Raw genomic sequence first — 51,738 nt, 5'->3', positions numbered from 1 at the left:
CTTTAATGCCAAAGTAAAGGCTTTTAGATCACAATTTAGAGGAGTGAGGAATACCGAATACTTCTTATATCGATTGATTAAATTATATTCTTAAAATCGTAAAAACCCAGATTTTAGACTTGATCCGCTTTTAGGAGTGAATTTATAGGAGTGAAAAAAATGACAAGAAAAAGTAAGAAGAATTGAAATGAAGAATTATAATAATAACAATAAAAAAAGCCTCTTAAAAATAAGAGGCTTTTAGTCGGGGTGGCAGGATTCGAACCTGCGACCTCCTGCTCCCAAAGCAGGCGCGATGACCGGGCTACGCTACACCCCGAAGGTATTTTTTATTGGGAGTGCAAATATAGAATATATTTTGAAACTACCAAATCTTTTTTTTCTGGCGGAGAGACCGGGATTCGAACCCGGGCATCCCGAAGGATGACAGCTTAGCAGGCTGCTGCATTACCACTCTGCCACCTCTCCAATAAATTATGAACTTTGCAAATCAATTTGCGGTTGCAAATATATGTACTCTTTACGTTCTCACCAAAGAAAATATAAGGTTTTTTAAATTAAATTCTATGTATTTTAAATGCAGCTACTTATATATTTATTTTTTTCTGAATAATTTTAAAACAAAAATTTTATTGCAAAAAAATCTGTATTTATAACACTATTTTTATACATAATATTTTATTTGCAACTAACTAATCTTTTATTTTGAATCATCCATTTTATCAAAAAAAGCAAAAAGAACAAAAAAAGATTCAACTTATTGTTTGTTGTTATGCATTCTTGCTATTTATTATCGCTCTTATAATTGCTTGGCAAAGCAACATATACTTCATAGCATTTTTCGTTTTTTATCTATTACTCACGATTATCGCACCATTTATTGATGTACCTAACAATAAAAAAAGTGGAAAATTAATTTATTATTCAAATTTTTTCATCGTCGAAAAAGAAAAAAATGGTGTTTTGCAAATTCACGGGGGTACGCTATTAGATTACTATTTTGTGCTAAATTTTAAATGGAATAGCAAGCAGCGTACAAATTATATTATTCAGCAATATTTAGAAGGTTTAGTCAATTTAATAGAAGAATATGAAAAGAATAATGTTAGGCAAATAAGATTTACAGGAACTACTTATATTTTAAATAAAAATACCGCAAAAAAACTAGGTTTTACCATTACCAAAACTAACAGTTTACAGCTCATGTTATTAGTTCTTAATTATTTTAATGTATTAATTTCAAACTCTATAGCGAAAGGAAATTTTTCTTTTCCTAATGTAACTAAGTCCATTTCTTTTGAAGCAAAGTTAGATGATCTTGTTAAAAAGAAAGCATCTATAAAAGCTTTGAGTAACAAATTGAAGCACAGAGGTTAATAAAAATTATTAAAAATTGACTTTACACAATTCTTATAATTATAAATTTATCATCTAATAATTTTAAAAAAAACTAGACTTTTTTACAGATTAAAATTATTTTTTCATTGTTAAGATTTGTCGTAAAAAATAAATAGATGCTTCCTCCTTCTTTAATATTTAATTTTTTTCGAATTTGATCTACGCTTAGCGGGAAGTTTCTTGTTGTGATATTGGCTTTGTTAATTCCAGCTTTTTTAAAATTTTTCTTTTGGAAAGGTAAAGATTTTTCAACTTTAAAAGTACGCCCAGGAAAATTCACACATTCCTCTGAAGTATATAAATGGCTATGAGGCGCGATTTTTTGCAACTGGAATTGTTGTGCTAACAAATTAAAAAATCCAGCCTTTAAAATAGTAGAATTAGGCTCATATAAGAAATCTTTCGGTTCACTATATTGTACCTGAGCTGAGTTTTCTCTGAAAAAATCTGCTTTAAAAACCTGCTTATCATTTTTGTTAAAGTTTATAGCAGTAATAGGAAGCTCTTGTGTGTTCTTTTCTGAGGTAATCTTCCATAGCAACTCTTTTACATCATTATTTACAGCTATGACTTGAATTTCTTGAACTTGAAAATTCAATTCTTTCAACCCTAAACTTAAATCGAGTAGAGGAGAGGTCTTCATTAATATTCCTTTTTGAACGTGCTGCAATATCATTTCTAAATGAGAAATAATATCTGGTTCACAATCTCGCAATTGAAAAACTCTACCCCCTGCATGATCTCTTCGAGAAGGGTCTATATAAACCCAATCGTACATTTGTGTTGCGTTTTTTAAAAAATCTATACCATTACCTGCATAAAACTCTATATTCTTCTTTGATGACAGGTATTGAAAGTTATGCTTCGCAATTGCTGAAAGTTGTTCGTTAAGCTCACAATGTGTCACTTTTTCAAACTTTTCAGCAAAGAAAAAACTATCGATTCCAAAACCACCAGTAAGATCAATAATACGCTTACCATCAATTTGATTTGCTTTGTGTCTCGCCGTAATTTCAGAAGAAGTTTGTTCTAAATTTAAACTTTTAGGATATAAAATATTTTCGGTCGCAAACCAATACGGTATTTTATTTTCAGCCTTACGCTTGCTTTCTATTTGTGAGGCTAACGCTTGAATTGAAATTTTATTAAAGGGGCTACCTTTTAAAATAAGCTGAGGAAGATCTGTTTTTAAATTTTTGCTAATAAATTCTTGAACTTCCGGTTGAAGAATAGCTTTATGCAACATTTATAAATCTTTCGTTAGATTTCTTACAATTTTATATTCACTAAAGGCTTCTTTAGCAATTACTTTTATTGCGGTATAAACGGGTATGGCTACAATCATACCTACAACATTAAAAAGCAAACCAGCAATCAAAATCACTAAGAAAATTTCTAAAGGGTGAGATTTTACACTCTTTCCGAAAATTAACGGTTGATTGATAAAATTATCAATTAACTGAGCAATAGCATAACCACTCATCACGTAAATTAATCTTGGAAGAATAATAGATGAAAAATCTGCCCCTAAATTACTAGAGATTACAAAAAGCGTCATTAAAACCCCTGCAAATAAAGGACCTAAGTAAGGAACTACATTTAAAAACGCACAGATAATGGCAATAGCAATAGGGTTATCAACCTCAAAAACAGTTAATAAAATAGTATAAAGTATAAATAAAACTAATATTTGAAGCGTAAGCCCCACAAAGTACCTAGACAATAAAACTTTAATTTTTTCAAAAACTCGCTTAAAGCGCGCTTCATCTCCGTAATTAGAAAATACTAAAACACTATTAAGCATAAGTGAGCTGTCTGAAAGTAAAAAGAAAGAGATGAAAATTATTGAAAATACACCAATTAAAGCGGTGCCCAAACCTCCAAAGAGTAGGTTCATAAAATCAGGAATCACCTGTAAATCAAAGTTTTTTACAAAACTGGTTTGCCTAAAGCCTTCAATAATATCTATTTGTTGTACACCTAAAAACTCTCTAACCTGAGCGTTTAACACATTCAGGTCATTTTTAAATGCATTTAAATCTATTTGCCCTAAATTCTCGCTTTGCTGTACAATAATTGGCACAAACAAAGCAATCAAGCCTATAAAAGCAAATAAGAATAGTAGTAATACAATTACTACAGAAAGACGATTGGGCACTTTTAAATTATCTTTTAAAAAGATTACAACAGGCCTACCAATTAAAGCAATGACGGCTGCAATGGCTATGTAAACGATCACAGATTGTATTTTGTAGATAAAATAACAAAATACAAGTACACCTAGCACTACAGCAAGAGCTTTTAATATTCCTAAGGCTACAGATTTACTTAACGATTTACTCACGTTGTAAAGATATTATTTCTACTGAAATGAACTCAATTTTTTAGTAATTTCATATAAAGCAATACCCGTAGCCTGAGCAACATTCATACTACTGTTTTTACCAAACATAGGGATATGAATAATTTTTGAAGTTCTTTCTAACACACCTGAAGGCACTCCAATATTTTCTTCGCCTATAATTAAAGCTAAACGCTGATTTTTTTCTAACGGAAGATTCGCTATAGCAACACTATCATCTGTAATTTCTAGTGCTAAAAGTTGAATACCTTCAGCACTTAACTGATCGATAATTTGATAAATATCTTCTTTAAACTCATACAGAACATGTTGCTGTGTAGATCTTGCTGTGCGCTTTAAACGGTTGCTATCAATAATATGCTCATCGATACCACAAAAAATAATTTTTTCAATATGAAAGGCATCTGCTAAACGAAATAGGCTTCCTAAGTTCGCTGGACTACTCACGTCTGCGGTAATTAAAATAATAGGAAATTTTTCCGAAGAAAATTTATTGCTATAATGGTCTAATTGTTCACTCATTGTTTAATGTTCAAAAGCATATTTTATAATATTAGCACCCATCTTTAATGCTTTTAGTCGTACTTCTGTAGGATCGTTATGTACTTCTTGGTTCTCCCAACCATCTCCTAAATCGGTCTCAAAAGTAAATAATAAAACTAATCTATTTTCATAAGTCATTCCAAAAGCTTGCGGGCGTTTACCATCATGTTCATGGATTTTCGGTAAACCCTCTGGGAAATTATAAGCTGAAGAAAAAATAGGATGATCTGCCGGTAATTCTTTCAATTCTTGATTAGGAAATAGCTTTTTCAGTTCTTTTTCTAGGTATGGGCGTATGCCGTAATTATCATCTATATGAAGAAAACCACCACTTATTAAGTAGTTCCGAAGATTTGATGCGTCTTCTTCAGTAAAAAAGACATTACCGTGTCCTGTCATATAAACAAACGGATAACTAAAAATATCAGTGCTTTTAGAAACTACCGCTACGGGTTTCTTTTGAATAGCGGTCCCTATATTTTCATTGCAAAACGCAATAAGATTAGGAAGAGAGGTAGGATTACTATACCAATCGCCACCGCCATTGTATTTTAAAACTGCAATTTCTTGTGCTTGTAAAAAACTAAACCCAAAACTCAATAAAAGAAAAAAAAACTTTTTCATTATTCTTGAAAATTTTGATAAATATAGGTAGATTTTTATTAGTGGTACTTTTTCAAAAATCCATTAAAAACCTTGGATGTTTCCCATTGCAATTTAATCACTATTCTTGAAATTCATTAATTAAAGCCGCAGTATGCGCCGCTACAATTCCAGCTGTTTCTGTACGCAAACGAGTATGCCCTAAGGTTACTGGTATAAATTGATGCTGAATAGCCATTTCTATTTCTTCAGGAGAAAAATCTCCTTCTGGACCAATAAGAATAGTGTAGCTTTTTCTTGGGTCTAATTCTTTTTGAAGTGATTTTTTATCGTGCTCTTCACAATGAGCTATAAATTTTTGTCCCGCATGGTTTTGCTGCATAAATTCTTTAAACGAAATGGCTTCTGAAATTTGTGGTAATGAATACTGTAACGATTGCTTCATCGCGCTTTGCAAGACACGCTCAAATCTATTTAACTTAATTATTTTTCTTTCGCTGTGTTCACAAATAATTGGAGTAATGCTAGTTAAACCAATTTCTGTAGCTTTCTCTAGAAAAGTTTCAAAACGATCATTCATTTTGGTAGGAGCTACCGCTAAATGCAATTGGTATTTTTTTTGACTTTCCTTTTCAAATTCAATGATTTTAGCTTTGCATTTATTGGGATTTGACTCGATAATTTCAGCAGAAAATAAAAAACCTTTACCATTGGTAATGTTTAACTTATCACCTTCTTTTTTACGCAAGACTTTAACTATGTGTTTGCTTTCATCTTTAGGGAAAATAACTTCTTGTTGATTTTCAGAAACTTCAGGATTATAAAATAATTGCATAGAAAGAAATTAAAGTGAATAACGAGCCTGAGCAGTAACACCTGCATCTGAAAATTCTTTATTAAGGTATTTATAATGACCCACAATAGCAATCATTGCTGCATTATCTGTGGTGTATTCAAATTTAGGGATATAAGTTTTCCAGCCAAAACATTGTCGTGCATCAATAAGTGCGGTTCTAATTCCGCTATTAGCAGAAACCCCGCCACCAATTGCTATTTCTTTGATGCCGGTTTGTTTTACAGCTTTCTTTAATTTATCCATTAAAATCTTAACCACCGTATATTGAAATGAAGCACAAATATCTTTGAGGTTTTCTTCAATAAAATTAGGGTTTACTTTTTCTTCACGTTGCAAAAAATAAAGCATAGAAGTTTTGAGTCCGCTAAAACTAAAATTTAAATCTTTTACATTAGGTTTCGGAAAAGGGAAAGCTTTAGGGTTTCCTTGGTTAGCTAGTTTATCTAGTAAAGGTCCACCAGGATAAGGAAGATTTAGCATTTTTCCGCATTTATCATAAGCTTCACCTACTGCATCATCTAAAGTTTCACCAATCACTTTCATGCTAAAGTAATCGTTAACCTGTACAATTTGCGTATGACCGCCACTTATGGTTAATCCTAGAAAGGGAAAGTTAGGTTTTTCAAAATCATCTTCTTCAATAAAATGAGCCAACAGATGTGCTTGCATGTGGTTTACTTCAATTAAAGGAATTTGCAAAGCCATAGCCATAGATTTAGCAAAAGAGGTGCCCACTAATAAAGAACCCATCAATCCGGGACCACGAGTAAAGGCTATAGCCGTTAAATCTTCTTTCGTTATTCCTGCCTTTTTTATGGCTTGATCAATCACCGGAACAATATTTTGTTGGTGCGCTCGAGAAGCAAGTTCTGGCACCACACCTCCATATTCTTCATGAATTTTTTGAGTAGCGATAATATTACTTTTAATTTTACCGTTACAGAGTACAGCTGCTGCGGTATCATCGCAAGAAGACTCGATGCCAAGTATATAAATATTTTGTGAGGCCATTAGCTATTTTTAGGTACAGAAATTGTTATTATTGTTGGCAAAGCTACTTAAATTTGCATTGCATTGAAAATATAGTAATCTTGCTATTGCTTATACAAAATTAGCAACATTATTACGAATAAAGAAACCCTATTAAAACGCTAACACACATTAAAAAGTTTTTAAAAATATTAGGAAGAATATTAGTGGCTATTTTGCTGTTTTTTATTGTTTTAGTTCTTGTATTTTCAATTCCAGCAGTCCAAACTGGTGTTGCTCATAAACTAACAAATACACTCAATGAAACTTATGGGACTAATATTAACGTAAAATCTATTAGTATCTCTTATAGCGGAAAAGTAGTGTTAGATGAAGTGTTTATTGCAGATCATCACCAAGATAGCTTAATTAGCGCTAAAGAAATTAATACCTCCTTAATTAATTTACCTGCTATTTTAAGTGGAAAACATTTAGATTTTGGCGATTTAACAGCAAATGGTTTAAAATTAAAAATTAGACACTACAAAGGAGAAGAGAAAGACAACCTCTCATTTTTTGGTGATCAATTTAATACGGGCCAACCCCAACAACAGCCTTTTGTTTTAACTATTAATCATATTATTACCTATAATAGTGAATTTAGTTATGTAGATGAAAATCTAGAAGCTTCTGAGGTTTTATTCTTTGATAATTTAAATATAAATGCCGCAAACTTAGTGGTAGACGGTACCGATGTTTCTGTAAACATAGAAAGCTTAAGAGCAAAAGAACAGCGTGGTATCGATATTGAAAATTTAGCAACGCGCTTTCGCTATACCTCTACAAAAATGGTTTTTGAAGACCTATTGCTTGAAACTCAACATTCAAAAATAGCGAGTGATATTCAGTTTGATTATGAAGAAGGAGGGCTGGCAGATTTTGAAAATAATGTGCGTATAACCGCTAATTTTGAAGAATCTAAGGCCGATACCAAAGACCTAAAAAAATTATATAAAGAGTTTGGAAACACAGAGAAGTTTACATTTGAAGGAAAATTAGAAGGGAAATTAAATGATTTTGAACTCAATGATTGGCGATTAACAGGGATGGACCGTAGCGCTATTAGCGGAAATTTAAAATTTAAAGACTTAATTAATCAAGAAAAAAACTTTCAGATTTCTGGTAATTTAAATCGGTTTTCTACCAACTATTACGACTTGGTAAATTTGCTACCTACTATTCTAGGAAATTCATTACCCAAAAAATTAAAAGAAGTAGGCAACCTGACTTTAACTGGTTTTATAAGCGTTACGCCAACCCGTCTAGAAACAAACTCTTTAATTGCCACACAGTTAGGAAATGCTAACCTTAATGTTATATTAAACGATTTAAATGATCCTGATTTTATTCGATACCAAGGAAATATTAAAATGAACCGTTTTAACTTAGGAAGGCTTTTAGGAAACGCTTCTTTAGGATATGCTACTTTTAATTTGAATGTAGATGGAGTAGGGTCTACACAAGAAACTTTAAACACTCAAATTAATGGCACCATAAATCGATTAAAATTTAATGGCTATACCTATAAAAACATAGAAGTTCTTGGTGTTTTTGATCATCCAAATTTTAATGGAAAATTAATAGGAAACGATCCTAATTTTAAATTCGAATTTAACGGGCTCGCCAATGTATCACAAACCGACAATGTTTACGATTTTAAAGCCAGTGTAGCTTATGCAGATTTAAATGCTCTAAATTTTGTAAAGCGAGACAGTATAGCTATTATGAAAGGAGATATTGTTTTAAATGTAGAAGGCAATAACTTTAATGATGCTAAAGGTAATTTATACCTTCAAAACTTTTCGTATCAAAATCAAGATGAATTATTTGAGTTTGAAGAGTTACAACTTTCCTCTACTTTTAATAATAATGTTAGAAAAATAGTCATTAATTCTCCAGATGTTATTAGCGGTGAAGTCGAAGGAATATTTAAAGTAGAAGAAGTACCTTCTTTATTTCAGAATGCCATAGGAAGTTTATATGCCAATTATGAGCCTATATCCATTGAAGGAAATCAATACTTAGATTTTAATTTCGATATTTATAATAAAATAGTAGAAGTCTTTTTTCCGGATATAGAATTGGCCGCAAATACATTTATTAAAGGAAATTTGGCCTCAGAAGATTCAGAATTTAAATTAACGTTTCGCTCTCCTCAAATTAATGTTTTAAAAAATAAATTTGATAAAGTAAATCTTCAAATAGATAACTCTAACCCTTTATTTAACACCTATATAAAAGTAGATAGTATATCCACACCGTATTATAATGCTTCAGAATTCAATTTAATTAATGTGACCTTAAACGATACACTTTTTGTTAGGTCTGAGTTTAAAGGCGGAAGTCAAAACAATGATAATTTTAATATTAGTTTTTTTCATACCATAAACGACGAACAGAAATCTGTAGTAGGCTTAAAGAAATCTAATATTAAGTTTAAAGAAAGTGAATGGTTTATTAATAATGAAAACACAAGAAACCAAAAAATTGTTTTTGAAAAAGACCTAAGTAGTTTTAAAATTGATACGCTAACTTTTACGCATGAAAATGAATTAATAAGTCTTACGGGGGAAGCTAGAGACTCTACCTATAAAAACTTCAAACTAAATTTTAATCACGTAGATCTAGCTAAAATTACTCCAGATATAGACAGTATTAGTTTAAAAGGGATGGTGAACGGTAAATTAGATTTCTACCAAGAAAATGGGATTTATTATCCCACTTCTTCATTAGCCATAGATAGTATTGCTGTTAACAACATTAACTACGGAAATCTGAAATTGAATATAGACGGAAACGAAGATTTAACACAATACAACATAAAAGCGCTATTAGGTAATAAAGAATATGATTTTTTAAGAGCAAAAGGAGGCATTAATGTAAGTGAAGAAAACCCTAATATTAACTTAGATGTAAATCTAGATAGCTTTAAATTAAACGCGTTTAGTGCATTAGGGGCAGATGTAATTACAGATATTAGAGGATTGGTTTTTGGAAATGCAAAAGTTACTGGAGATTACCGAAACCCTGATATTTCGGGTAGATTGACTCTGAATAATGCAGGATTAAAAATACCTTATTTAAATGTAGATCTTAATTTACAACAAAATGCTGTGGTAGATTTAACCAACCAAGAATTTATTTTTAATAACGTAGATGTTGTCGATACCAAATACAAAACGAAAGGAATAATAGACGGTACTATTTCTCATCAAGCTTTTTCTAATTGGAACTTAGATCTCGACATTTTAGCACCAGAGCGATTAGTTGTACTCGATACAAAATTTACAGAAGATGCTTTATATTACGGTACTGCTTTTATTAGTGGTAACGCAAATATTTCTGGACCCACAGAAGAACTGGTGATCGATGTAGTTGCAAAAACAGAAGAAGGTACAATTTTTGAAATTCCGTTGAGTGATACCGAAGCTATTGGAGACAATTCTTTTATTTATTTCTTAACTCCTGAAGAAAAATTAGCGCGTCAGCAAGGCAAAGAAATTAAAATTAAAGAAGTAAAAGGATTAGAACTTAATTTTGAATTAGATGTAACCAATGAAGCTGAAGTAGAAATTGTAGTCGATAAAAATAGCGGAAGCACATTAGCAGGAAGTGGCGCCGGAACTTTACTTATCGAGATTAATACAAATGGAAAATTCAATATGTGGGGAGATTTTGTGGTTTACGATGGTGTTTATAATTTTAAGTATGCTGGTTTAGTTCAAAAAGAATTTAAAGTAGTTTCTGGCGGAAATATTACTTGGGATGGCAGCCCAACTCGGGCAGATTTAAATGTACGCGCTTTATATAAAACAGAAGCAAATCCTGCGATATTACTTGAAAACCCAATTATTAATAGAAATATTCCGGTTGAAGTTTATATCGATTTGAATGGAGAATTAACAGAAACAGATTTAACCTTTAACTTAGAATACCCTAACTTAAGTTCTGTTGTAAAATCTGAATTAGAATATAGAATAAGCGACCGTCAAAGTACAGAAATACAAGCTTTATCTTTAATTACCCAAGGTAGTTTTTACAGTCAGTATACCGTTGGTCAAAATGCACCAGGCAACCTTATTGCCGAGCGTGCTTCAGGTTTATTTGACGATATTTTTGCTGATGATGATGGTAAATTTAAAATAGGGATAGATTATGTACAAGGAGACCGTACGCCAGATCAAACCACAGCCGATAGGTTTGGACTAAGTTTATCTACAAATATAACAGAGAAAATTCTTATTAACGGTCGAGTAGGAGTTCCTATTGGGGGCGTTACTCAATCTGTGGTAGTGGGTAATGTAGAAGTAGAATTGCTTTTAAATGAAGAAGGTACACTAAGAGCAAATCTATTTAACAGAGAAAACACTATTCAATACATAGGGCAACCCTTAGGCTACACGCAAGGTGTAGGTTTATCTTACGCAGTAGATTTTGATACGTTTAGAGAGCTAATTTATAAAATTTTAAATAAAGAACTTAAGCTTGAAGAAGTTTCTAAAGAAATGGAAATTGATCAAAAAACGTTAGCTCCAGACTACATTAAATTCCCCGAAAAATAAACCTATACAATTTTAGCCCAATTTTTCCATATTATAAATGCACAAATTCCAGCTACTCCATAGGCTATAAATGCTGAAATATAGTTGGTGTAAATATAAAATCCTGTTCCAAACAAAGTAGCATACACACCAATTGTACCTGCAAAAAATGCTATAATTTTATAATTAAAATGATGAAACATTCCTTCCTTGTCAAAAACTAAAGCTTGAAATTTTTTAATAGTTTGTGGTTTACTAGGAGAGGTGCACAAGGTTACCGCAACCCAAACTAACGTAGTAATAGCAACACCAAATACAAGCTGCCAATGCGATTCCCACGAAAGCAAAGGAGCATCCATTTTATTATTAATAAAAAACAGAAAAGCAACTAAAAAAGAGGTGACCATTGCTGCAATTTCACTAAACGGATTAATACGCATCCAAAACCATCGTAAAATAAAAAGCAAACCTGTACCAGCGCCAATTTGTAAAAGTAAATTAAAAGCTTCTCTAGCTTCTTCTAAAACTAATGCTAGAAACCCTGCAGCTATCATCATGACTAAAGTAGAAATTCTCCCCACAAGTACTTTAGCTTTTTCTGAAGCTTGAGGCTTAACAAAACGAGCGTAAAAATCATTTACCACATAACTACTTCCCCAATTAAGATGGGTTGAAATGGTACTCATAAAAGCTGCTATTAGAGAGGTAACCACAATGCCTAACAAGCCACTGGGTAAAAAAGTAAGCATAGCAGGATAAGAGAGATCATCTTTTACAAAAGAGGCTCCCAAATCTGGAAAAGCTTTTTGTAAACTTGCCAAATTAGGAAACATGATCATAGAGGCTAAGCCAATAATAATCCATGGCCAAGGTCGCAAAGCATAATGTGCAATATTAAAAAAAAGAGTAGCCCAAACCGCATGTTTCTCACTCTTAGCAGCCAACATACGTTGAGCAATATATCCGCCGCCGCCAGGTTCAGAACCAGGATACCAAACACTCCACCACTGTACCGCTAATGGAATAATTAATAATGGAATAAATATTTCAGGCTTAGAAAAATCAGGAAACAATTGGGTGTGGTTACTCACGCTAGGGTGGTTAAGTAAATTCTCTAAACTTCCTATTTCAGGAAGGTTAACAATATAAATACTTGCCCAAATACTCCCGATCATGGCAATAATAAACTGAATAAAATCTGTGATTAGCACGCCCTGCAAGCCACCTAACATAGAATAGGTAACCGTGACTATAGAAGCTATAATTAGAGTTTGTGCTTCAGAAAAGCCAAACATTACATGACCTATTTTAATGGCTGCTAAACAAACGGTAGCCATAATTACAATATTGAAAAACACTCCTAAATAGAGTGCACGAAAACCTCTTAATATAGCCGCACTTTTACCACTATAACGAAGTTCATAAAACTCTAAATCTGTGGTGATATTACTTTTACGCCAAAGTTTTGCATAAAAAAATACGGTTAACATTCCGGTGAGTAGAAAGCTCCACCAAATCCAGTTTCCGTATACGCCATCTTTTCTTACAATACCAGCAACTAAGCCTGGAGTATCGGCAGCAAAAGTAGTTGCCACCATTGAAACTCCCAACAGCCACCAAGGCATATTTCTACCAGAAAGGAAAAAATTTTGAGATGATTTACCGCTACGTTTAGCAACAAGTATCCCAACAAAAAGACTTATAAGAAAAAAGGCTATAATAAATAGCCAATCTAAAATAGATAGCAACATGAATTCTAATTTGATTGCTAAATGTAGTAAAAAGTTACAGTATTAGACATCTTTTGCGGCAATTGCACTAATTTCAACGTTTACAAACTTTGGTAAATTTGCTACCTCTACGGTTTCTCTAGCCGGAGCAGTAGCTTCGTTAAAATAACTTGCGTATACTTTATTGATGGCACCAAAATTATTCATATCGCTAATAAAAATTGAAGTTTTTATCACGTGCTCAAACGTCATTCCTGCTTCTTTTAAAATGGCTTCGAGATTGTTCATCACCAAATTAGTTTCTTCTTCTATCGCGCCTTTAAATAATTTACCCGTTTGAGGATCTATGGCAATTTGACCAGAAGTATAGAGCATATTTCCAGTTAATACAGCTTGATTATATGGACCTATAGGAGCTGGAGCATTTGTAGTATTAATAATTTTTTTCATAACTATACTTCTTATAAATTTCTATCTCTTTCTCTATTCTTATCGTATTTAATATCGCTAAGCACACTTGCTTTAATCCCTATAAAGAAATACCAAGATTCTCGATTACCAAAAGGTGTCCAGTTAAAACTCATACGCCAGCTTTCTAAATCTCGCTGAAATCTAAGCTGAGTAAACGTAAAACCTTTATTTTTTAGATCGTAACCAGAAGAAGCACCTACGCTCCAACGAGGAGACAATTCTACATTTCCTGAAAACATAAGCGAGTGAGAAGAAATTTCATTCTGTCTATTTAAGTTATTATAAGTCATGGTGTAAGAAAGTCTTAAATCCCACGGAATTTTATAATGATAGCGTTCTGTATCATCTTCAACGGTTTCTGGTTCTTTTTCTTCATCTTCAAAAGTCCCATCATAATTCATGCCTTTACCAAAAAGATCATCTTTTCTTCCTCCTTGTCTATAGGTGTCATTTTCAGTTTCATCATCATTTTCATCTTTGTCTCTAGTAAAATCTTTATCGGAAAATGAGTACCCAAAACTAACGTTTGCTCGGGTTAGTCTAAATAAACTTCCACCGTTATTAATATTCCATTCATCAACCCTGCGATTATTATTATCTAAAGCATAAGGATCTAAAGCTGCATTGAAGTTAATATCTAATTTACTGGGAATTACGGGTAAAGTACCTCGAACCTGTAAAGGAGCAAGCGCTAGTGTATCTGCAGCTAAATCGTAAGAAGAGCTAAAGGAAAGGTTGCTTAAAAGCTTCCGTTTTTCAGGTTCTTCAGCTAAAGAATCTTTCGGCTTTACTTTCGCTTCAAAATCATTAGTTACGCTAAAACCAATATTGCTAGAATAACGATTACCAGGTGCTCCATATAAAGAACCTTGAAACCTAGAATATTCAACTAATTTATCTTCTACTCCAGAGGTTCCTGGTACAAGATAGGTGTCGTAAAACTGATCAAAAGCTGGGTTAATGCTATAGCTTACACTAGGTCGAATGGTGTGACGTATCGCTTGAATTTTTTTATCTTTTCCGAAATTAAAAATCCCGTAAATAGTAGTTCCTATACTCGTATTAAAGTTATAGGTACGGTAGGCGTCAAAACCTCTTGAGGTGTCTATTTCTACTTCTTGTGTCGTTTCGTTATAAGAACGATCAAATGTTTTAAATACCCAGTTTTCTTGAAAAGAAGTTCCTGCGCTTACACTAAAATGATTAAAGATTTTAAAGTTGGTGTTAATAGGAATACTGTGCTGAATACCACTAATAGCATTTTTAAACATTTCTGGTTTAAAGAAAATAGAATCATTGGTTTTAAATCTATTTTCGCCTCGTACACTATACTGAAAGTTGATATTTTGAATAATACCTTTTTTAGTTCCTGATTTAGGTTCAAAAGGATAAATTCTTGACATGCTTGCTTGCACCGTAGGTAAGGTCATATTAATATCACCACTGTTACTGTTTTGTTGATGTGTCGCGGCTACTGTTAAATTCACCTCTGGTTTTCCTCTGAATGTTTTATTATAAGAAACCGATGAATTCATGGTATTATTCAAAAAATTACCACTGTTAGTTTGGTTAATGGTTTGTTTGTAATATTTACTACTACCTAAATTTACCGATGCAGAAAACCTAGAATCAGGATTTGCATTAGCATCTTGAGAATGACTCCAAGTAATATTATAAATAGACTGCTCTGAATAATTTGGAAAACCGGGCTCTTCATTTAATAGTTTCTCATACCTAAAATTAAACCTACCATTAAACTTATAACGAACTTTGTAATTAGATTCTACCCTAAAGTCATAACTTCCATTGGTGTAGTAACTTCCTAAAGTAGCAAGATCAAAATAATCACTAACAGCAAAATAATATCCGCCATTTTGCAAAAAGTAACCACGCTGATTATTGTCTCCAAAAGAAGGCACAATAAAACCAGAAGCTCGATCTTCAGTGAGTGGAAAATATCCAAAAGGTAAGCCTAATGGAGTAGGAACATCTGCAATATACATATTTACAAAACCAGTAACAATCTTCTTGTCTGGTACCATTTTTATCTTTCTAGCATAGAAATAATATTCAGGATCATCTACATCTTCAGAAGTGGTAAACTTCACATTTTTCATGTAGTACACAGAATCGTTTTGACGTTTGGTTACTTCCCCCTTCACCTTAAATGCACCTTGATCTGTTCTAGAATTGTAAACCAATGCTTTTTCAGAATCAAAATTAAACCGAATACTATCAGGCTCTACTACATTTTGTCCTTGTGTAAAAACGGGACGTTGTGTGTAAGCTCCCGTAGAATCTTTAATACCAAAAGCATAAACCTCTTTTTTAAGGTTATCAAGAATAATTAAACCAGCTTCAATGGTAATATCGCCGTATACAATTTTACTTTGGTTGTACAAATAGGCTCTGTTATTTTTACGGTCAAATCTTATGTAATCTTTAGCTGTAGAAGTGACATTATCTGTAAGGAAACTTTCTTTTTTAGCTGCCAAAGTATCAATCTTCACAGTATCTAAAACCACTAAATCATTTTCAATGTAGTTTATTCTTAATGAATCGTTTACAGGTATCAATTGTGGTGTGTTAAATTCGGAGTTTACTGAAGCTATACTATCTCGTTCTTGCGCTCGTAAACCACCAAAAAAAAACAGTGGAAGAAAATAAATTAAAACTATGTATTTTAAGTTTGCTTGCAATGCTAATAGTACTATTTTTGTATTGTTTGGCCTGCTTTTTGAAAAACCAAAATTACATATATTTTTGAAAGGTAAACATACAATTTTATAAAATTGAAAAAATATCAAAAATTAGGCCATGAATTATTTCATTATGAAAGCGAACAAGTCTTTATTTATTGTTTTAAATTTTCTGATAATAGTTAGTAACTTTTCCGTTTATGCGGCTAAAGAACCTCCTGCTAAAAAATTTGTGGTCGTTATTGACGCAGGACACGGCGGTAAAGATTCAGGAAATGGCTGGCATGGATTTAAGGAAAAAAATATTGCTTTAGATATTGCTCTACAAGTAGGGGAGGCTTTACAAAGAAATAGCAATATTAAAGTAATATATACACGCACAACAGATGTATTTATTCCTTTACATAAAAGAGCAGAAATTGCTAATGAAGCAGAAGCAGATCTATTTGTGTCTGTTCATTGTAATGGGCATAACTCTAACGCACACGGCACCGAAACTTTTGTATTAGGTCTTCACCGAAATAAAGATAACTTAGAAGTAGCCATTAAAGAAAACTCTGTAATTTATTTAGAAGATGATTATAAAGTTTCTTATGGTAATTTTGATCCCAATGATCCTTCTTCTTATATTGGAATGACTTTAATGCAAGAAGAATATTTAGACCAAAGTATTTTATTAGCAGATTTTATACAAAAGGAATATACAGGCACGTTAAAAAGACTAGATAGAGGAGTAAAACAAGCTGGTTTTTTAGTGCTTCGTGAAACGTATATGCCTAGTGTACTTACAGAAGTGGGTTTTCTAAGTTACAAACCAGAGGGATCTTACCTAAACTCCAATAAAGGTAAATCACAGATAGCTAAATCTATAGAAGAAGGGATTGTTGATTATTTCCATAGTATCAATTTGCATTATTCAGAAACTTCTGTAAAACAAAATCTTACCATAGACGATATACCTACAAAAATTTATGAGGGTATTTCTTTTAAAGTACAATTAGCGGCAGGATCTAGTGCTTTAGAAACTAAAGCTTATAATTTTAAAGGACTACAAGGGGTTTCAAGAGCTAAAGAAGGTAAGCTCTACAAATATTATTATGGAGATACTTCAGATTATGTAAAAATTCAAGAAAAACAAAGACAGGCCCAAAAAGCCGGATATAAAAATTGCTACATTGTTGCTTTTAAAGGAGATAAAAAGATTAGCGTTAATGACGCGTTAAAAAGTAAGACAAAATAACTAAGCTTTTCTATTTTTAATCCTTAAATTTGCTAATAACTTAAACCTATACTTTTGAAATTAACTAACGAAGTTAAAACTGCATTACTTGCAATCGTAGCGATCATCCTTCTGGTGTTTGGCTATAGTTTTTTAAAGGGTAACAACCTTTTAGATAATAATAGAAATTTCTATGCAGTCTATAATGATGTAGAAGGCCTTGCGGTTTCTTCTCCTGTTACCATAAATGGATTACAAGTAGGAAGCGTAACAGATATTGATTTTTTAGATGGAAAAGGTAGAATTTTGGTCACGATGATGGTACAAAATGACTTTAAATTTTCAAAATCTAGTACGGCTAGGATATACGGTGGAGATCTAATTGGAGGTAAGTCTATGTCTATCATTCCAGAATATAATGGTCAAAAAGCAGAGTCTGGTGACACCCTTAAAGGAGATATTGATGAAGGTTTACTAGAACTGGTAAATGATCGACTAAAGCCACTACAAGAAAAAATTGAAAATACGGTTGTAAGTGCAGACTCTTTATTAAATGGAATTAATGGTATATTAAATCAGGAAACGAGAGACAATTTAAAAGCAACTATTGCCAAATTAAATGAAACCATGGGTTCATTTAAAAATGCAGCTAATAACTTAGATGGTTTATTGGCAAGAAATTCTGGTAAATTAGATAAGACCTTCACCAATTTAGATGAATTATCTACTAATCTAAATTCTTTTTCAGATACATTATCAAAAATAGAAGTTAACCGTTTAGTAGGTGAATTTGAAGGTGTTATTAAAGATTTTAAAGGAATTGCTGACGGTCTTAATGATGGAGAAGGTACTGCTGGAAAACTACTGAAAGACGATAAAGTTTACAACAATTTAGATCGAGCTACCAAACAGTTAGAGCAACTACTCCAAGATGTGAAATTAAACCCAAAAAGATATGTTCATTTTTCTGTGTTTGGTAAAAATCCAGGAGAATATAAAGAACCTAAAGATTCACTAAAATAGAACTACATGCAATTGATTTCTCAATTTTTATTTGTGATTATTCTTGTTTTTGGTATTGGTTTTTTTACTAAAAACATAAAAAAATTAATTAAATATATTAAACTAGGGAAATCAATAAATAGAAACGATAATCCAAAAGATCGTTTTGCTAACATGGCTAGAGTGGCGCTAGGCCAATCAAAAATGGTTAAAAGACCAATTGCTGGTTTTTTGCATATTTTAGTTTATGTTGGTTTTGTAATCATTAATATAGAAGTTTTAGAAATCATTATCGATGGGATTTTTGGAACTCATCGAGTGTTTTCTTTTCTAGGTAAAACTTATGACGTTTTAATCGCTTCATTTGAAATACTTGCACTTTTAGTATTTATAGGTGTAATTGCATTTTGGGTAAGAAGAAATATCTTAAAATTAAAAAGATTTTGGGCTAACGAAATGAAAGGTTGGCCTAAAGACGATGCAAATTACATTTTATATTTTGAGATGGTATTAATGGCATTATTCTTATTAATGAATGCCGCAGATTATCAATTGCAAACACTTGGTGCAGATCATTACGCAAACGAAGCTGGAATAATGGGTGAATTTCCAATCAGTCAATTTATAGTCCCTTTAATAAATGGTTTAAGTATTTCTACATTAATAATTATAGAAAGAGTAGCATGGTGGTTACATATTGTAGGTATACTATTTTTCTTAAATTATCTATATTATTCTAAACACCTTCATATTTTATTGGCTTTTCCAAATACTTATTTTGCTAAATTAAAACCTAAAGGCGAAATAGATAATCTTGAAGCCGTAACCAATGAGGTTAAATTAATGATGGATCCAAATGCAGATCCTTTTGCAGCACCAGAACCTACAGAAAGTGATGCTGCTGTACCTGAAAAATTTGGAGCAAGCGATGTACAAGATTTAAGCTGGGTACAATTGTTAAATTCTTACACATGTACAGAATGCGGAAGATGTACTTCAGAATGTCCTGCCAATCAAACTGGTAAAAAATTATCTCCTCGTAAAATTATGATGGACACCCGTGATCGACTAGAAGAAGTAGGGCAGAACATTGAAAAAAATAAAGAATTTAAAGACGATGGAAAGCAGTTATTAGGTGATTACATTACCAACGAAGAACTTTGGGCCTGTACTACCTGTAATGCATGTACAGAAGCATGCCCAATAGGTATTGATCCTTTATCTATTATAATAGATATGAGAAGGTATTTAGTAATGGAGCAAAGTGCGGCCCCAAACGAATTAAACATCGCAATGGGAAATATTGAAAACAATGGTGCTCCTTGGCCATATAACCAAATGGACAGATTAAATTGGGCTAACGAAAACTAACATATTTTGGAAGAAAACAACAAAGACTTAGAAAACTTACTGAAAGATAAATCTCAAAACGGAGAACTGATAAGTCCAGTGCTTCCTAAAGAGATTAAAAATTATCTTATCGATATAGACGGCACCATTACAGAAGACGTTCCTAACGAAGAACCAGAACGCATGAAAACCTGTAAACCTTTTAAAGATGCCTTACACACTATTAACAAATGGTATGAAAAAGGCCACCGCATCTGTTTTTTCACTTCACGCACAGAAGATCACAGAGAAATTACAGAAACATGGTTAGATGAAAATGGTTTTAAATACCATAGTTTACTAATGGGTAAACCTAGAGGAGGAAATTACCATTGGATAGATAACCACTTGGTAAAGGCAACTCGTTACAAAGGAAAATTTACAGATTTAGTAGAAAAAAGTGTGAAAATTCAAGTGTTTAAAGATTAAATCTTTTCACTTCAAAAATAAAATCTATGGCAGAAGCAATTAAAGTACCTACAATGGCAGAATTTATGGCAGCAGGCAAAAAACCTGAAGTCTTATTTTGGGTAGGATGTGCTGGGAGTTTTGACGACCGCGCAAAAAAAATCACTAAAGCTTTTGTGAAATTATTAAGCAAAGCCAACGTAGAGTTTGCAGTTTTAGGTACTGAAGAAAGCTGTACAGGAGATCCTGCAAAACGCTCAGGAAATGAGTTCCTATTTCAGATGCAAGCTGTCACAAATATTGAAGTTTTAAATGGCTACGAAATAAAAAAAATAGTTACCGCTTGTCCTCATTGTTTCAATACTATTAAAAATGAATATCCTGTATTAGGAGGTGATTATGAAGTAATGCATCATACCCAATTTTTAAAAAGTCTTTTAGAAGAAGGAAAATTAAAAGTTGAAGGAGGTAAATTTAAAGGAAAACGTATTACTTTTCACGATCCATGTTACTTAGGGAGAGCAAACCAAGAATATGAAGCACCACGTGATTTACTAAGAAAATTAGAAGTAGAATTAGTAGAGATGCGAAAATGCAAAACTAATGGTCTATGTTGTGGTGCTGGTGGCGGACAAATGTTTAAAGAACCAGAAAAAGGTAATAAAGATGTTAATATCTTGCGTACAGAACAAGCAATAGAAACAAAACCTGAAGTAATTGCTGCGGGCTGCCCGTTTTGTAACACCATGATGACAGACGGTGTAAAAGGAAAAAATAAAGAAGGGCAAATTGAAGTATTAGATGTTGCTGAAATGATTGCCGAAGCCGAAGATTTATAAATTTGAAAGTTCAAGATAAGATATTATGCTAATAAATTTTAAAGATTTACCCCAAGAAGCTAGAATCTGGATATATCAATCTAATAGACCATTTACAGAAGAAGAACTTCAAGAAATACAACCTGAAATCGAAAGCTTTCTTACCGCTTGGACCGCTCACGGTTCTAGCTTAAAAGCAGGATATCAGCTACCATACAATAGATTTATTGTTTTTGGTTTAGATCAAAAAATTGCTGCAGCAAGTGGCTGTTCTATAGATGCTAGTGTTCATTTTATTCAATCTTTAGAAAAAAAATACAGCGTTAATTTGTTAGATAAGATGAACGTAACGTTTAAGCAGGGAGAATTTGTAGCCCATAAAGATCTTGCAGATTTTAAAAAATTGGTAAAAAATAGATCTGTATCTCCAAATACGATTGTATTTAACAACCTAGTTAATACCAAACAAGAATTCACTCACGAATGGGAAGTGCCACTAAAAGAAAGCTGGCATAATAGATTTCTGTAATTCATTATAATTTTAATTGTCTTCCCGACGTTATTCTTGATTTATCAAGACAAATCCCTCTATAACTAAATGAAAATTAAGTTTCTTTCTTTTATACTTTTAATTTGGAATATTAGCATTTTCGCTCAAAAAGAATCTCCCTTAAAAACAAAAGACTTCAGGGTGCAAAAAGCTTGGGTAGACAGCACTTATAATGCCATGAATTTAGATCAAAAAATTGGTCAGCTATTTATGGTAGATATTTTTTCCAGTAAAAGTAAAGCCGAAACCGATAGAATTAAAGACCTGATTAAAGAGAATTACATTGGTGGAGTTATTTTTTCTAAAGGTGATCCCATGCGTCAAGCAAAACTTAATAATGAATACCAAGAATTGGCAAATGTACCTTTATTAATTGCAATGGATGCAGAATGGGGGTTAGCCATGCGCTTAGATTCTACGTATGCATTTCCTTGGAATATGACTTTGGGCGCCATAGAAGATAATAATTTAATAAAAAAAACTGGGGCTCAAATTGCTAAACATTGCAAGCGTTTGGGAGTTCATATAAATTTTGCTCCTGTTGTAGATATTAATAACAATCCAGCAAATCCTATTATTGGTAATCGTTCTTTTGGTGAAAATAAAGAAAACGTAACTCAAAAATCAATCGCATTTATGGAAGGTATGCATAGTGAAGGAGTATTGTCTTCTGCTAAGCATTTTCCAGGTCACGGAGATACCGATGTAGATTCTCATAAATCTTTACCCACACTAGATTTTTCTAAAAAACGCTTAGATAGTTTAGAACTTTATCCGTTTAGAAAAATGATAAAAGCAGGAGTTTCGAGTATTATGATTGGTCATTTAAATGTACCTGCCTTAGAACCTCGAACTAATTTCCCTTCTTCTTTATCAAAACCAATCGTAACAGATTTGCTTCAGAAAAAATTAGATTATAAAGGTTTGGTTTTTACCGATGCCTTAAATATGCGAGGGGTTGCTGATTATGATGAACCAGGTGAAATAGATTTAGCCGCATTTTTGGCTGGTAATGATATTCTCTTGATTTCTGAAAACGTACCTAAAGCTTCAGAAAAAATAAAGCAAGCTTATTTGGAAAATATTATTTCTGAAAAAAGATTAGAAAAATCGGTAAAGAAAATTCTTTCAGCTAAATACAAAGTAGGTTTAAATCATTACCAGCCTGTAGATACTAATTATTTAATTGAAGATCTAAATAACATCCATAATGATGTACTTTATGAAGAATTGTTGGAAAATGCTATTACAGTCATTAAAAACAACAAAGGTATCTTACCTATTAAAAACTTAGATAAAGAAAAAATAGCTTATGTAAATTTAGGAGAAAATTTAACTGAGACTTCATTTCTTCAGCAATTAAAAAAATATACAAAAGTAGATCACATAAAATCAGATCATTTGGGTGGCTTATTGGAAAAATTAAAAGATTATAATCTTGTCATAGTAGGTTATCACAAATCTAACTCTTCACCCTGGTCGTCATATAAATTTTCTGACAATGAATTGGTATGGTTACATGAAATTGCTAGAAATCATAAAACCGTTTTAAGTGTATTCGCCAGACCCTACGCTATTTTAGATATCACATCTACCACTAATCTAGAAGGTATAATATTAGGCTATCAAAATAGCAAAATTGCACAAGAAAAAACGGCACAAGTAATTTTTGGAGCGCTTCCTGCCAAAGGAAAGTTACCCGTAAGTTTAGGTAAAAATTTTCCAGTTGGCACTAAATTTACAACACCTTCTTTAAAACGATTATCTTATGGGTTACCCGAAAGCGTCGGTGTAAATTCTGCAAAATTAAATAGAATTGATAGTATCGCTAAAATTGCAGTTGATAAAGAAATGACACCAGGTTTACAGATGATTGTGGCTCGAAAAGGCAAAGTGATTTACCAAAAAAACTTTGGTTATCATACCTACGAAAAGAATATCAAGGTTACCGATTCTTCAATCTACGATTTAGCATCACTTACCAAAATTATGGCAACTTTACCCTTGGTAATGGAATTAGAAGAACAAGAAACAATTCAATTAAACACACGACTTAAAGATATATTGCCTATTGCGGTAAATAGCAATAAAGCTAACACTACTCTTAAAGAAATGTTGAGTCACTATGCTAAATTTAGAGCTTGGATTCCTTTTTATTTGCATACACTCTCAGAAGATCGAACTCATGCATCACCTAAGTATTTTCGATCGAAAAAAACAGGAATTTTTAATGTGCCTGTGGCTAATAATTTTTACATGCGTAATGATTATCAAGACACAATTTACCAAGATATTATAGCTAGTGATTTGCGAATTAAGAAAGAATATAAGTATAGTGATTTGCCCTATTATTTACTTAAAAACTATTTAGAGCACCATTACAATTCATCGTTAAGCTATATTAGTAGAAAAAGGATTTACGAGTCTTTAGGCGCTAACTACATGGGGTATTTGCCTTTAAATCGTTTTCATAAAGATGAAATAACTCCTTCAGAAATCGATGATTATTGGCGATTTTCTAAAATACAAGGAACAGTACACGATCAGGGAGCAGCAATGTTTGGTGGCGTTGGCGGTCACGCAGGTGTTTTTAGTAATGCTAATGATGTGGCTAAAATGATGCAAATGTATCTAAACAAAGGGACCTATGGTAATATTCAATATTTTAAACCTGAAACCATAGATAAATTTAACACCTGTTATTATTGTGATGAAGATGTAAGAAGGGGAGTTGGTTTTGACAAACCTCAATTAAAAGAAGTTGGTCCTACCTGTGGCTGCGTTTCTATGACAAGTTTTGGACATAGTGGTTTTACAGGTACTTTTGCTTGGGCAGATCCGGAAGAAGAAATTGTATATATTTTTCTTTCTAACAGAACTTATCCTTTTGCTTCTAATAGAAAATTAATTACAGAAAATATAAGAACTCATATTCAAGAACTTATATATGAATCTATTAGCTATTAAATGATGATTTCATATAAATAAGATTTATAACCGTAACTTTATTAATATATTTACGACATAGTTACTTAGTAATTAAATTAGAATAAAAAATGAAAATAGGGATTGTATGTTATCCCACTTTTGGAGGAAGTGGAGTAGTGGCGACAGAGTTAGGAATGGCACTTTCAAAACGCGGACACGAAATACACTTTATTACCTACAAGCAACCGGTAAGGTTAGAGCAACTTTCTTCAAATATTTTTTATCATGAGGTTAATGTGCCAGAATACCCTTTATTTCATTACCAACCTTACGAACTTGCGCTATCCAGTAAATTGGTAGACACCATTAAGCTTCATCAAATAGAATTATTACACGTTCACTACGCCATTCCACATGCGTATGCAGGCTATATGGCAAAAAAAATGTTACGAGAGGAAGGCATAGAAATACCTATGGTTACCACTTTACATGGTACAGATATTACTTTGGTAGGTAATCATCCGTTTTATAAACCTGCTGTTACTTTTAGCATCAATAAAAGTGATGTAGTAACTTCGGTATCTCAAAGTTTAAAAGAAGATACATTAAAGTTATTCGATATAAAAAATGAAATTCAAGTCATACCGAATTTTATAACAATTACAAAAAAAGAAAATCCGTATACAGAATGCCAACGTGGATTAATGGCTGAAGATGATGAAAAAATAATTACACACATTAGTAACTTCAGAAAAGTAAAACGTATTGATGATGTTGTAAAAATCTTTTATCATATTCAAAAAGAAATAAAAGCTAAACTAATTATGGTGGGCGAAGGCCCCGAAGTTTCTTCTGCTAAACAATTAGTTAATGAATTAGGAATAGAAAAACAAGTAATGTTTTTAGGTGAAAGCAATGAGATTAATAAAATTTTATGCTTTTCTGATTTGTTTTTACTACCATCAGAGACCGAAAGTTTTGGTCTAGCTGCTTTAGAAGCAATGATTAATGGTGTTCCTGTAATTTCTTCTAATGCTGGAGGGTTGCCAGAAGTAAATAAACAAGGTTATTCAGGATATTTAAGTGATGTAGGCGATGTAGAAAATATGGCCAAAAATGGAGTTAGCATTCTTAAAGACGCAAAAACACTTCAAAATTTTAAAGAGAACGCTATAAAAATGGCTACTAAGTTTGATATTAATGAAATCGTTCCGCAATACGAAGATGTTTATGAGAAAGCATTAAAAAAGTGCACTAACTAAACTTTATAAATAAAAAAGCCTGACCATAAAGTCAGGCTTTTTTTATAATAAGAAACCAAGCTTAAAATTGGTATCTCACTCCTAATGCTAAATCTGGAGAGAAATCATCAATTACATCGTAATCTGTAAAACCAATCTCTGGTCTTAAATCGATAAAAACCTGTAATGGAATATCAAAGTTATATTCAACACCAATATTTCCAGCTACATATAAAAATGCACCATCATTATGATCATAAAATTCATTATGATAGTTATCGTCTACAATTCCAACGCCACCACCGGCACCAGCATACCAATTAAAACCACCTTCTATATTCCAAACCCATTGGTAAAGTCCAGTGGCTTTCACTAAATCGAAGTGAGAATCATTACGCCAACCTAAATCAACTTCTAAGCGATTATTATCTCCTCCAAGTTTTCGTTGGTAAGAAACTTCTGCACCAATACCATTAGCTCCACCAAAACGAAGTCCTAATGCATTAGTAGCAATTTCTTGCGCTTGCATGGTAAAAAATGTGCCCATAATTAAAATCGAGGCGAAAATTAATTTTTTCATAATTTGCTTTTTTTATTTGAACGGCAAATATATTTCTTTCGAAACCTACCAAAATAGTGGGTTCGCTAAATGTTTGTTAATATTACTTAATGAAAGTTAAAGCGTAAATCATTATTGTTTTTTCTAAATATTGTATTTTTAGAAAAAATTATTTTGCAAGAAAAACTTCAAGCCTTAGGCAAGCAACTTCAGGGAGAATTTTATTATAATCAGCTAATAAAATCTCTTTACGCCACCGATGCTTCAGTTTATCGAGAACTTCCTTTAGCAGTTGCTTTTCCTGAAACTATTAATGATTTACAAGAACTCATTAAATTTTGTCAAAATACTCACACGAGCCTAATTCCAAGGGCCGCAGGAACTTCTTTAGCAGGTCAATGTGTTGGTAAAGGTATAGTAGTAGATATCTCTAAACATTTTACTAAAATTATAAATTTTAATAAAGATAAAAAAACTGTCAGTGTTCAACCAGGAGTAATTCGTGACGATTTAAATAGACATCTTGCCCCTTACGATTTGTTTTTTGCTCCCAATACTTCAACTTCTAATCGTTGTATGATTGGCGGTATGGCAGGAAATAATTCAAGCGGAACAACTTCCGTTAAATATGGAGTTACACGTGATAAAATTATTGAAATGAAATGTTTGCTTTCAGATGGAAGTAAAGTTACATTTAAGGCTTTAACACCAAAAGAATTTCAACAAAAATGTAAATTATCTACTTTAGAAGGTAAAATTTACCGAGAACTTTATCAAGAATTAAAATCGGAGGAAGTTCAACAAGAAATACAACAAGAATTTCCAGAAAAAAATATTCATCGTAGAAATACAGGTTATGCTTTAGACGAACTTATAAATTCTGAAATTTTTCACGAAACCAATGCTAAGTTAAATATATGTAAGCTTCTTGCTGGTAGCGAGGGTACCTTAGCATTTACCACAGAACTTACCCTGCAATTAGATGATCTTCCTCCTAAAAATTCAGCTCTTATTGCAGCTCATTTTAAGACTATAGAAAACTGTTTAGATGCAGTTGCTCCTGTGATGAAGCATTCGTTATTTACTTGCGAGATGATGGATAAGACGATTTTAGATTGTACCAAAAATAGTTTAAAATACAATGAAAATCGTTTTTTTATAGAAAATGATCCTCAAGCTATTTTAATGTTAGAAGTACGTGATCATCACCATAATGGGCTTCAAATACAAGTAGAAGCTTTATTAAAAAGTATTTTAGAAAATACCGCAAGTTACGCTCAGCCTGTGTTGATAGGTGAACATATAGAAATGGCTTTAGAACTTCGTAAAGCTGGGCTTGGTTTATTAGGTAATATGGATGGCGATAAAAAAGCTGTGGCTTGTATTGAAGATACAGCCGTAAGCATTCCTAAATTAGCAAATTATATTAAGGAATTTACAGCAATTATGAAAGCTCACGATCAGCGTGCCGTATACTATGCACACGCGGGTGCTGGAGAGTTACATTTACGCCCTATTCTTAATCTAAAGTTAAGTAAAGATGTGAAACTTTTCAAGCAAATTACCCATGAAGTAGCTCTTTTAGTAAAAAAATATAAAGGATCTTTGAGTGGAGAACATGGAGACGGAAGAGTACGTGCAGAATTTATTCAAGCAATGGTTGGAAAGAAAAATTACCAGCTTTTTATTAAGGTGAAAGAGCTTTTTGATCCACTACACATTTTCAATCCCGGGAAAATTGTCTTTCCAGCACCAATGGAAAGTTCATTGCGTTATGTACCCGATAGAGACGAACCAAAAATTATTACATTTCAAGATTTTTCTGATAGTCAAGGAATTTTAAAAGCTATCGAGAAATGTAACGGTACAGGTGATTGTCGCAAAAGCGTGGAAGCTGGAGGGACAATGTGCCCAAGTTATAGAGCTACAAAAAATGAAAAAGACACCACTCGAGGTCGCGCTAACGTATTACGTGAATTTTTAACCAATAGTCAACAAACAAATCAATTTAACCATCAAGAAATAAAAGAAGTGCTAGATTTATGCCTTAGCTGTAAAGGGTGTAAAAGCGAATGCCCATCTAATGTAGATATGGCGTTATATAAAGCTGAATTTTTATACCAATACCAAAAAGAGAATGGTTTTAGCTTAAGGAATAAAATTTTTGCTCACAATAATAAAGCTAATGAATTTGGTTCTAAATTCTCTGGACTCACCAATATATTATTTCAAAACTCTATTTCTAGTACTTTTATAAAAAAAATAATGGGCGTTGCTAAAGAACGATCATTACCGCAAATTGCTAAAAAAAGTTTAAGACAGTTTATAGAACAAGGTAAGTTAAATTTAATTCCAAAAAATAAAAAAGGAAGCATTTATCTCTTCATTGATGAATTTATGAACTTATTAGATACTAACGTAGGAATTGATGCGGTAGAATTATTAGTGAAATTAGGATACGAAGTAAAAACTACAAAACACGAAGAAAGTGGTAGAAGTTATATTTCTAAAGGCTTTTTAGAAGAAGCAAAAGTTCTAGCGAATCATAATATTGAAGTATTTAAAAACTTAATTTCTGAAGAAATCCCATTAATAGGGATCGAGCCTTCTGCTATTTTATCTTTTCGAGATGAATACCTTCGCTTAGCAAACAAAAGAGAAGATGCTGTAACATTGAGCAAAAACGTATTTTTAATTGAAGAATTTCTTTCATCAGAAATAAAAAAAGGAAAAATCACATCAGAAAATTTTAGCGATGAAGAGCAAGAAATAAAAATTCACGCACATTGCCATCAAAAATCCTTATCTAATGTAAAATACACTTTTGATCTTTTAAATTTACCTAAGAATTTTAAAGTTACAGTTATTCCTTCAGGGTGTTGTGGTATGGCAGGTAGTTTTGGTTATGAAAAAGAGCATTATTCTCTAAGTATGCAAATAGGAGAGCAGACACTTTTTCCATCGGTAAGAAAAGCGAATTCAAAAACAATTATTGTAGCTAATGGTACAAGTTGCCGGCACCAAATAAAAGATGGAACACAAAAAAATGCTCACCATCCAGTAAGTATTCTGAATAATTTTTTATTGAACTAAAGCTTTAATTTTTATTGATTAACCAGATATGAATCAATTTCTTGTGTATAATTAATATCTTCATTTTTGATTTCAGGAAAATTAGGTATATTCAAATCTTCAAGTTCATAATTAACAACGGTATTACTATAAACCATCCCTACATCATTTGCATAAAAATTTTTAATTTTAATAGCATCTTGAGGTGCTAATATTGGAATGTTTGCTCCAAACAAACTCGCGAAAACTTTTAAATTGACAGTAATATTTGTTTGAATTACACTGTCAAAATTTTCTTCTCCTGCCATATAATCGCTTAGAACACCTTCTTGTTTAGAAGTTATGATATAAGCAAAAGTAATAGGAACATTATTACCTTGAATATTTATTGTTTGGGTGAATTGATCTTCTTCTAGACTTAGAATATCTGTGGTATTTGCGTCTGTATCGTATAGAATAATGTTGGCTAACTCAAATTTCAAGTTTTCAATTAATCCCGGAATAAAATTATTAAAATCAATCTCACCGTTATAGACTAATTGATTTTCAGCCTTAATTAAATTCCCATTAGTTAAAATTCCAGTAAAAAAACCTTGGTTCATAATAGAAAGGTTAGAACTTAATTGGTAATAAGTAACTCCTAAATCTTCACTAGAAGAATCTAAAGTAATGGTTTCCTGATTACTAAAATTATCACTACCATCATAAATAGTTGTATTATTATAGGTCCAACTATTACCTGTATTTAAGGGAAAGTAATTATAAATTTCATCATTAGTATCAGGGTTATCATCATCACTACTAGAACAGCTTAAGGTAACAATACCTAGAAGCAACAAAATAAATTTTTTACAAAATCATATATTATAACTATTTCGTATAAATATAATGATTTATTCCAATAAAGTTTATATATGTTATTTTTTTTGTGAAGTAATCGTAATGGCCGCTACTAAATTTTTCATTTCTCTGAAATCTTGCTCTTTAGCAACTTCTATTTGGTAATCTTCTTTATGAAAATGCTTTAACTCCCAACGCTCTTTATGATATTCTAAAGACGTTAAATTTTCTACCCAATCGCCAGAATTTAAATAAAGACAAGTTCCAAATTTATTAACTTTCCTGACCATTTGTGGCTGATGAATATGTCCGCAAATTACATACTTATAATTATTTTCTATAGCAAGATCTGACGCTACTTGTTCAAAATCTTGAATATGTTTAACTGCTTTTTTTACTCCGTTTTTAATTTTCTTAGATAAAGAAAATTTTTCGCGATTCATTTTAGTTAAACACCAATTTAAGAAACGATTAATAATAATTAAAAAATCATATCCCCACCCTCCTAATTTAGCTAACCATTTCGCATTTTGGATGGAAGCATCAAAAACATCTCCGTGAAAAAACCAAGCTTTTTTTCCGTCGAGCTCTAATACCAATTTATCTACTAAAGAAATTCTTCCCATTTCTACATCGGTAAATTTCCGAAGTAAATCATCATGGTTTCCAGTAATATAAGTTACCTCTGTACCTTTAGCTGAAAGATCTATAATTTTTTTTATAACCTCTAAGTGCGATTTAGGAAAGTATCTTTTTCTAAACTGCCAAATATCTACAATATCACCGTTAAGAATAATGCGTTTAGGTTTAATGCTATCTAAATACAAGAGTAATTCTTTTGCATGGCAACCAAACGTTCCTAAATGTACATCTGAAATTACTACTAAATCAACTTTTCTCTTTTTCACCCCGATAACATATTTACTTAGTAACAAAGAAATAAAAGAAGATCTACAACAACATTAACTCTTCTTTACCTTATCTTGAATTTAAAGTTATTCTTCATAGATTAGATGAATAAAACATTAGCATTAAAAAACTATATAATTTTACGTACATTAAAATTTCAATTTTTAATTTACTGCTTAATAATTTACATTTGTTGAAAATCAAGCTATGGCAAGAAATACCTTCGGAACACTATTTAAACTCACAACATTTGGCGAATCTCACGGAAAGGCGCTTGGAGGAATCATTGATGGTTGCCCTTCTGGAGTTGAAATTAATATAGAAGCTATTCAAAATGAATTAAATAGACGCAAACCTGGTCAATCAAAAATTGTCACCCAACGTAAAGAACCTGATACCGTTCAATTTCTATCTGGAATATTTGAAGGGAAAACCACAGGGACTTCTATTGGGTTTATCATAGAAAACACCAATCAAAAATCTAAAGATTACAGTCATATCAAAGACGTATACCGTCCAAGCCATGCAGATTACACTTACGATCAAAAATATGGAAATAGAGATTATCGGGGTGGCGGGAGAAGCTCTGCCCGAGAAACCGCTTGTAGAGTTGTAGCTGGCGCTGTTGCTAAACAGTTTTTAAAAACTATAGATTTTCAAGCTTATGTTTCTGCGGTAGGCCATATTCAACTTCAAGAAAATGATGTCATTAATATTGAAGAAATAGAAAAAAATCCTGTCCGTTGTGCTAATGCAGAAAAAGCTATAGAAATGGAAAATTACATTAAGCAAATACGAAAAGAAGGCGATACAGTAGGCGGCGTCGTTTGTTGTGTAATTAAAAACGTTCCTGTAGGTTTGGGTGAACCGGTTTTTGATAAACTTCACGCTCAATTAGGGAAAGCAATGTTATCCATAAATGCTGTAAAGGGTTTTGAATTTGGAAGCGGATTTGAGGGAGCTAAAATGAAAGGAAGTGATCATAATGATCATTTTAAAAAAGATGGTACTACCAAGTCTAACAACAGTGGTGGAATACAAGGCGGTATCTCTAACGGGATGGATATCAACTTTAAAGTAGCCTTTAAACCCGTAGCTACCTTAATGCAAAAGCAAGAAACGATTAATAACAAAGGAGAAAAAGTAGAAATGATAGGCAAGGGGCGCCATGATCCTTGCGTAGTTCCTAGAGCAGTCCCTATTATAGAAGCAATGGCAGCCTTAGTTATCGCCGATTTTTTATTGTTAAATAGAACCACAAAAGCATAATTTAAAAAGATAGATGAAGAAACTTGCATTACATTGGCAAATATTAATAGGAATGGCATTGGGGGTAATCTTTGCCTTGATCATGACTAACTTTTCATGGGGAGCAGATTTTATTGAAGATTGGGTAAAACCTTTTGGAACCATATTTATCAATGCACTCAAATTAATTGCAGTCCCGTTAATATTAGCTTCGTTAATAAAAGGAGTTTCAGATCTAAAAGATATTTCTCAGCTTTCTAAAATGGGCTTTAGAACTATCGCAACTTATATTCTCACCACCATTATCGCGGTGTCTATAGGTTTATTGGTAGTAAATCTTGTAAAACCAGGCTCTACAATTACCGAAGAAACACGAGCTGAACTCGTAGAAAGTTATGGCGGTGATGCTGATTTAACGAGGCAAAATGCTGAAAAACAAAAAGAAGCTGGTCCTTTACAAGCTTTAGTTGATATTGTTCCCAGTAACATCGTTGGTGCCGCTGGTAGCAATGCTAACATGCTACAAGTAATATTCTTTGCAATTTTCTTTGGAATCGGACTCATTTTAATTCCTGAAGAACAAGCAAGTCCTGTTAAAAAATTCTTCGATGGCTTTAATGAAGTTATTCTTAAAATGATTGATATTATAATGCTGGCCGCACCTTTTGGAGTATTTGCTTTACTAGCAGCATTAGTGGTAGAAGCCCCAAGCGCTGATCTTTTTGCTGCTTTAGGGATGTATGCGTTATGTGTTATTGGAGGTTTATTATTAATGATTGGTGTGTATGTCTCTTTGGTATGGATTTTTACTAAAAAAACACCTTCTTTTTTTATTAATGGAATTTCTCCTGCTCAATTACTAGCATTTTCCACTAGTTCTAGTGCAGCTACACTTCCTGTAACCATGGAAAGAGTAGAAGAACATTTAGGCGTAGAAAAAGAAGTTTCTAGTTTTGTATTGCCTATTGGAGCCACTATCAATATGGATGGTACTAGTCTTTACCAAGCAGTAGCAGCTGTTTTTATTGCCCAAGCTTTCGGGATGGATTTAGATTTTGGTACGCAACTAGGCATCATTGCTACAGCAACATTAGCTTCAATTGGTTCGGCAGCGGTACCAGGCGCAGGAATGGTAATGTTAGTTATTGTTTTAGCACAAGCAGGAATACCAGAGGCAGGATTGGCTCTAATCTTTGCTATCGATAGGCCTTTAGATATGTGTAGAACTACTGTGAACGTTACCGGAGACGCTTCGGTTTCGATTTTAATAGCAAAATCTGTTGGAAGGCTTCGTGAAATTCCACTGGTTAAAAACTGGAACGATAATTATAAAAATAGAAAATAATACTTCGCTCTAGCTCTATTATTAAATAGTTCGATTTAGTAATTTTTTTCAACATTCATCAACTATAAAACGAGAGGTTAACTATATTTTAGCATCTCGTTTTTCTTCTTCTTCATTATAATACTTACTCTAAAAATTTTGATCTTAATGCTGGAGTAGGAATGCGGCAATTATTTTTTTTCCCAAACCATTTATAGCGATTTTTAGCCACAAAGTCGTAAATCATATTTCTAAAGCCTTCTGGTAAAAAAAGAAAATAACTTAAAATTTTATAACCACCAGAAAGGTGTTTGGCAATTTGTAAAGCAGCGGTAGATTTTATATAATAAGCTGTTCCAGGATCTATTAAAATTATTGAATCTATTGCTGAAGTATCTATACCTCGTTCTTGAGTGAGTTGCTGCCCAGTTTCACTTTGTAGTGACGCATATCGAAATATATCGTTCTTATCGTGATCTATAATAATATTAATAGCATTATTGCAAAGGTTACAAACGCCATCAAATAAGATGATTTTTTTATGTTCTGGGAGTTTCTGCATTATTTTTTAGCGCGTTGCACTAGTTCTAATTTACTTAAATTGGCTTCTGTAGTAAACATTCCGTAGTTAATAATCGCTTTTCCTTTTTCAATTTTATCAATTGTACCTATAGAACGGCTATCTTCTAAGCGTACACGGTCATCTAATCGAAACGATACAATTTTCTTTTCTTCTGCCTTTTTTTCTTTTTCTACTTGTTTCTTTTTTTCTTCTTTTTTCTGTTCACGAATAACTTCAATTTTCTTTTCAGCCTCTTGTTTAATTTTATTTTCTTGTTTTTTCTTAGCTTCCTTCTTCTTTTTTGATTCTTTTTTACGCTTAGAATTTTCTATCGCTACTAATTTTAAAAACTCTCCAATTAAATCTTTTTTATTATTGTTATTGAAAAATTTTTCACTCAAATCATCAAATTTCTGACCTAAATAAATCATACGTTGATTGCTGTCATACAACTCTTGAAAACCTTCTAATTTTTGTTGAACTTTTGCATTAACTTCATCTAGACGTCGTTTTTCTTCGGCTGCTTTTTCTTCTTTTTCTTTTAAGCTAGACGTTGTTTTAGAGAGTTTAGAGCGTTCTTGTTGTAATTTAGCAATACTTTTATCAAAGCGAAGTTTGCCGCGTTCTACCTTCTTTTTGGAGCGATTAATTAAACTATACGGAATTCCGTTTTTCTGAGCTACCTCAAAGGTAAACGAACTCCCAGCTTCACCTAAGTGTAATTTATAAACAGGTTCTAAGGTTTTAGAATCGAATAGCATATTGGCATTAGAAATCTCTTCGGTTTCTTGCGCCATTTTTTTTAAATTGGCATAATGTGTAGTGATAATTCCGTAACTATTTTTTTCGTAAAAAACTTCTAAAAAAGTTTCAGCTAAAGCACCACCCAATTCAGGATCACTACCAGTACCAAATTCATCAATTAAAAATAGCGTTTTATCGTCGCATTTCCGAAGAAAATGTTTCATATTCTTTAATCGATAAGAATAAGTACTCAAATGGTTTTCTATACTTTGATTATCACCTATATCAGTCAAAATTTTAGTAAAAAAACACATTCTACTGTATTCGTGTACAGGAACCAGCATTCCACTTTGAAGCATTACTTGTAAAAGACCGATAGTTTTTAATGTAATACTCTTACCACCGGCGTTAGGACCAGAAATAACGATAATTCGATTATCTGGTGTTAAAGAAATGTCTTGGGGGTGCGTTATTTTATCGGTTTTTTTATTGGTTAAAAATAATAACGGATGATAAGCTTCTTTTAAATCTAAATCTCGTTGCTTGGTGATTTTAGGCAAAACCGCATTTAATTGTTTAGCATAATTTACTTTGGCCGCAATAACATCAATTTCACTTAACAATTCTTGATATTGAATTAAAAGTGGGCGAAAAGGCCGTATATATTCTGTAAGTTCTTTTAAAATTCGCTTAACTTCTTCTTTTTCTTCGTATTGTAAATTATTGAGTTCTCTAGCATGTTGCAGGGTTGTTTCTGGCTGAATGTAAACTATGCTTCCTGTTTTTGAGCTTCCTAAAATGGAGCCTTTTACCTTTCTACGGTGCATAGCAGAAACCGCTAAAACTCGTATATTTTCAACTACTGTTTCTTTAATTTCATCTAAATAACCAGCACTGTGGTATTTAGAAAGTGAACTAGAAAAACTAGAATTTATTTGTCCGCGTACCAAATTAATCGCTCTACGTGTGCGTTGGAGTAGTGGAGAGGCCTCATCTTTAATTTCTCCAAAAGGATTAATCACTTCTTCTATTTTCTCCACCAAATGCTTGGTATATTCTACCTCTGCTGTGGTTTCATATAAATTGGGATAAATATCGCTGTACTTTCTGAAATATTTAATCTGAATATTAACCGTATTAGAAATAGATTGAATTTTTCTGATCCCAGAAATTTCTAAAATAGAGCCTTCAATATTTAGAAATCTAATTTCATTATTTATAGCATCAAAACCATGATTAGGAATTCTAGCTTCCTGAAGTTCTGAAGATTTGTATTCATTGGTTTGATGTAAAGAAAATAAAATTTCTGAAACTTTTGAAAACGGTTGAATCTTCAAGCATTTCTCTTGCCCCATATCTGTCACACAATATTCGCTAATTTGTTCACAAACGCTAGGGAATTCTAAATCTTTAAGGGTCTTTTCTGTTATTTTTATCATAGCAATTTTCTACATTCGTAGCGATGCAAATTTAAAGAATATTTTATGAAGGTAGACATAGATAAAAGCTGGAAAAAAGAATTAGGTGAAGAATTTGATAAAGAATATTTTAAACAACTCGCTTTATTTGTAAAAACCGAATATCAAAACCACAAATGTTACCCTAATGGTAATGCTATTTTTGCCGCTTTTGACTATTGTAAGTTTGAAGATTTAAAAGTGGTGATTATTGGGCAAGATCCTTATCACGGAGTAGATCAAGCTAACGGTTTATGTTTTTCGGTAAAAGATGATATCAAAATGCCACCCTCTTTAGTTAATATTTTTAAAGAGATAGAAAATGATTTAGGTAAAACATTTCCTAAAACGGGAAACTTAGAACGCTGGGCAAAACAAGGTGTTTTATTACTGAATGCAACCTTAACGGTTAGAGCACACGAAGCGGCAAGTCACCAAGGTAAAGGTTGGGAACAATTTACAGATGAAGTAATTAAAACAATTTCTGCTAAAAAAGAAAATGTTGTTTTTTTACTATGGGGAGGTTTTGCTAAGAAAAAAGCTAAACTTATAGATTCGCAAAAACATCATATCTTAACCTCAGGTCATCCCTCACCATTAAGTGCTAATAGAGGATATTGGTTTGGCAACAAACATTTTAGCAAAACAAATGAATTCTTGGTTTCTAAGCATCTTGAAACTGTGGAGTGGTAGCTACATTGGAGGCATTTACAGTTGGATTGTAAATTACTCTTTTTGGAGCACTCTTTTTCTTGTCTTCTACTTTATTTCTACTGAAAATAAAAAGTAAAATATTGATGATTAATAAAACTCCTAAAATGATAAAAAAAGTAAGCATGCGTTAATTTAAATGGTTTTCTACATTAAGTAGATGTAAAATTAACGTAAAGGTTGCGCATTTTTTTTCAATTATTATTTAAAATTCACAACAAATTTTTCAAAACTTAGTTTTCTCTCTATTAGATTTAAATCAAATAACTGATTTTGAGTCTCTTCTATAGTTTCTTTTTTTATTTGTTTTTGATCCCATTCTGTTTTTTCTAACCATAAAGAAATATCTTTTTCCTTTTGATCATAGCGTTGAGCTAAAATTCGAGTTAGATTTTCAGTTTTTTTAAATCCAATCGTAATTTGATTAAGTACTTGAAGTATTTTTTTAATTGAAGCTGAATTTTGAGTTACAAAGTTATCTGTAGAAGCAATAACAAAACACGGCCAAGGGCTAGGGCAGTCACCAACTCTTCTAAAAGTACCATCATCTACTAGGGGCTTTGTCGTAAAATGTTCCCACATAAAGTATTGCGCATCATTTTCTGGTAAAGCTTTAATCGCACCTGATAAATCATTTACCACTTCAAAATCTAATCTTTCTGTATTCCAACCTTGATTTTTAGCATTAATATAGGCTAATAAATGCGAACCTGAACCATAACGACTTATGGCAGCCGTAGTATTTTCTAAGTCTTCTATTTTTTTAAATTTAGAATCTGCAGCTACGTGAATTCCCCAAATTAAAGGACTAGCAATATAATTTTGTAAAATTTTAAATTGATTGCCTTCGGTGATTTTTTTAATTACTCCTTCGGTAAGCATCAGTGCAATATCTATTTCATGATTTTTAAGTGCTTCACTTAATTCACCAGTCCCGCCATAAAAATCTATCCATTCTACTTTTATTCCTAAAGCTTCAAATTTCTTTTCCTCTATAGCAACGTGCCATGGGTAATTAAAATGCTCAGGAACTCCTCCAACTTTAATCGTAATCATTAAGAATGTTTTTTCTTTAAATACTTATAAATTTCAACTTGAGAACGAATAGGATTTTTAGAATCATGAGCTACATATTCATTCTGTTGTGTATAATCTTGAACTCTTGCTTTTACATTATCATTTAATTGAATTTGTAAAATATCTGCTAGTTCTTTTTTAATATCTTCATCTAAAATAGGGGCTAATACTTCTATGCGACGGTCTAGGTTACGATCCATCCAATCTGCACTTCCCATAAAAACACGTTCATCACCGCCATTATGAAACACATAAATTCTTCCATGTTCCAAGAATCGATCTAAAATGCTGGTAATATAAATGTTTTCACTTAAATTTTCTACGCCTGCAATTAAAGAGGTAAAGCCTCTTACTAAAAGTCTAATTTCAACACCACTTTTATTTGCTCTATACAACAAATCTATCATTTCTTGATCTTCAAGACTATTCATTTTTGCTGTTATTTTTGCGGGTCTTCCTGCTTCTGCTTCATCTATTTCATGAAGAATCATTTGAGTGAATTCTCTACGGGTATCAAAAGGTGAAACCAATAAATTTTTTGCGCGTGGTATAATAAGCTCTCCTTCTAAGACTTTAAATACACGATCTAACTCTTTTGTGAGCTTTCTCTGAGCAGTAAATAATGCATGATCACAATATATTTTACTGGTTTCTGCATTAAAGTTACCGGTACCAATATAAGCGTATTTTATGCTTTCTCCATTTTCAATTCTATCGATTAAAAAAATCTTGGAGTGTACTTTTATTTTAGGATAACTATAGATAACGTGTGCGCCTTTTTCTTCAAATTTTCTTCCCCAGCTAATATTATTTTCTTCATCAAAACGTGCTTTAGCTTCAATAAACACGGTTACTTCTTTACCCTTTTTTAAGGCTTTTAAAAGCGAAGTCGTTAAGGCAGATTCATCGGCTACTCTATAAAGCGAAATTTTTATCGAAATTACATCTTCATCTTCTGCAGCTTGTTCCATAAGATTTTCTACATATGAAAACGACATATATGGAAAATGAAGCAACTGATCTTTTTCTTTAATGACCTTAAAATAATTATCTTTTGCCTCGAATGCTTGATGAGCAATAGGCTTGAGCTTCTCGTATGTTAATGCTGCATTTTGAGTAGGATCGGGAAAAGAGAAAAAATCACTAAAATTATGATATTTTCCACCGGGCATCATATCTATCTTACCTAGGTTAAAATGTTTTCTTAGTTTTTTCTGAAGCTCTTTAGGCATTTCTGCGTCATAGAGTAAACGCGTGGGTTGCCCATCTGTACGTTGTGCTAAAGATTCGTAAATTTTTTCGGCTAAAACCCCGTTATATTGATCGTCTATATATAACTCAGCATCACGAGACATTTTTACCTGATAAATTCCTTCTACTTTTTTATGAGGAAAAACATCGTGAATTTCTGCACGAATAATATCATCTAAAAAGGTGATGTAATATTCAGCTTTATTGCTTTCTAATTCTAAAAACCTACCAACTTCATGAACAGGTATATTTACGACACCAGCTTCTTTACAATCGTTAAATGCAACGAAAAAATAAATGGTATTATTTTCTAGAAAGAGCTGATTTTTCTTTTCAAAATCTACCAATTGAGGTTGAAGTTTTGCTTTAATTTTAGTTGTATAAATATCTTTAGATTCAGAACGTTGACTTTTAGAAAAATCTTTTTCTTGAATAAGATGAATATGCTGTTTTGCTAATTCTGGTAAAATTTCATTTTTGAATAATTCACCAAACTGAACTTGTTGCGCTTTAACTTCTTTTATAATTTGCTTAACCTTCTTTGTTGGTTTTAAAGCTAATTTTTTACGTAAACTTTTTTTTATTTTTTTTATTTGACGAAGTTGAGAAACACGAACTCTATAATATTCATCTAAATTAGAAGAAAAAATAGCTAAGAACCTTAAACGTTCTAAAACCGGATTACTTTTATCTGCCGCCTCTTGTAAAACCCGTTCATTAAAGTTAAGCCAATCTAAATCTCTATGCTGAAATCTATGCTCTTCTGTCTCTGCCATCAAATATTTTTTTGTTAAAACTACAAATAAGCCCGCTTAGCCGTTTTTAAAGTTGTGTTAAATAAAATATTTATAGATCTTTTATTTTGTCTAAGGTGAATTTAATGAGACGCTCTACAATCACTCCTGGGTTTTTACTAAATTCGCCAGTTATTCTATTGGCTAAAATAGCATTTAGAGAGATAGCACGGTGTCCTAATAATTTAGACATGCCATAAATACCACTCGTTTCCATTTCTAAGTTTGTGATTTTTTGTTTCTTATATTTAAAATCTGAAAGCTTTTGTATAAAGTTTTCATCTTGTAAATCTGCACGTAATACGCGTCCTTGGGGGGCATAAAAACCAACATTAGTGGCCGTCATTCCTGTTTTAATTTCTTCGAAAGAAGAAAAATATTTCAATAATTTTTTTGAACCATTAATAACGTATGGCCTAGATTTAAAACTAGCCTGTACTAATTGTTGCGCTACTTCAGAAGCAATTTTTGTTTCTTGAATAGTTTCACTTTTATAAAAATGTAGCAAGCTATCAAAACCTATAGCGGTTTGTGTAGCAAGAATGGTATTAATAGGGATGTCTTTTTGTATCGCTCCAGAAGTACCAATTCTTATAAAATTTAGTTTTTTTAGATTAGTGTTTACCTCACGGGTTTGAAGATCGATATTTGCTAATGCATCTAATTCATTAAATACAATATCTATATTATCGGTACCTATACCTGTAGAAATTACGGTTAATCGTTTTCCTTGATAAGTACCGGTTTGAGTGTGAAACTCTCGCTTACTCACTTTTACTTCAATTTCATCAAAATACTGGGTAACTTTATCTACGCGATCTGGATCACCTACTGTAATAATAGTATCGGCAATTTGATGTGGAAAAAGATGAAGGTGGTAAATACTACCGTCTTCATTTAAAACAAGTTCAGATTCTTTAATGGGCATATTATAATTTTAGTAAGTGGTGCGATTCATCATCATATAAAAAATCATATTTTTTAGCACCACCGTAATATAAATTATCTTTTAACTCTTGATAAAAATTTTGAGATTTATTTAAGGCCATTTTACCTTCTTCTGTAAGTGCAAATTTTTTATTATCAAAATATATAAATGCTTTTAAATTATTAATAATTCTTAGCATTTGTTCATCTCCGTATCCATAATAACCTTGATATTCTAATGAATAGCCTAAAAATTGGTTTTGACTAGAAATTTGTTGTGTTGCCACTAACTTTAAAATATTAGCCTCTAAAGTATTTAGACCAGATTTAACATTAGGAAAACGCTCAATATGGGCTCGTAAACAACTTGATAAATATTCAAAATTTGAACTTTTCTTTATTTCAGACTTTAAACGAAGAGGATTATTGCCGCAGTAAAGTTTCCAAACTAACTCTGCTAACTCTAAATCGTCTATGTTCAGTAAAATTTTATGATCAAAATGATTTTGTAGCTCTTTATCATTTAACTGAGATAGGCCTTGTAATTTTTCTTCGCCTTTCAGACGTTTACTACAAACTAAATAAATTGGCTTTTGAATATTTTGCTGAAACAAAAAAGAAATTAAGGCAATCATATTAATATGGCAGAATAGATCGAATTCAAACCAAAGAATGATTGCTTCATAATCTTTGACAGTAGTTAATTTTTCTAATTCTGCTACAAATTTCAGTTCATAATCTTCAGCAGTTATTTGGTAGTGTTCATTTAAAAAGTGTTTACGTGTTGCTATAAATTCTTTGCTACCTACCTCTTGAACGGTTTTCCCTTCACAAAGCATTTCTCTCCAACTAATCACTTGCCCAGAAAGATGAAGATGGCTCATTTTTTCGGTTAGACCGTCACCATTGGTAATATGAAGAATTTTATTTCCCATATATTATCCGCCAACGCGTTTTACTTGAAATCCTTTATTCTGAAGCATTTCCATGATTTGCGGACGATAATCGCCTTGAATAATAATTTTTTCTTGCTTAAAGCTTCCGCCAACACCTAAAGTAGTTTTAATTTCTTTAGCTAGTTTTTTAAAATCTTCATCGGTGCCCGTATATCCTTCAATAATGGTAATGGGTTTTCCTTTACGCTTTTCGTATTTGCAGATTAAAGGATCATCTTGAAGCCAAAGATTATCTTGAGGTTCTTCTTGCGGAGTTTCTTCGGGTTCGTGATCTGGAAATAAATTTTTAAGCTGATCTTGTAAATCCATTCTTGGTTATTTTTCTTCTTTTATTAAACCAATTTCTACCAAACGTTGGTGTAAAAAATCTCCTGCAGTTATATCTTCATAATGTTTAGGGTGATCTTTATCTATACATTCTTCTAGGCAATCTAAGCGCATATCACTTCTAGGGTGTAAAAAAAATGGAATGGAATATCGTGGTTCAGCCCATTGTTCTTTTGGAGGATTAATTACGCGATGAATGGTAGAGCGTAATTTATTATTGGTATGGCGCTCTAACATATCTCCAACATTAATTACTAATTCATCTTCTGAAGGCTTAGCATCTATCCACTCTCCATCTTTTCTTAAAACTTGAAGTCCTCCAGTAGAAGCTCCCATTAAAAGTGTGATAAGGTTAATATCGCCATGCGCCCCAGCTCTTACTGCGCCTTTAGGCTCTTCAGTAATAGGGGGATAGTGAATAGGTCTTAAAATACTATTTCCGTTACTAGCCCAATGGTCAAAATAATGTTCTTCTAAACCTATATAAAGTGCTAGAGCTCTAAGTACATAAATGCCAGTTTTTTCTAACATTCTATAAGCCTCCATCCCAGTGTGGTTAAAATCTTTTAATTCTTCAACTTTAACATTATCGGGATAATCTTCTTTTAAATTAGCATCTTCATCAGGTTCTTGTCCAAAGTGCCAAAATTCTTTTAAATCACCTTCTTTTTTTCCTTTTGCATGTTCTTTACCAAACGAGATATAACCACGCTGACCACCAAGACCTTCTATTTCGTATTTTTTCTTGATCTCAATAGGTAAATCAAAAAAAGCTTTTACTTCTTTGTAGAGTTCATCTACTAATTCCTCACTTAAAAAATGATGCTTTAGCGATACAAAGCCAATTTCTTCATAGGCTTTACCAATTTCATTGACAAACTTTTGTTTACGCTTGGGATCATCAGCAATAAAATCTGCAAGATCAACGCTAGGTATATTGTTAATTGACATAGTATTCATTTTAAATATCAAAGCTAAGAATTTTCTTCAATTTTTAATAATTAGCTGTCCTAATATTATTTTAAATGGCATTCTTAACTAAAATACTCTGAATTTTATTAGGGTAAATGATGAATTATTATAATTTTGATAAAAAACATAACTACAATTTATGAAATCGGTAAGTACTGCTCCAAAATCAGCATTCAATTCTACTCCACATCAAATCACCAAAGAATTGCAACTAGTACTTTACAAGCGCTTATTAAAACCACGTTTGATAGAAGAAAAAATGTTGATTTTACTAAGGCAAGGTAAAATTTCTAAATGGTTTAGTGGTATTGGGCAAGAAGCAATTGCTGTTGGTGTAACTTCAGCATTAAATGAAGATGAATATATTTTGCCAATGCACAGAAATCTAGGAGTCTTTACTACCCGAGAAATACCTTTATACCGATTGTTTTCTCAATGGCAAGGAAAAAAAAATGGGTTCACAAAAGGTAGAGACCGTAGTTTTCATTTTGGGACACAAGAATTTAAAATTATAGGAATGATTTCTCATTTAGGTCCGCAATTAGGCGTAGCCGATGGGATAGCTCTTGCTCATAAATTAAAAAATGAAAAAAAAGTAACTGCTGTATTTTCAGGAGAAGGAGGCACTAGTGAAGGAGACTTTCACGAAGCCCTTAATATAGCTTCTGTTTGGCAACTGCCCGTACTTTTTTGTATTGAAAATAATGGTTATGGGCTTTCAACTCCTACTCGAGAGCAGTATTTCTGTGAACATATTGCAGATAAAGGTAAGGGTTACGGTATGGAAGCACATATTATTGATGGTAATAATATTTTAGAAATCTATCAAAAAGTAAATGAAATTGCCCAAAGTGTACGTCAAAACCCAAGACCTATTTTAATCGAATTTAAAACTTTTAGAATGCGTGGCCATGAAGAAGCCAGCGGTACCGCATACGTTCCTGAAGAACAAATAGCTACTTGGGAGAAAAAGGATCCTATTAATAATTTTCAGGAATATTTGTTAGAAAATAAAATTTTAACTGAAGAAGAAGATCTAAAGTTTAGAACAGCGATAAAGAAAGAAATTAATGAGCATCTTAAGATTGCTAATGCTGAAGTCCCAATAACTTCAACAGTAGAAGAGGAGTTAAGAGATGTTTATGCCGCTTTCAATTTTAAAGAAATTAAAGCGACATCAACGACCAAAGAAATTAGATTTATTGATGCCATTGCAGAAAGCTTACAACAATCCCTTCAGAAATATGATAATTTAATATTAATGGGGCAAGATGTAGCCGATTATGGTGGTGTTTTTAAAATTACTGAGGGTTTTGTTAAAGCGTTTGGAAAAAATAGAATTAGAAATACTCCCATTTGTGAATCCGGAATTATTGCCACGGCCATGGGATTATCTATAAAAGGGATGAAAGCTATTGTAGAAATGCAGTTTGGAGATTTTGTTTCTAGTGGTTTTAATCCCATTGTTAATTACTTGGCTAAAATACATTATAGATGGAATCAACATGCAGATGTGGTCGTTAGAATGCCTTGCGGAGCTGGAGTTGGAGCAGGGCCATTTCACAGCCAAACCAATGAAGCTTGGTTCACTAAAACTCCTGGTTTAAAAGTAGTTTATCCAGCATTTCCTCAAGATGCCAAAGGCTTATTAAATGCAGCTATTGAAGATCCTAATCCCGTTTTATTTTTTGAGCATAAAGCTTTGTATAGAAGTATTCGGCAAGAAGTTTCAGAAAGTTACTTTACTATTCCAATCGGGAAAGCTGCCCAGCTAAAAACAGGAACACAACTTAGTATTATTACTTATGGAGCTGGTGTACATTGGATTTTAGATTACTTAGAAGAAAATAAAATGATTAGTGCCGATGTGATAGATTTAAGATCGCTTCAACCTTTAGATGAAGAAGCTATTTTTGAATCAGTTAAGCAGACGGGCAAAGTTTTATTACTGCAAGAAGACTCTATGTTTGGCGGAATTATGTCTGATATTTCGGCTTTAATTTCTGAAAATTGTTTTGAGTATTTAGACGCGCCTATCAAAAGAGTGGCAAGCTTACCAACCCCAATTCCTTTTGCTAAAAATTTAGAAGAAAAATACCTTGCTAAATACCGCATAAACGATTGTATAGAGCAACTATTAGCCTATTAATTTGTTAGCTAAACTTTAACAAGTGATCGTTAAACATTCTTAATTTATAACAGAAAAACCATTACCAAATTTAAATTTGATCGCAATCATTAAAATACTTTGATAACCAATCATTTTTAAATTATGAAAAGATTTTTTTCTGTTGTAACTGTATGTCTACTTTTAGTAGCTTGTGGTACAACCAAAATTGAACGACAAGCAGAACGAACTTTTAAAGGGAGCTGGACGCTAAATACCATTACTTACCCCAATAATAGTGGATTTGTAGATGTAACATTGTTTCAAGATGCTACTGCCAATTGTTTTAGAAATTCCCAATGGAATTTTGTCTCTAACAATAACAAAGGAGTTTATACTCTAACTGGAGCAAACTGTAATTCAGGAACTAGAAATTTCTCTTGGATGGTTCAAGAAGAAAATCCAGAAGCAGGTTTATATGATTTCACTTTAAAACCTATAGGAGAAGGTGAAAATGCTAGAAGAATAGATACTGGTTATAGACTAAACTTAGTGTCTTTAACCGATACAAATATGATATGGGAACAAACTGTTTCTTATGAAGGAAAACCTTTTAAAATAAGAATGAGTTTTACAAAAATGTAATTTATAATTAATTCAACCTTAAAATAAAATTATGAAAAATATAGTAAATAAGACTTTAGTAGGAGTATTATCATTATCACTTGTTTTTACTGGCTGTGATGCTATTAAAAATGCCAATAACACACAAAAAGGCGGAGCCGCTGGAGCTGCTGGTGGTGCTGTAATCGGCGGAGTGATTGGAAATAATGTAGGCGATGGAAATAATACCGCATTAGGAGCTATCATTGGAGGTGTTGTTGGTGGTGCTGCAGGTACTTACATTGGTCATAGAATGGATAAACAGGCTAAAGAAATTGAACAAGAGATTCCTGGAGCAGAAGTAACTAGAGTAGGTGAAGGAATTAGCGTAACTTTTAATGAAAATAGCGGAGTTTATTTTGCAACTAACAAATCTAACATTAACGATAAATCTCAAGAAACATTAAATAAATTAGTAGGTATTTTTAGTGAATATCCAGACACTAATGTTTTAGTAGAAGGACATACCGATAATACGGGTGCCGCTTCTTATAACATGAAATTATCTAAAGAAAGAGCCATGTCTGTTACAAATTATTTAACGAGTCAAGGTTTATCTGGAGGAAGATTTACTACAAAATGGTACGGTCAAGATCAACCTAAATATGATAATTCTACCGCTGAAGGAAGAGCTAAAAACAGAAGAGTAGAGTTAGCTATTGTTGCTAGTGAAGAAATGAAGGAAGAAGCTCAACAAAAAGCAAACTAATTTTAAATTAGTTGATCATATAAAAAAAGCCGCTGAAATTTTCAGCGGCTTTTTTTATGAATATTATTTTTAATGATGCGTTTGCATCTTTTCTTTTTTCTTTTGTAGTTGAGTTTTTAACTCTGAAATGGTTTTGTTCACAGCCATATCAAAATTCTCTTCATTAGCTGAAGCAAAAATTTGAGGACCAGGAACGCTTAATTTTATTTCAGCAATTCTTCCTTCTTGTTTAGCACTTGAATTTTCGGTTTTAAAAAAGACTTCGGCACTTACAATAAAATCAAATCTTTCTTTTAATTTATTAAGTTTCTCTTTAGTGAACTCTTCTAATCTTTCACTTGCTGCTACGTGAACGTAATTAAAGTTTGTATCCATAGTTAATTATTTTAATTCGTTATAAAGGTACGATTTCAGTGGCTTTAATCCTATTTTTTTAATACGGTTTTAGCAAGATTTCATACTTCAACCCTTTTTAAATTAAAAGCGTGTTAAACTCAATGAATACACAACTATATTCTTTAAATTAATGTCTAAAAGTTAATTAAAAGAATAAAAAATGTCAGCACTCAACGTTACTCAAAAACTCATCAATGATCATTTAATTGAAGGGGAGCTTATTCCTGGAAAAGAAATAGGTATAAAAATAGATCAAGCTTTACTTCAAGATGCTACAGGAACTTTAGTACAGCTAGAATTAGAAGCAATGGGGTTAGACCGAGCTAAAACAGAAGTAGCTGTACAATATGTAGATCATAACTTATTACAGACCGATTTTAAAAATGCCGATGACCACTTGTTCTTAAAATCTGCCGCTCAACGATTTGGTTTATGGTTTAGTAGACCAGGCAATGGAGTAAGTCACCCTGTTCATATGGAACGTTTTGGGAAACCTGGTAAAACATTAGTAGGTTCAGACAGTCACAGTTGCGCAGCCGGTTCTTTAGGCATGTTAGCCATTGGTACAGGAGGTTTAGATGTTGCAGCAGCTATTGCTGGTGAACCTTATTACGTGAAAATGCCACAAGTAATGGGTGTAAAACTCACTGGTAAATTACCAGCTTGGGTGAGCGCTAAAGATGTTATTTTAGAAATGCTTCGCCGACACGATGTAAAAGGCGGAGTAGGGAAGATTATTGAATATTATGGAGACGGACTTCAATATTTAAGTGCCATGGACCGCCACGTAATTGCCAATATGGGTGCAGAGCTGGGCGCTACAACTACTGTTTTTCCTAGTGATGAAGAAACAAAACGTTTTTTAAAATCTCAAACTCGAGAAGAAGATTGGATAGAATTAAAAGCAGACGAAGGTTGCGAATATGATTTTCATGATGAGATTGTATTAGACGAATTGGTTCCTTTAATTGCTTTGCCTACCAGCCCAGGAAATGTTGTTCCCGTAAGTGAAGTGGCCGGAAAAAAAATAAGCCAGTGTGTAATAGGTTCTTCTGCCAATCCAGGCTTACGCGATTTTTGGATTGCCGGAGAAATTGTAAAAGGAAATGCGGTTCATCCAGAAGTAAGTTTAGATATTAATCCTACTTCTAGGCAGATTATTCAAAATATGATTGATATTAAAACCTTTGGAAATTTAATTACTGCAGGTGCACGCTATCACCAAAGTGGTTGTATGGGATGTATTGGTATGGGACAAGCACCAGCGAGTGGTACCATTAGTTTAAGAACTATGCCTAGAAATTTTCCAGACAGAAGTGGCACTAAAGACGATCAAGTACACTTATGCAGTCCTGAAACCGCTGCAGCTTCAGCATTAACAGGAAAAATTACCGATCCACGAGACCTTGAAAAATTGTATCATATGAAATACCCAGAATATGTAGATCCTGAAATTCATATTATTAATACAGAAATGCTTGTAGCTCCCCCAGAAGATAATGAAAATGTAGAATTACAAAAAGGACCTAATATTAAGTCACTACCTCATATTGAAGAATTAAAAGATAAAGCTGAAGTTCCAGTTTTACTAAAGATGGGCGATAATGTTTCTACCGATGAGATTTTAAAAGCAGGTGCAGAAGTGTTACCGTTTAGAAGTAACTTACCAGAAATTAGCAAATATGCATTTACTGTTATTGATGAAACCTATTATGATCGTGCCTTAAAAACGAAAGATGAATTTGGCGGACATATTGTGGTAGCTGCAGAAAATTATGCACAAGGATCGAGTAGGGAACATGCTGCTATCGCTCCAAAATACTTAGGCCAGATTGCGGTCATTGCAAAAAGTTATGCGAGAATTGCATGGCAAAATTTAGTGAATTTTGGAATTCTTCCGTTAGAATTTGAAAACCTAGACGATTATGATAAGTTCGAACAAAATGATACCATAAAATTTAAAAATCTAAGAAGTTCAGTAAAAAATAGAGAAACGATTAAAGTTGAAATCATAAAGGAAAATGGAGATTCAATAGAGATTCCTACCAAACATACAATGAGTGATCGGCAAATTAGAGTATTGCTAAAAGGAGGTATTATTAACGATTTTAAAGAAAAGTTGAATTAGTCTCCTAATCTCTAAGCATTATCCAAAAAAAGCCTGAAAATATTTTCAGGCTTTTTTTGGATATGATTCTTTGTTTATATCAATAAATTAATTTTATGGCTGCGGAATTTCACCAGTATCTGAATCAAATAACGGGTTTAAATCGCTCAATAGTTTTACTTGAACAGCTCTTTCTCCACGAACACCAATAGGAAAAACCAAAGTTTCAGGATTTTTTTCTAAAACTTTAATAGAATCATTTTTATCAAGATCTACGTGATCATCTCCATATAATTCTTTAAATATTGGGTGGTCTTGATCTATTAATTTATCAACCGTTACCCCTAACATTTCAGCAATTTCTGTCCATTCAGTTCCGGTAAGATTTGTTTGTAACAAATCGATAGTTAAAACTTCTAAATTTGAAGATTCTGCTCGCGCTCTAATCTTTTTACCTAGTTCGCTTTTAGAATCATAATATACAGTGAGTTGTCGTTGGTTTTTAGCTATGACTGACATAATTTAATTTTAATGATTAGCAATTATCATAAAGTACGTTCAATACGATTAATTGAGAAAGTTTTTATCATTTTTTTAGGAAGCTGAATTATCTCTATAAAATTAAGATTTGGTAGGATTTATAAAGTAACTTTGCATCAAGAAAATAAAACTATGAATACGTTTCAACAATTAGGAATTCGTAAAGATTTAATTAAAGGTTTAAAAGACTTAGGAATTGTTAATCCTACTCAAATTCAAGAAGAAACCATTCCGCAATTATTAAGTAATGCCACCGATTTTATAGGGCTAGCACCAACAGGAACTGGAAAAACTGCTGCCTACGGATTACCAATTCTACAAGATATAGAGATTGAAAATAAAGTTATACAAGCTTTAATTTTAGCGCCAACTCGAGAATTAGCACAACAAATAAAAAAACAACTGTTTAAATTTACCAAACATGTAGATGGTAAAATTTTCACGGAAGAAGTTTATGGTGGTGAGAAAATAAATATACAGATTGCCAATTTAAAGCGACCTACACATATTGTAGTAGCCACTCCAGGAAGATTATTAGATTTAATTGAACGTGGCTCTTTAGATTTAAAACATATTAAAACCTTAGTTTTAGACGAGGCAGATGAGATGCTAAGTATGGGGTTTAAAGAAGATTTAGACAAAATTTTAAAATATACTGGGACATCAAAAAAAACATGGTTATTTTCTGCAACTATGCCTACAGAGCTTAATCAGTTAATTAAAAAGTACATGTCCCCCAAAGCTATTAAAGTTGAACCTAATGGAAATCAGGTAAACAGTAATATTACACACCAGTATATTAGTGTAAGTCGTACAGATAAAGACGATGCTTTATTAAAATTCTTAGATCAGCACCAGCAAGAACGCGGAATTATATTTTCGCGTACCAAAGCTGGTGCGCAAAAGCTTACTAAATTTTTAAAAGAAGAAGGTTTTTCTGTAGATGCGTTAGAAGGAAATATGCAACAACGCGATCGAGAAAAAGTAATGCGAGCATTTAAAAAAGGAAGTTTACAATACTTAGTCTCTACAGATGTTTCTGCGCGAGGTATTGATGTGAATAATTTAGCTTTTGTACTTCATTATCAACTTCCAGAAAGTTTAGCTTATTACACTCATCGAAGCGGAAGAACCGCAAGGGGAGGAAACTCAGGAATTTCTATAGCTCTTATTTTACCGCACGAATTGCCTGAAGTGAAACAAATAGAAAAATCTCTTAATATAAAGTTTAAACAAAAAACATTATAAAAAAAAGCCGCTGAAAATTTCAGCGGCTTTTTTATTATAGCAATCTTAGGGATCAATTAAGATTCTAACATTGCTAAAAACTTATCTAAGTTTGGTAAAATTACAATACGAGTTCTTCGGTTACTTTCTCTACCTTCAGCTGTAGAGTTGTCTTCTAAAGGCATATAACTACTACGTCCAGAAGCAATTAATTGTTTTCCATCAACTTTATATTTATCTTGTAAAACTCTTACAATAGAAGTTGCTCTACGCACACTTAAATCCCAGTTATCTTCTAAGTAAGAATCTTTCACGATCGTTTGGTTATCAGTATGGCCTTCTACCAACACTTCCATAGAAGGCTCAGACTTTACTACTTTAGCTATTTTTTCTAGAAGCCTATTAGCTCTTGGATTCACCCAGTAACTTCCACTTTTAAATAATAATTCATCAGAAATAGTAATCTGCACAA

At 32.4% G+C, this 51,738-nt stretch carries 43 protein-coding genes and 2 tRNA genes (1 of these 45 running past the window's edge); 19 read left to right on the top strand and 26 right to left on the bottom strand.

The genetic code is table 11. The features are described from left to right. Nucleotides 1–244: 244 nt before the first annotated feature. Nucleotides 245–319: transfer RNA gene (locus KW502_RS03210), tRNA-Pro, on the bottom strand. Between the two features lie 64 nt (nt 320–383). Then, nucleotides 384–468: transfer RNA gene (locus KW502_RS03205), tRNA-Ser, on the bottom strand. Between the two features lie 495 nt (nt 469–963). Between KW502_RS03205 and KW502_RS15355 the strand changes: the two genes are divergently transcribed. Next, a complete protein-coding gene (locus tag KW502_RS15355; RefSeq protein WP_255554019.1) occupies nt 964–1,377 on the top strand; it encodes a hypothetical protein in 414 nt (137 codons plus the stop codon). Between the two features lie 73 nt (nt 1,378–1,450). On the opposite strand, the gene KW502_RS03195 is transcribed toward KW502_RS15355, so the two are convergent. From KW502_RS03195 to tsaD, 6 genes are all read right to left on the bottom strand, one after another. Beyond that, nucleotides 1,451–2,644 (bottom strand): class I SAM-dependent methyltransferase, encoded by a 1,194-nt coding sequence (locus KW502_RS03195; RefSeq protein WP_369412509.1) that lies wholly within the window; start codon nt 2,642–2,644, stop codon nt 1,451–1,453. Continuing rightward, on the bottom strand, nt 2,645–3,742 hold the full coding sequence (locus tag KW502_RS03190) for an AI-2E family transporter (protein ID WP_219039084.1): 1,098 nt from the start codon (nt 3,740–3,742) through the stop codon (nt 2,645–2,647). It abuts the gene before it with no gap. A gap of 18 nt (nt 3,743–3,760) precedes the next feature. Next, nucleotides 3,761–4,282 (bottom strand): TrmH family RNA methyltransferase, encoded by a 522-nt coding sequence (locus tag KW502_RS03185; protein WP_219039083.1) that lies wholly within the window; start codon nt 4,280–4,282, stop codon nt 3,761–3,763. A 3-nt stretch (nt 4,283–4,285) separates the two neighbouring features. Further along, a complete protein-coding gene (locus KW502_RS03180) occupies nt 4,286–4,927 on the bottom strand; it encodes a DUF4159 domain-containing protein (RefSeq protein WP_219039082.1) in 642 nt (213 codons plus the stop codon). A 100-nt stretch (nt 4,928–5,027) separates the two neighbouring features. Further along, nucleotides 5,028–5,741: a 16S rRNA (uracil(1498)-N(3))-methyltransferase gene (locus tag KW502_RS03175; RefSeq protein ID WP_219039081.1), complete on the bottom strand. Its 714-nt coding sequence runs from the start codon at nt 5,739–5,741 to the stop codon at nt 5,028–5,030. A gap of 9 nt (nt 5,742–5,750) precedes the next feature. After that, nucleotides 5,751–6,773, bottom strand: coding sequence for a tRNA (adenosine(37)-N6)-threonylcarbamoyltransferase complex transferase subunit TsaD (gene tsaD / locus KW502_RS03170; RefSeq protein ID WP_219039080.1), 1,023 nt, complete (start codon nt 6,771–6,773; stop codon nt 5,751–5,753). 185 nt (nt 6,774–6,958) lie between these two features. Here tsaD and KW502_RS03165 point away from each other — a divergent pair, with 185 nt between their 5' ends. Continuing rightward, the gene (locus KW502_RS03165) at nt 6,959–11,353 is read left to right on the top strand and encodes a translocation/assembly module TamB domain-containing protein (RefSeq protein WP_369412508.1); all 4,395 of its coding nucleotides are present in this window, start codon (nt 6,959–6,961) and stop codon (nt 11,351–11,353) included. Nucleotides 11,354–11,355: 2 nt separating this feature from the next. Here KW502_RS03165 and KW502_RS03160 read toward each other — a convergent pair whose 3' ends face one another. The 3 genes from KW502_RS03160 to KW502_RS03150 are packed head-to-tail and all read right to left on the bottom strand — an operon-like array spanning nt 11,356 to nt 16,232. Continuing rightward, the gene (locus KW502_RS03160) at nt 11,356–13,083 is read right to left on the bottom strand and encodes a sodium:solute symporter family protein (RefSeq protein WP_219039079.1); all 1,728 of its coding nucleotides are present in this window, start codon (nt 13,081–13,083) and stop codon (nt 11,356–11,358) included. A gap of 42 nt (nt 13,084–13,125) precedes the next feature. After that, the gene (locus KW502_RS03155; protein ID WP_219039078.1) at nt 13,126–13,512 is read right to left on the bottom strand and encodes a RidA family protein; all 387 of its coding nucleotides are present in this window, start codon (nt 13,510–13,512) and stop codon (nt 13,126–13,128) included. 11 nt (nt 13,513–13,523) lie between these two features. Beyond that, a complete protein-coding gene (locus KW502_RS03150) occupies nt 13,524–16,232 on the bottom strand; it encodes a putative LPS assembly protein LptD (RefSeq protein ID WP_219039077.1) in 2,709 nt (902 codons plus the stop codon). Between the two features lie 118 nt (nt 16,233–16,350). Here KW502_RS03150 and KW502_RS03145 point away from each other — a divergent pair, with 118 nt between their 5' ends. The 8 genes from KW502_RS03145 (at nt 16,351) to bshA (ending at nt 25,808) form a co-directional block, all read left to right on the top strand. Then, nucleotides 16,351–17,472, top strand: a complete 1,122-nt coding sequence (locus tag KW502_RS03145; RefSeq protein WP_255554015.1) for an N-acetylmuramoyl-L-alanine amidase family protein — start codon at nt 16,351–16,353, stop codon at nt 17,470–17,472. A 54-nt stretch (nt 17,473–17,526) separates the two neighbouring features. Continuing rightward, entirely contained in the window at nt 17,527–18,474 is a 948-nt protein-coding gene (locus KW502_RS03140) for an MlaD family protein (RefSeq protein ID WP_219039076.1), read from the top strand. Nucleotides 18,475–18,480: 6 nt separating this feature from the next. After that, nucleotides 18,481–19,824, top strand: a complete 1,344-nt coding sequence (locus tag KW502_RS03135; RefSeq protein ID WP_219039075.1) for a 4Fe-4S dicluster domain-containing protein — start codon at nt 18,481–18,483, stop codon at nt 19,822–19,824. 39 nt (nt 19,825–19,863) lie between these two features. Continuing rightward, a complete protein-coding gene (locus KW502_RS03130) occupies nt 19,864–20,271 on the top strand; it encodes an LNS2 domain-containing protein (RefSeq protein ID WP_219039098.1) in 408 nt (135 codons plus the stop codon). 26 nt (nt 20,272–20,297) lie between these two features. Continuing rightward, nucleotides 20,298–21,089, top strand: a complete 792-nt coding sequence (locus KW502_RS03125; RefSeq protein ID WP_219039074.1) for a (Fe-S)-binding protein — start codon at nt 20,298–20,300, stop codon at nt 21,087–21,089. A gap of 25 nt (nt 21,090–21,114) precedes the next feature. Continuing rightward, entirely contained in the window at nt 21,115–21,597 is a 483-nt protein-coding gene (locus KW502_RS03120; RefSeq protein WP_219039073.1) for an ABC transporter ATPase, read from the top strand. A 69-nt stretch (nt 21,598–21,666) separates the two neighbouring features. Continuing rightward, the gene (locus tag KW502_RS03115) at nt 21,667–24,585 is read left to right on the top strand and encodes a serine hydrolase domain-containing protein (RefSeq protein ID WP_219039072.1); all 2,919 of its coding nucleotides are present in this window, start codon (nt 21,667–21,669) and stop codon (nt 24,583–24,585) included. An 89-nt stretch (nt 24,586–24,674) separates the two neighbouring features. Beyond that, nucleotides 24,675–25,808 (top strand): N-acetyl-alpha-D-glucosaminyl L-malate synthase BshA, encoded by a 1,134-nt coding sequence (gene bshA, locus KW502_RS03110; RefSeq protein WP_219039071.1) that lies wholly within the window; start codon nt 24,675–24,677, stop codon nt 25,806–25,808. Nucleotides 25,809–25,869: 61 nt separating this feature from the next. Here the strand turns inward: bshA and KW502_RS03105 are convergent, their stop codons facing one another. Next, the gene (locus KW502_RS03105; RefSeq protein ID WP_219039070.1) at nt 25,870–26,367 is read right to left on the bottom strand and encodes a hypothetical protein; all 498 of its coding nucleotides are present in this window, start codon (nt 26,365–26,367) and stop codon (nt 25,870–25,872) included. Nucleotides 26,368–26,520: 153 nt separating this feature from the next. On the opposite strand from KW502_RS03105, the gene KW502_RS03100 reads away from it, so the two are divergent. Continuing rightward, on the top strand, nt 26,521–29,439 hold the full coding sequence (locus tag KW502_RS03100; RefSeq protein WP_219039069.1) for an FAD-binding and (Fe-S)-binding domain-containing protein: 2,919 nt from the start codon (nt 26,521–26,523) through the stop codon (nt 29,437–29,439). A gap of 11 nt (nt 29,440–29,450) precedes the next feature. Here KW502_RS03100 and KW502_RS03095 read toward each other — a convergent pair whose 3' ends face one another. Continuing rightward, complete coding sequence (locus tag KW502_RS03095; RefSeq protein ID WP_219039068.1) at nt 29,451–30,254, bottom strand: hypothetical protein; 804 nt, start codon at nt 30,252–30,254, stop codon at nt 29,451–29,453. Between the two features lie 81 nt (nt 30,255–30,335). After that, nucleotides 30,336–31,166 carry a UDP-2,3-diacylglucosamine diphosphatase gene (locus tag KW502_RS03090; protein ID WP_219039067.1) on the bottom strand — a complete coding sequence of 277 codons (831 nt, stop codon included), beginning with the start codon at nt 31,164–31,166 and terminating at the stop codon, nt 30,336–30,338. A 208-nt stretch (nt 31,167–31,374) separates the two neighbouring features. Here KW502_RS03090 and aroC point away from each other — a divergent pair, with 208 nt between their 5' ends. Both aroC and KW502_RS03080 read left to right on the top strand, forming a co-directional pair. Next, nucleotides 31,375–32,436: a chorismate synthase gene (gene aroC / locus KW502_RS03085; protein ID WP_219039066.1), complete on the top strand. Its 1,062-nt coding sequence runs from the start codon at nt 31,375–31,377 to the stop codon at nt 32,434–32,436. Nucleotides 32,437–32,449: 13 nt separating this feature from the next. Continuing rightward, nucleotides 32,450–33,760 carry a dicarboxylate/amino acid:cation symporter gene (locus tag KW502_RS03080; protein ID WP_219039065.1) on the top strand — a complete coding sequence of 437 codons (1,311 nt, stop codon included), beginning with the start codon at nt 32,450–32,452 and terminating at the stop codon, nt 33,758–33,760. Between the two features lie 124 nt (nt 33,761–33,884). Here the strand turns inward: KW502_RS03080 and KW502_RS03075 are convergent, their stop codons facing one another. After that, on the bottom strand, nt 33,885–34,301 hold the full coding sequence (locus KW502_RS03075) for a thiol-disulfide oxidoreductase DCC family protein (RefSeq protein WP_219039064.1): 417 nt from the start codon (nt 34,299–34,301) through the stop codon (nt 33,885–33,887). Further along, nucleotides 34,301–36,484, bottom strand: a complete 2,184-nt coding sequence (locus KW502_RS03070) for an endonuclease MutS2 (protein ID WP_219039063.1) — start codon at nt 36,482–36,484, stop codon at nt 34,301–34,303. Before KW502_RS03070 ends, KW502_RS03075 begins: the two co-directional genes overlap by 1 nt. A 45-nt stretch (nt 36,485–36,529) precedes the next feature. Between KW502_RS03070 and KW502_RS03065 the strand changes: the two genes are divergently transcribed. Further along, nucleotides 36,530–37,195: a uracil-DNA glycosylase gene (locus KW502_RS03065; protein WP_219039062.1), complete on the top strand. Its 666-nt coding sequence runs from the start codon at nt 36,530–36,532 to the stop codon at nt 37,193–37,195. Here KW502_RS03065 and KW502_RS03060 read toward each other — a convergent pair. The 7 genes from KW502_RS03060 to KW502_RS03030 all read right to left on the bottom strand — a co-directional run bounded on the left by KW502_RS03060 (nt 37,167) and on the right by KW502_RS03030 (nt 43,496). Continuing rightward, on the bottom strand, nt 37,167–37,340 hold the full coding sequence (locus KW502_RS03060) for a hypothetical protein (RefSeq protein WP_219039061.1): 174 nt from the start codon (nt 37,338–37,340) through the stop codon (nt 37,167–37,169). The two genes, KW502_RS03065 and KW502_RS03060, sit on opposite strands and share 29 nt — an antisense overlap. 74 nt (nt 37,341–37,414) lie before the next feature. Next, nucleotides 37,415–38,269, bottom strand: a complete 855-nt coding sequence (locus KW502_RS03055; RefSeq protein ID WP_219039060.1) for a substrate-binding domain-containing protein — start codon at nt 38,267–38,269, stop codon at nt 37,415–37,417. Next, the gene (ppk1, locus tag KW502_RS03050; protein ID WP_219039059.1) at nt 38,269–40,317 is read right to left on the bottom strand and encodes a polyphosphate kinase 1; all 2,049 of its coding nucleotides are present in this window, start codon (nt 40,315–40,317) and stop codon (nt 38,269–38,271) included. The genes KW502_RS03055 and ppk1 overlap by 1 nt, the downstream gene beginning before the upstream one ends. 70 nt (nt 40,318–40,387) lie before the next feature. Next, entirely contained in the window at nt 40,388–41,263 is an 876-nt protein-coding gene (locus tag KW502_RS03045) for a nucleoside phosphorylase (RefSeq protein ID WP_219039058.1), read from the bottom strand. A gap of 1 nt (nt 41,264) precedes the next feature. After that, entirely contained in the window at nt 41,265–42,197 is a 933-nt protein-coding gene (locus KW502_RS03040; RefSeq protein WP_219039057.1) for a DUF1835 domain-containing protein, read from the bottom strand. A gap of 3 nt (nt 42,198–42,200) precedes the next feature. Then, a complete protein-coding gene (locus tag KW502_RS03035) occupies nt 42,201–42,527 on the bottom strand; it encodes a translation initiation factor (protein WP_219039056.1) in 327 nt (108 codons plus the stop codon). A 6-nt stretch (nt 42,528–42,533) separates the two neighbouring features. Beyond that, the gene (locus KW502_RS03030) at nt 42,534–43,496 is read right to left on the bottom strand and encodes an isopenicillin N synthase family dioxygenase (RefSeq protein WP_219039055.1); all 963 of its coding nucleotides are present in this window, start codon (nt 43,494–43,496) and stop codon (nt 42,534–42,536) included. A 160-nt stretch (nt 43,497–43,656) separates the two neighbouring features. Here KW502_RS03030 and KW502_RS03025 point away from each other — a divergent pair, with 160 nt between their 5' ends. The 3 genes from KW502_RS03025 (at nt 43,657) to KW502_RS03015 (ending at nt 46,996) form a co-directional block, all read left to right on the top strand. After that, complete coding sequence (locus KW502_RS03025; protein WP_219039054.1) at nt 43,657–45,666, top strand: alpha-ketoacid dehydrogenase subunit alpha/beta; 2,010 nt, start codon at nt 43,657–43,659, stop codon at nt 45,664–45,666. 123 nt (nt 45,667–45,789) lie between these two features. Beyond that, on the top strand, nt 45,790–46,269 hold the full coding sequence (locus tag KW502_RS03020) for a lipocalin family protein (RefSeq protein ID WP_219039053.1): 480 nt from the start codon (nt 45,790–45,792) through the stop codon (nt 46,267–46,269). A gap of 31 nt (nt 46,270–46,300) precedes the next feature. Then, entirely contained in the window at nt 46,301–46,996 is a 696-nt protein-coding gene (locus tag KW502_RS03015; protein WP_219039052.1) for a YiaD family glycine zipper/OmpA-like lipoprotein, read from the top strand. Between the two features lie 69 nt (nt 46,997–47,065). On the opposite strand, the gene hpf is transcribed toward KW502_RS03015, so the two are convergent. Further along, nucleotides 47,066–47,371, bottom strand: a complete 306-nt coding sequence (gene hpf / locus KW502_RS03010) for a ribosome hibernation-promoting factor, HPF/YfiA family (RefSeq protein ID WP_219039051.1) — start codon at nt 47,369–47,371, stop codon at nt 47,066–47,068. Nucleotides 47,372–47,552: 181 nt separating this feature from the next. Between hpf and KW502_RS03005 the strand changes: the two genes are divergently transcribed. Further along, nucleotides 47,553–49,520 carry an aconitate hydratase gene (locus KW502_RS03005; RefSeq protein WP_219039050.1) on the top strand — a complete coding sequence of 656 codons (1,968 nt, stop codon included), beginning with the start codon at nt 47,553–47,555 and terminating at the stop codon, nt 49,518–49,520. 93 nt (nt 49,521–49,613) lie between these two features. Here KW502_RS03005 and KW502_RS03000 read toward each other — a convergent pair whose 3' ends face one another. After that, a complete protein-coding gene (locus KW502_RS03000) occupies nt 49,614–50,018 on the bottom strand; it encodes an arsenate reductase family protein (RefSeq protein WP_219039049.1) in 405 nt (134 codons plus the stop codon). Nucleotides 50,019–50,171: 153 nt separating this feature from the next. Here KW502_RS03000 and KW502_RS02995 point away from each other — a divergent pair, with 153 nt between their 5' ends. Further along, a complete protein-coding gene (locus KW502_RS02995; protein ID WP_219039048.1) occupies nt 50,172–51,287 on the top strand; it encodes a DEAD/DEAH box helicase in 1,116 nt (371 codons plus the stop codon). A 56-nt stretch (nt 51,288–51,343) separates the two neighbouring features. On the opposite strand, the gene KW502_RS02990 is transcribed toward KW502_RS02995, so the two are convergent. Continuing rightward, a protein-coding gene (locus KW502_RS02990) for an OmpA/MotB family protein (protein WP_369412507.1) crosses the window boundary here: on the bottom strand, nt 51,344–51,738 show its final stretch. Its footprint extends 436 nt past the window's final position; only the last 395 of its 831 coding nucleotides appear in the window; the start codon falls outside the window, past its right edge; the stop codon is at nt 51,344–51,346.

It is taken from the genome of Mesonia aestuariivivens (assembly GCF_019311235.1).
Taxonomy (GTDB): domain Bacteria; phylum Bacteroidota; class Bacteroidia; order Flavobacteriales; family Flavobacteriaceae; genus Mesonia; species Mesonia aestuariivivens.
This window is presented reverse-complemented; position numbering and strand designations above follow the sequence as displayed.

Excerpts from the sequence above, each read along its gene's own strand:
- aroC (WP_219039066.1), top strand. The coding sequence starts at position 31,375 with ATGGCAAGAAATACCTTCGGAACACTATTTAAACTCACAACATTTGGC.
- KW502_RS03160 (WP_219039079.1), bottom strand. The coding sequence starts at position 13,083 with ATGTTGCTATCTATTTTAGATTGGCTATTTATTATAGCCTTTTTTCTT.
- KW502_RS03035 (WP_219039056.1), bottom strand. The coding sequence starts at position 42,527 with ATGGATTTACAAGATCAGCTTAAAAATTTATTTCCAGATCACGAACCC.
- KW502_RS03080 (WP_219039065.1), top strand. The coding sequence starts at position 32,450 with ATGAAGAAACTTGCATTACATTGGCAAATATTAATAGGAATGGCATTG.
- KW502_RS03070 (WP_219039063.1), bottom strand. The coding sequence starts at position 36,484 with ATGATAAAAATAACAGAAAAGACCCTTAAAGATTTAGAATTCCCTAGC.
- KW502_RS03195 (WP_369412509.1), bottom strand. The coding sequence starts at position 2,644 with ATGTTGCATAAAGCTATTCTTCAACCGGAAGTTCAAGAATTTATTAGC.
- KW502_RS03175 (WP_219039081.1), bottom strand. The coding sequence starts at position 5,741 with ATGCAATTATTTTATAATCCTGAAGTTTCTGAAAATCAACAAGAAGTT.
- KW502_RS03060 (WP_219039061.1), bottom strand. The coding sequence starts at position 37,340 with ATGCTTACTTTTTTTATCATTTTAGGAGTTTTATTAATCATCAATATT.
- KW502_RS03115 (WP_219039072.1), top strand. The coding sequence starts at position 21,667 with ATGAAAATTAAGTTTCTTTCTTTTATACTTTTAATTTGGAATATTAGC.
- KW502_RS03185 (WP_219039083.1), bottom strand. The coding sequence starts at position 4,282 with ATGAGTGAACAATTAGACCATTATAGCAATAAATTTTCTTCGGAAAAA.
- KW502_RS03015 (WP_219039052.1), top strand. The coding sequence starts at position 46,301 with ATGAAAAATATAGTAAATAAGACTTTAGTAGGAGTATTATCATTATCA.
- KW502_RS03145 (WP_255554015.1), top strand. The coding sequence starts at position 16,351 with ATGAATTATTTCATTATGAAAGCGAACAAGTCTTTATTTATTGTTTTA.
- KW502_RS03105 (WP_219039070.1), bottom strand. The coding sequence starts at position 26,367 with ATGAAAAAATTAATTTTCGCCTCGATTTTAATTATGGGCACATTTTTT.
- KW502_RS03055 (WP_219039060.1), bottom strand. The coding sequence starts at position 38,269 with ATGATTACGATTAAAGTTGGAGGAGTTCCTGAGCATTTTAATTACCCA.
- KW502_RS03030 (WP_219039055.1), bottom strand. The coding sequence starts at position 43,496 with ATGTCAATTAACAATATACCTAGCGTTGATCTTGCAGATTTTATTGCT.
- KW502_RS03005 (WP_219039050.1), top strand. The coding sequence starts at position 47,553 with ATGTCAGCACTCAACGTTACTCAAAAACTCATCAATGATCATTTAATT.
- bshA (WP_219039071.1), top strand. The coding sequence starts at position 24,675 with ATGAAAATAGGGATTGTATGTTATCCCACTTTTGGAGGAAGTGGAGTA.
- KW502_RS03065 (WP_219039062.1), top strand. The coding sequence starts at position 36,530 with ATGAAGGTAGACATAGATAAAAGCTGGAAAAAAGAATTAGGTGAAGAA.
- KW502_RS03025 (WP_219039054.1), top strand. The coding sequence starts at position 43,657 with ATGAAATCGGTAAGTACTGCTCCAAAATCAGCATTCAATTCTACTCCA.
- ppk1 (WP_219039059.1), bottom strand. The coding sequence starts at position 40,317 with ATGGCAGAGACAGAAGAGCATAGATTTCAGCATAGAGATTTAGATTGG.
- hpf (WP_219039051.1), bottom strand. The coding sequence starts at position 47,371 with ATGGATACAAACTTTAATTACGTTCACGTAGCAGCAAGTGAAAGATTA.
- KW502_RS02995 (WP_219039048.1), top strand. The coding sequence starts at position 50,172 with ATGAATACGTTTCAACAATTAGGAATTCGTAAAGATTTAATTAAAGGT.
- KW502_RS03000 (WP_219039049.1), bottom strand. The coding sequence starts at position 50,018 with ATGTCAGTCATAGCTAAAAACCAACGACAACTCACTGTATATTATGAT.
- KW502_RS03155 (WP_219039078.1), bottom strand. The coding sequence starts at position 13,512 with ATGAAAAAAATTATTAATACTACAAATGCTCCAGCTCCTATAGGTCCA.
- KW502_RS03125 (WP_219039074.1), top strand. The coding sequence starts at position 20,298 with ATGGCAGAAGCAATTAAAGTACCTACAATGGCAGAATTTATGGCAGCA.
- KW502_RS03075 (WP_219039064.1), bottom strand. The coding sequence starts at position 34,301 with ATGCAGAAACTCCCAGAACATAAAAAAATCATCTTATTTGATGGCGTT.
- KW502_RS03120 (WP_219039073.1), top strand. The coding sequence starts at position 21,115 with ATGCTAATAAATTTTAAAGATTTACCCCAAGAAGCTAGAATCTGGATA.
- KW502_RS03180 (WP_219039082.1), bottom strand. The coding sequence starts at position 4,927 with ATGAAAAAGTTTTTTTTTCTTTTATTGAGTTTTGGGTTTAGTTTTTTA.
- KW502_RS03045 (WP_219039058.1), bottom strand. The coding sequence starts at position 41,263 with ATGCCCATTAAAGAATCTGAACTTGTTTTAAATGAAGACGGTAGTATT.
- KW502_RS03135 (WP_219039075.1), top strand. The coding sequence starts at position 18,481 with ATGCAATTGATTTCTCAATTTTTATTTGTGATTATTCTTGTTTTTGGT.
- KW502_RS03040 (WP_219039057.1), bottom strand. The coding sequence starts at position 42,197 with ATGGGAAATAAAATTCTTCATATTACCAATGGTGACGGTCTAACCGAA.
- tsaD (WP_219039080.1), bottom strand. The coding sequence starts at position 6,773 with ATGGCCTCACAAAATATTTATATACTTGGCATCGAGTCTTCTTGCGAT.
- KW502_RS03020 (WP_219039053.1), top strand. The coding sequence starts at position 45,790 with ATGAAAAGATTTTTTTCTGTTGTAACTGTATGTCTACTTTTAGTAGCT.